This window comes from Natronococcus jeotgali DSM 18795, assembly GCF_000337695.1.
In the GTDB taxonomy this organism is placed as follows: Archaea; Halobacteriota; Halobacteria; order Halobacteriales; family Natrialbaceae; genus Natronococcus; species Natronococcus jeotgali.
Genome location: NZ_AOIA01000115.1, coordinates 1 through 56,785, shown reverse-complemented (window position 1 = coordinate 56,785; position 56,785 = coordinate 1). Strand labels below are relative to the sequence as shown.

50 protein-coding genes (1 of these 50 cut by a window edge) are annotated in these 56,785 nt (G+C 67.6%); 24 read left to right on the top strand and 26 right to left on the bottom strand.

The window, feature by feature from the left end; genetic code table 11:
- Nucleotides 1-37, top strand: the end of a protein-coding gene (locus C492_RS12165) for a MaoC/PaaZ C-terminal domain-containing protein (protein WP_008423955.1). Its footprint begins 419 nt before the window's first position; only the last 37 of its 456 coding nucleotides appear in the window; its start codon lies off the left edge, out of view; the stop codon is at nt 35-37.
- 6 nt (nt 38-43) lie between these two features.
- Here C492_RS12165 and C492_RS12160 read toward each other — a convergent pair whose 3' ends face one another.
- Entirely contained in the window at nt 44-427 is a 384-nt protein-coding gene (locus C492_RS12160; RefSeq protein ID WP_008423952.1) for a hypothetical protein, read from the bottom strand.
- Between the two features lie 205 nt (nt 428-632).
- Here C492_RS12160 and C492_RS12155 point away from each other — a divergent pair, with 205 nt between their 5' ends.
- The gene (locus tag C492_RS12155; RefSeq protein ID WP_008423950.1) at nt 633-2,006 is read left to right on the top strand and encodes a polysaccharide deacetylase family protein; all 1,374 of its coding nucleotides are present in this window, start codon (nt 633-635) and stop codon (nt 2,004-2,006) included.
- On the opposite strand, the gene C492_RS12150 is transcribed toward C492_RS12155, so the two are convergent.
- The 3 genes from C492_RS12150 to C492_RS12140 form a co-directional block, all read right to left on the bottom strand.
- A complete protein-coding gene (locus C492_RS12150; protein WP_008423948.1) occupies nt 2,003-2,773 on the bottom strand; it encodes a TrmB family transcriptional regulator in 771 nt (256 codons plus the stop codon). The genes C492_RS12155 and C492_RS12150 overlap by 4 nt on opposite strands.
- Complete coding sequence (locus C492_RS12145; RefSeq protein WP_008423946.1) at nt 2,770-7,245, bottom strand: MMPL family transporter; 4,476 nt, start codon at nt 7,243-7,245, stop codon at nt 2,770-2,772. Before C492_RS12145 ends, C492_RS12150 begins: the two co-directional genes overlap by 4 nt.
- A 173-nt stretch (nt 7,246-7,418) precedes the next feature.
- Nucleotides 7,419-8,153: an MBL fold metallo-hydrolase gene (locus C492_RS12140; RefSeq protein ID WP_008423944.1), complete on the bottom strand. Its 735-nt coding sequence runs from the start codon at nt 8,151-8,153 to the stop codon at nt 7,419-7,421.
- A gap of 89 nt (nt 8,154-8,242) precedes the next feature.
- On the opposite strand from C492_RS12140, the gene C492_RS12135 reads away from it, so the two are divergent.
- The 3 genes from C492_RS12135 to C492_RS12125 all read left to right on the top strand — a co-directional run bounded on the left by C492_RS12135 (nt 8,243) and on the right by C492_RS12125 (nt 13,008).
- On the top strand, nt 8,243-9,304 hold the full coding sequence (locus C492_RS12135; protein ID WP_008423943.1) for a zinc-dependent alcohol dehydrogenase family protein: 1,062 nt from the start codon (nt 8,243-8,245) through the stop codon (nt 9,302-9,304).
- 235 nt (nt 9,305-9,539) lie between these two features.
- Nucleotides 9,540-12,350, top strand: a complete 2,811-nt coding sequence (locus C492_RS12130; RefSeq protein ID WP_008423941.1) for an ATP-dependent helicase — start codon at nt 9,540-9,542, stop codon at nt 12,348-12,350.
- A 145-nt stretch (nt 12,351-12,495) separates the two neighbouring features.
- Entirely contained in the window at nt 12,496-13,008 is a 513-nt protein-coding gene (locus C492_RS12125) for an Lrp/AsnC family transcriptional regulator (protein WP_008423939.1), read from the top strand.
- On the opposite strand, the gene C492_RS12120 is transcribed toward C492_RS12125, so the two are convergent.
- The gene (locus tag C492_RS12120; protein ID WP_008423938.1) at nt 13,005-14,072 is read right to left on the bottom strand and encodes an mRNA surveillance protein pelota; all 1,068 of its coding nucleotides are present in this window, start codon (nt 14,070-14,072) and stop codon (nt 13,005-13,007) included. The two genes, C492_RS12125 and C492_RS12120, sit on opposite strands and share 4 nt — an antisense overlap.
- 273 nt (nt 14,073-14,345) lie before the next feature.
- On the opposite strand from C492_RS12120, the gene C492_RS12115 reads away from it, so the two are divergent.
- The 3 genes from C492_RS12115 (at nt 14,346) to C492_RS12105 (ending at nt 17,030) form a co-directional block, all read left to right on the top strand.
- Entirely contained in the window at nt 14,346-14,678 is a 333-nt protein-coding gene (locus tag C492_RS12115) for a hypothetical protein (RefSeq protein ID WP_008423936.1), read from the top strand.
- 75 nt (nt 14,679-14,753) lie between these two features.
- The gene (locus C492_RS12110; RefSeq protein WP_008423934.1) at nt 14,754-16,532 is read left to right on the top strand and encodes a nitrite/sulfite reductase; all 1,779 of its coding nucleotides are present in this window, start codon (nt 14,754-14,756) and stop codon (nt 16,530-16,532) included.
- Between the two features lie 213 nt (nt 16,533-16,745).
- The gene (locus tag C492_RS12105) at nt 16,746-17,030 is read left to right on the top strand and encodes a DUF6360 family protein (protein WP_193364859.1); all 285 of its coding nucleotides are present in this window, start codon (nt 16,746-16,748) and stop codon (nt 17,028-17,030) included.
- Here the strand turns inward: C492_RS12105 and C492_RS12100 are convergent, their stop codons facing one another.
- The gene (locus tag C492_RS12100) at nt 17,031-17,291 is read right to left on the bottom strand and encodes a hypothetical protein (protein ID WP_008423931.1); all 261 of its coding nucleotides are present in this window, start codon (nt 17,289-17,291) and stop codon (nt 17,031-17,033) included.
- Nucleotides 17,292-17,437: 146 nt separating this feature from the next.
- Here C492_RS12100 and C492_RS12095 point away from each other — a divergent pair, with 146 nt between their 5' ends.
- Together C492_RS12095 and C492_RS12090 are read left to right on the top strand one after the other, a co-directional pair.
- The gene (locus C492_RS12095; RefSeq protein WP_008423930.1) at nt 17,438-17,974 is read left to right on the top strand and encodes a hypothetical protein; all 537 of its coding nucleotides are present in this window, start codon (nt 17,438-17,440) and stop codon (nt 17,972-17,974) included.
- A 217-nt stretch (nt 17,975-18,191) separates the two neighbouring features.
- Nucleotides 18,192-19,277 (top strand): thiamine ABC transporter substrate-binding protein, encoded by a 1,086-nt coding sequence (locus C492_RS12090; protein ID WP_008423927.1) that lies wholly within the window; start codon nt 18,192-18,194, stop codon nt 19,275-19,277.
- A gap of 75 nt (nt 19,278-19,352) precedes the next feature.
- On the opposite strand, the gene C492_RS12085 is transcribed toward C492_RS12090, so the two are convergent.
- The gene (locus C492_RS12085; RefSeq protein WP_008423925.1) at nt 19,353-19,667 is read right to left on the bottom strand and encodes a thiamine-binding protein; all 315 of its coding nucleotides are present in this window, start codon (nt 19,665-19,667) and stop codon (nt 19,353-19,355) included.
- A gap of 111 nt (nt 19,668-19,778) precedes the next feature.
- Here C492_RS12085 and C492_RS12080 point away from each other — a divergent pair, with 111 nt between their 5' ends.
- A complete protein-coding gene (locus tag C492_RS12080) occupies nt 19,779-21,680 on the top strand; it encodes an ABC transporter permease (RefSeq protein WP_008423923.1) in 1,902 nt (633 codons plus the stop codon).
- A complete protein-coding gene (locus C492_RS12075) occupies nt 21,670-22,815 on the top strand; it encodes an ABC transporter ATP-binding protein (RefSeq protein WP_008423921.1) in 1,146 nt (381 codons plus the stop codon). The genes C492_RS12080 and C492_RS12075 overlap by 11 nt, the downstream gene beginning before the upstream one ends.
- 48 nt (nt 22,816-22,863) lie before the next feature.
- Here the strand turns inward: C492_RS12075 and C492_RS12070 are convergent, their stop codons facing one another.
- The 3 genes from C492_RS12070 to rqcH form a co-directional block, all read right to left on the bottom strand.
- Nucleotides 22,864-23,253 carry a DUF7521 family protein gene (locus C492_RS12070; protein WP_008423920.1) on the bottom strand — a complete coding sequence of 130 codons (390 nt, stop codon included), beginning with the start codon at nt 23,251-23,253 and terminating at the stop codon, nt 22,864-22,866.
- Nucleotides 23,246-24,004 (bottom strand): DUF7344 domain-containing protein, encoded by a 759-nt coding sequence (locus tag C492_RS12065; protein ID WP_008423919.1) that lies wholly within the window; start codon nt 24,002-24,004, stop codon nt 23,246-23,248. Before C492_RS12065 ends, C492_RS12070 begins: the two co-directional genes overlap by 8 nt.
- A gap of 441 nt (nt 24,005-24,445) precedes the next feature.
- The gene (gene rqcH / locus C492_RS12060) at nt 24,446-26,599 is read right to left on the bottom strand and encodes a ribosome rescue protein RqcH (RefSeq protein WP_008423916.1); all 2,154 of its coding nucleotides are present in this window, start codon (nt 26,597-26,599) and stop codon (nt 24,446-24,448) included.
- Between the two features lie 196 nt (nt 26,600-26,795).
- Between rqcH and C492_RS12055 the strand changes: the two genes are divergently transcribed.
- Entirely contained in the window at nt 26,796-27,440 is a 645-nt protein-coding gene (locus tag C492_RS12055) for a hypothetical protein (protein WP_049893036.1), read from the top strand.
- Between the two features lie 305 nt (nt 27,441-27,745).
- Here the strand turns inward: C492_RS12055 and C492_RS12050 are convergent, their stop codons facing one another.
- The 4 genes from C492_RS12050 to C492_RS12035 form a co-directional block, all read right to left on the bottom strand.
- Complete coding sequence (locus tag C492_RS12050; protein WP_008423913.1) at nt 27,746-28,462, bottom strand: ferredoxin--NADP reductase; 717 nt, start codon at nt 28,460-28,462, stop codon at nt 27,746-27,748.
- 91 nt (nt 28,463-28,553) lie between these two features.
- Nucleotides 28,554-29,384, bottom strand: coding sequence for a thioredoxin domain-containing protein (locus C492_RS12045; protein ID WP_008423911.1), 831 nt, complete (start codon nt 29,382-29,384; stop codon nt 28,554-28,556).
- Nucleotides 29,385-29,607: 223 nt separating this feature from the next.
- Nucleotides 29,608-30,630, bottom strand: coding sequence for an amidohydrolase family protein (locus C492_RS12040; protein ID WP_008423909.1), 1,023 nt, complete (start codon nt 30,628-30,630; stop codon nt 29,608-29,610).
- A gap of 51 nt (nt 30,631-30,681) precedes the next feature.
- A complete protein-coding gene (locus C492_RS12035) occupies nt 30,682-31,914 on the bottom strand; it encodes an HD domain-containing protein (protein ID WP_008423907.1) in 1,233 nt (410 codons plus the stop codon).
- A gap of 106 nt (nt 31,915-32,020) precedes the next feature.
- Between C492_RS12035 and C492_RS12030 the strand changes: the two genes are divergently transcribed.
- Nucleotides 32,021-32,272, top strand: coding sequence for a hypothetical protein (locus tag C492_RS12030; RefSeq protein WP_008423906.1), 252 nt, complete (start codon nt 32,021-32,023; stop codon nt 32,270-32,272).
- A 23-nt stretch (nt 32,273-32,295) separates the two neighbouring features.
- Here the strand turns inward: C492_RS12030 and C492_RS12025 are convergent, their stop codons facing one another.
- Both C492_RS12025 and C492_RS12020 read right to left on the bottom strand, forming a co-directional pair.
- Nucleotides 32,296-33,264 carry a C-terminal binding protein gene (locus C492_RS12025; RefSeq protein WP_008423904.1) on the bottom strand — a complete coding sequence of 323 codons (969 nt, stop codon included), beginning with the start codon at nt 33,262-33,264 and terminating at the stop codon, nt 32,296-32,298.
- 74 nt (nt 33,265-33,338) lie between these two features.
- On the bottom strand, nt 33,339-34,463 hold the full coding sequence (locus tag C492_RS12020) for a Gfo/Idh/MocA family protein (protein WP_008423902.1): 1,125 nt from the start codon (nt 34,461-34,463) through the stop codon (nt 33,339-33,341).
- Between the two features lie 132 nt (nt 34,464-34,595).
- On the opposite strand from C492_RS12020, the gene C492_RS12015 reads away from it, so the two are divergent.
- Nucleotides 34,596-35,741 (top strand): zinc-dependent alcohol dehydrogenase, encoded by a 1,146-nt coding sequence (locus tag C492_RS12015; protein ID WP_008423900.1) that lies wholly within the window; start codon nt 34,596-34,598, stop codon nt 35,739-35,741.
- Nucleotides 35,742-35,839: 98 nt separating this feature from the next.
- On the opposite strand, the gene C492_RS12010 is transcribed toward C492_RS12015, so the two are convergent.
- The 3 genes from C492_RS12010 to C492_RS12000 all read right to left on the bottom strand — a co-directional run bounded on the left by C492_RS12010 (nt 35,840) and on the right by C492_RS12000 (nt 40,115).
- Nucleotides 35,840-37,426, bottom strand: a complete 1,587-nt coding sequence (locus tag C492_RS12010; protein WP_008423898.1) for a sensor histidine kinase — start codon at nt 37,424-37,426, stop codon at nt 35,840-35,842.
- 140 nt (nt 37,427-37,566) lie between these two features.
- On the bottom strand, nt 37,567-38,799 hold the full coding sequence (ilvA, locus tag C492_RS12005; protein WP_008423897.1) for a threonine ammonia-lyase: 1,233 nt from the start codon (nt 38,797-38,799) through the stop codon (nt 37,567-37,569).
- Entirely contained in the window at nt 38,796-40,115 is a 1,320-nt protein-coding gene (locus C492_RS12000; RefSeq protein WP_008423895.1) for an amidohydrolase, read from the bottom strand. The genes ilvA and C492_RS12000 overlap by 4 nt, the downstream gene beginning before the upstream one ends.
- Before the next feature lie 123 nt (nt 40,116-40,238).
- Between C492_RS12000 and C492_RS11995 the strand changes: the two genes are divergently transcribed.
- Both C492_RS11995 and C492_RS11990 read left to right on the top strand, forming a co-directional pair.
- Complete coding sequence (locus C492_RS11995; protein ID WP_008423893.1) at nt 40,239-41,207, top strand: NAD(P)-dependent oxidoreductase; 969 nt, start codon at nt 40,239-40,241, stop codon at nt 41,205-41,207.
- A 4-nt stretch (nt 41,208-41,211) separates the two neighbouring features.
- The gene (locus C492_RS11990; RefSeq protein ID WP_008423891.1) at nt 41,212-44,424 is read left to right on the top strand and encodes an FAD-binding and (Fe-S)-binding domain-containing protein; all 3,213 of its coding nucleotides are present in this window, start codon (nt 41,212-41,214) and stop codon (nt 44,422-44,424) included.
- A gap of 112 nt (nt 44,425-44,536) precedes the next feature.
- Here C492_RS11990 and gdhB read toward each other — a convergent pair whose 3' ends face one another.
- Complete coding sequence (gdhB, locus tag C492_RS11985) at nt 44,537-45,820, bottom strand: glutamate dehydrogenase GdhB (RefSeq protein ID WP_008423890.1); 1,284 nt, start codon at nt 45,818-45,820, stop codon at nt 44,537-44,539.
- A gap of 1 nt (nt 45,821) precedes the next feature.
- The gene (locus C492_RS11980) at nt 45,822-47,000 is read right to left on the bottom strand and encodes a M24 family metallopeptidase (RefSeq protein WP_008423888.1); all 1,179 of its coding nucleotides are present in this window, start codon (nt 46,998-47,000) and stop codon (nt 45,822-45,824) included.
- Nucleotides 47,001-47,135: 135 nt separating this feature from the next.
- Here C492_RS11980 and C492_RS11975 point away from each other — a divergent pair, with 135 nt between their 5' ends.
- The 4 genes from C492_RS11975 (at nt 47,136) to C492_RS11960 (ending at nt 49,296) form a co-directional block, all read left to right on the top strand.
- The gene (locus tag C492_RS11975) at nt 47,136-47,495 is read left to right on the top strand and encodes a 4a-hydroxytetrahydrobiopterin dehydratase (protein WP_008423887.1); all 360 of its coding nucleotides are present in this window, start codon (nt 47,136-47,138) and stop codon (nt 47,493-47,495) included.
- A 68-nt stretch (nt 47,496-47,563) separates the two neighbouring features.
- The gene (locus C492_RS11970; RefSeq protein WP_008423885.1) at nt 47,564-48,070 is read left to right on the top strand and encodes a hypothetical protein; all 507 of its coding nucleotides are present in this window, start codon (nt 47,564-47,566) and stop codon (nt 48,068-48,070) included.
- Between the two features lie 178 nt (nt 48,071-48,248).
- Nucleotides 48,249-48,776, top strand: a complete 528-nt coding sequence (gene pyrE, locus C492_RS11965) for an orotate phosphoribosyltransferase (protein WP_008423884.1) — start codon at nt 48,249-48,251, stop codon at nt 48,774-48,776.
- A 28-nt stretch (nt 48,777-48,804) separates the two neighbouring features.
- Nucleotides 48,805-49,296 (top strand): NUDIX hydrolase, encoded by a 492-nt coding sequence (locus C492_RS11960; RefSeq protein ID WP_008423883.1) that lies wholly within the window; start codon nt 48,805-48,807, stop codon nt 49,294-49,296.
- A 30-nt stretch (nt 49,297-49,326) separates the two neighbouring features.
- Here the strand turns inward: C492_RS11960 and C492_RS11955 are convergent, their stop codons facing one another.
- Genes C492_RS11955 through tenA form a run of 4 tightly spaced genes read right to left on the bottom strand, consistent with a single transcriptional unit; the run spans nt 49,327 to nt 52,135 of the window.
- On the bottom strand, nt 49,327-49,968 hold the full coding sequence (locus C492_RS11955; RefSeq protein ID WP_008423882.1) for a class II aldolase/adducin family protein: 642 nt from the start codon (nt 49,966-49,968) through the stop codon (nt 49,327-49,329).
- Nucleotides 49,965-50,666, bottom strand: coding sequence for an HAD family hydrolase (locus C492_RS11950; protein ID WP_008423881.1), 702 nt, complete (start codon nt 50,664-50,666; stop codon nt 49,965-49,967). Before C492_RS11950 ends, C492_RS11955 begins: the two co-directional genes overlap by 4 nt.
- A 57-nt stretch (nt 50,667-50,723) precedes the next feature.
- A complete protein-coding gene (locus C492_RS11945; RefSeq protein WP_008423880.1) occupies nt 50,724-51,479 on the bottom strand; it encodes a TenA family protein in 756 nt (251 codons plus the stop codon).
- Nucleotides 51,476-52,135, bottom strand: a complete 660-nt coding sequence (gene tenA / locus C492_RS11940) for a thiaminase II (RefSeq protein ID WP_008423879.1) — start codon at nt 52,133-52,135, stop codon at nt 51,476-51,478. The genes C492_RS11945 and tenA overlap by 4 nt, the downstream gene beginning before the upstream one ends.
- Nucleotides 52,136-52,457: 322 nt before the next feature.
- Here tenA and thrS point away from each other — a divergent pair, with 322 nt between their 5' ends.
- On the top strand, nt 52,458-54,407 hold the full coding sequence (gene thrS, locus C492_RS11935; protein ID WP_008423878.1) for a threonine--tRNA ligase: 1,950 nt from the start codon (nt 52,458-52,460) through the stop codon (nt 54,405-54,407).
- Nucleotides 54,408-54,423: 16 nt separating this feature from the next.
- Here the strand turns inward: thrS and C492_RS11930 are convergent, their stop codons facing one another.
- Nucleotides 54,424-55,035: a methyltransferase family protein gene (locus C492_RS11930; RefSeq protein ID WP_008423877.1), complete on the bottom strand. Its 612-nt coding sequence runs from the start codon at nt 55,033-55,035 to the stop codon at nt 54,424-54,426.
- Between the two features lie 198 nt (nt 55,036-55,233).
- Here C492_RS11930 and C492_RS11925 point away from each other — a divergent pair, with 198 nt between their 5' ends.
- Both C492_RS11925 and C492_RS11920 read left to right on the top strand, forming a co-directional pair.
- Entirely contained in the window at nt 55,234-55,941 is a 708-nt protein-coding gene (locus tag C492_RS11925; RefSeq protein ID WP_008423876.1) for a helix-turn-helix domain-containing protein, read from the top strand.
- A gap of 97 nt (nt 55,942-56,038) precedes the next feature.
- On the top strand, nt 56,039-56,749 hold the full coding sequence (locus tag C492_RS11920) for a phosphoribosyltransferase family protein (protein WP_008423875.1): 711 nt from the start codon (nt 56,039-56,041) through the stop codon (nt 56,747-56,749).
- The last annotated feature ends 36 nt before the right edge of the window (nt 56,750-56,785 follow it).

Sequence of the window (56,785 nt, the reverse complement as noted above, 5' to 3'; positions counted from 1 at the left end):
CGCGCTCTCCTGTGAGCTGCTAACGCTCGTAAAATAGCGGACTTTAGCTGTTATCGTCCGCTGCGTCGGCGTCGTTCTCGTCTTCGACGTCGTCGAGTTCGGCCTCGGCGGCGTCGGCCTCGTCCTCGACCGACGACTGCACGTCGTCCATCTCGACGTCCGACTCGAGCTCGTCCCGGTCGATCGCGTCCTCGAGGACCTCGGAATCGGTAACCGCGCCCATCCCGTCGTCCTCGACCGCGTCCTCGATCGTCGTCGCGTCGATGGCCGAATCGACGTCGCCCGACTCCGTCGCCGACTGCAGGGCCCGGCGGACGGCCACGTATCCCGCCAGAGCGATCCCTCCGGAAGCGACGGCTCCCGGAACGCCGAAGCGTTTGTACCCGAACGTGACGGCCTTCTTCCCGACGGTGAGTGCGCCGATCATACGCTCGCCGTAGCGTCGGCGACGGGAAGAGGACGGGGCTTTCGTGTGGAGGTGCAGTTCGTAACCCTCTCCGAACGGCGATCCTACCGCCGATTCGAGCGATTGTGAGCGACGATTCCCTCGCGCCATCGTCGCCGGAGCGAGTCGATCCGTCAGCGAATCGGACGAAAGTATAATAGTTATTGAATTTCAAATATTACGTAATATGGTGGACCGACCGAACACTCGACGACGATTCCTCGCGCTGTCCGGAGCGACGATGGCAACCGGCCTGGCCGGCTGCTCCGAGTCGAATGCGTCCGGGAACGGCAACGATGGGACGAACGAGACGACGGACGATAACGGTGACCCGCCGGCGGACGACACCGAAGACGAGGGCGACGACGAACCCGAAGGTGAGGACGAGGGTGAAGACGAGGTCGAGTCTCCCGAACTAACGCTCGAGACGGAATACGACAGCCGCGAGGAGTTCGGCCAGCCCGGGGAGGGGGTCGACGACTTCGAGGACGCCGACGAGTGGGCGGTCGTTCGGGGGACCGCGGAGCCCGACGAGGAGATCGCGTTCGAGGGCTCGCAGAGTCTTCGGCTCGCCGGCGAGGACGGCGGGAACGTCATCGTCGAACGGGAGATCGAGCCGACGGACCTGACCGACCGCGAGCTCTCGCTGGCCGTGCGGACGACCACCCCCGAGAACGTGGCGATCGATATCCGCCTCGCGGACGCCTCCGGCGGGTCGACCCACCACCAGCTTCGCTCGGTCTCCTACGGCGCCGACGACGTCGGTTGGTTCCGGACGAATCCGGGTGCCTTCCAGGAGGGATCGACGCCGCTCGAGCGCGACGCAGTCGAGGAGATCCAGCTGATCGTCTACAACACCGGCGACGCGGAGGTGTGGGTCGACGACCTCCGCGTTCACGACAAACCCGAGAGCGGGTACGTCGTGCTCTGCTGGGACGACGGGACGCCCGACTTCTACGACACCGCGAGTCCGCTCCACGACGAGTACGGCGTCAACGCGGTCCAGTCGGCGGTTCGGCAGTGGACCCAGGGGTCCCGGGACGACGTCCTGACCCTCGAGCAGTTACGGGAACGCCAGGACGCCGGCGACCAGATCATCGCCCACGGCAGCCACGTCTTCGTCGCGGACCTCGAGGCGGACCAGCTCAGGGAGTCCCTCGAGCGCGACAAGCAGTGGGCCGTCGACAACGGGCTTCAGGGTGGCCACTACATCACGTACCCGCACAACAGCTTCGATCAAACGGTCCTCGACGTCGCCACGGACTACTACTACGCGGGCGGGTTCAACCAGTCGGGAGACGTCAACCTCACCGGGGTCTACGGCTTCGACCCGCTCGTCCTGCCCCGGACGATCGGCCACGACCTCGACATCGCGAAGCGGTGTATCGACCTCGCGGCGGCCCACCGCCAGTGTACGATCCTGAACTTCCACGGTTTCGACCAGGAGAACACGATGGCACAGGACGAGTACGAGGAGCTACTGGGATACATCGATAGCGAGGACGGGATCGAGGTCATCGACTTCGACGACCTCTGGACGATGCGCCGCGAGGGCCACTAGCGCGACGCGGCGTCCGACTCGGGCGTCGCCGTGCTCGCCTCGATGAGCTGAATGAGAACGGAGGCGAACAGCGATCCCGCGCTCCAGATCGCCGTCTCGCTGCCGTCGTCGTCGACGACGCTCAGCAGGATGTTGTCGTCGTCGGCGATCACGATCCGACCCGACCGCTGGTCGTCGTCGCGGTGTGTCGGGGGAACGGCGGTCGTAACGCCCTCGAGCGCGCCGAGGCGGTCCCGAACCGTCTCGTTTTTGCTGATCACGGTAACAGTGAGTCCCTCGGCCGCGCGGTCCTCGAGGGTCCGTTCGATCTCCGACGTGACCAGCTTCGGCAGCCTGGTGCCGAACGCGATCTCCTCGTCGGCCTGCGAGAGGAGGTCGACGACCCGGTCGTCGACTCGGTCGCGGCTCCGCACCGTCCAGATGTCCTCCTGGGTCTCCTCGGTCGTCGACTCCTCTTTGACCGAGTCGACGAACTCGAACGCCCGTTCGCGTTCGCGCTCGAAGCGGTTTCGGAGGGTGTCCTCGGCCTCGTCGATACTGACCGGTCGGTACCGGATCGGGCTGGACTGCTGGACCTCGAGCAGCCCCCGGTCCTCGAGGCTCTCGGCGACGCTGTACACCTGCGATCGCGGGACGTCGGTGACGCTCGCGACGTCGCGGGCGGCTCCCGACCCAAGGCGGTGGAGCGCGATGAAGACCTTGGCCTCGTAGCTCGTGAGGCCGAGTCGCTCGAACGCGTCGATGGCCTCGCTTTCGTCGTCGGTCACGGTTCGTCCGCCCCTCGGTTCTCGGATGCCGTGTCCGTTTCCATTTCGGTTCCGCCGTCGCTCGCCGTCGGAGTCGCCATCCCCGCCCCCGATCGATCGAACGAGACGTCCGGACCGAAGTACCGCGTCCACAGCACCAGCAGCGTCGGCAGGACGATCACGCTCGCGAGGAACGAGTAGATGATCGTCAGCCCGGTGATGATCCCGAACTGCTGGAGTGCCGGCAGGATGGCGAAGACGAGCGTCCCGAATCCGCCGACGGTCGTCGCCGCGCTGCCGAGCAACGCGCCGCCGGTCCCGGTCACCGTCGTCTGTAGGGCCGACCAGACGTTACCCTGGCGCTCGAGTTCGAGGGTGTACCGGTCGCTGATGTGGATGCTGTAGGCCACCCCGAGCCCGATCGTGAGGCTGGTGATCATCCCCGTCAACACGTTGAACGGCATCCCGAGCAGGTACATCGTCCCCAGGATCCAGCTGACCGTAAACGCGACCGGGAGCAGGGTGACCGCCCCGAGGGTCGCGCTGTTGCCCGTCAGCCAGTAGGCCGCCGTCAGGAAGACGAAGACCGAGACGAGCGTGATCAGCAGGCTCTGGAGGACCGTCTCGAGCAGGTCCTGTTCGACGATGTGGCTGACGATCGGATCGCCGGTCGCGAAGGCGTTCAACTCGCCGTCGCCCGCGTCGAGGTTGCGCTCGTCGCCCGTTCCGGACGCGTCGAGGTCTCCGGCGACGCTCCGCAGCTCCGTCGTGATCTCGTCGAAGCCGGCGCCGCCGTCGGTCGCGACGATCAGCCGCACCGACTCGTACTCGCCGCCGTCGGTCCGGTAGATGACGCTGCCGGCTTCCTCCTCGTTGACCTCGAACAGTTCGTCGTACAGCGCCTCGACGTCCCGATCGGGAACCCCGTCGCCGTCCGTATCCGCGGCCTGGAACGACTCGTTGAACGATTCGTTTTGCGCCGCGGTGTCTTCCATCACCGACAGCGGCCCCCGCACGTCGGCCTCGCCGTTCGGCAGCGTGTAGACGACGTCGCTGTCGGCCGCCTCGCTCTGGGTCCGCTCGAGCCGTTCCAGGGTTCCGTCGTCGGTAACGTCACCCTCCACGAGTATCTGGGCCTGCGTGTCCTCGCGCTGGAAGTTGTCGTTGATGTACTCGAGGTCGGCGGCGGCCTGGTACTCGCCGGGTTCCATCGGCCCGGGCAGGTTCTCCGTCCAGTTCGGCGGGCTCTCGGCGAGGAAGTCCTCCTGCTCGAAGCTGGTGTCGACCTGGCTCGCGCCGTAGACCCCGCCGGCGGTCAACAGGAGCGCGGCGATCAGGACGATCACCGGAATCTTCCGGGCCGCCGTCGAGCCGAGCGTGAGCGCGCTCGCGAACCCGCCTTCGCCGGTCCCGAACGCACGCTTGCGACGGTCCCAGCCGCGGGACTCGAGCAGCGAGTCGATCTCGACTTTCAGCGCCGGGATCAGCGCGCCGAAGATGATCAACGCGGCGGTGATCCCGACCGCGCTGACGATTCCGAACTCCCGGATCGGACCGATCGGGCTCACGAGGTTCGCGAGGAAGCCGATCGCCGTCGTCGCCGTGACCCACACGAGTGCCACGCCGACGCCGGCCAGTGCGATTCGCATCGAGCCGCGAACGGTGCCGGTTCGGCCGTCGGTCTCGCGTTGCTCGCGGTGGCGCATGAAGACGTGGATCGCGTAGTCGATCGACAGCCCGATCAACAGGACGGGAACGGCGATCATCATCTGGTTGAACGCGATCCCGGTCCAGCCCATGAATCCGAACGTCCAGATCAGAACGCCTCCGATCCCGACCACGCCCAGCGCGATGTCGAGCGGATCGCGGTAGGCGACCACCAGCGCGACGACGACGAACAGCAGGGCCAGCGGGCCGACGATCGCGAGGCTGTCGCCCATCGAGTTCTCGATCTCGTCGGTGATGACGCCGCCGCCGAACACCATGTACTCCTGCTCGTCCTGGTTCGCGAGGTCGCGGAGGTCGAGCTGGCTCTCGAGGGCGGCGTCCATCTCGCCGCCCATCCCCGCGCCGTCAGTGGCGGCGGTCGTCTCCTGGGTGACGATCGTCATCCGGGCGTCGGCCTCGGTCGAGCCCGGCTCGTAATCCGACGGCATGAACGCAAGCGCCGCGCTCTCCTCGCCGTCGCCCTCGGAGAGCGTCTGCTCGAGGAGGTCCGCGAACTCCTCGTCGTCGAGCCCCTCGAGGGCCTCGATCTGCTCGTCGAGCGACGGGGTCTCGTCGTTCTCCTCGAGGCTCTCGAAGTCCTCCTCCAGCGCCGCGGCGTCGTCCTCGAGCTCGGCGTACTCGTCCTCGAGCACGCCCAGCGTCGCGCCAGCGTAGATGCCGTCGAGCGACTCGTTTAGCTCCTGATACTCGGGGATCTCCTCGGGATCGTCCGGCCGCTGCTCGATCGCCCAGCGGTTGGACTCGATCTCGCGGGCCTGGTCGACGAGGTCCCCGTACTGGCTCGCCTGCTCGTCGTCGAGGTCGGCCTCGCTGGCGGCCTCGTCGACCGTCGCCTCGATCTCTCCCTCGAGCTCGGCCGCGGTCGCGTTGTCGCCGTCAGCCGACGCGTTCTCGTACTCCCGCTGGAGCGCCAGCGCCTCGTCGAGTCCGTCCTCGAGGGCCGTCGATCGCTCCTCGAGGGTCGTCCGTCGCTGCTCGAGGTCGGCCGCGTCGTCCTCGAGGTCCTGCTGGCCCGACTCGAGTTCGGCGGCCCGGGTCTCGAGCTCGTCGTACTCGTCCTCGAGCACGCCGACCGTCCCGGCGAGGTAGAGCTCCTCGAGGTCCCCTTCGGGGGCGAGCTCCTCGGCGGAGCCGTCGGTCGCGTTCGGGGTCGCCGCCTCGGCCGTCTGCTCCCCCTCGAGTACGCCGGCGGCAGCGGCCGCGGCGGCCTCCTCGAGGTCCGCCGCGGATCCGACCGCCGCGTCGGAGCGGTCGAGTTCGTCCTGGATCGCGTCGACGTCCTCGGGATCGGATTCCCCGTTGGCGATCGCCTCGCCCGCGGCGATCAGTTCGTCGGTGGACGCGTCCGACGCCGCGACGGCCGCCGCGAGTTCGTCCGACGGCGTCGCCTCCTCGCGGACCGTCTCGACGGCCCGCTCGTACTCGGCGGCCTGCTCGTCGTCGAGCTCGGCCGCCGCGATCGCCTCCTCGACGGCGGCGTCGCGTTCGCTCGCCGCGGCGGCGGCGGCCTCCTCGTCGCCCGCGGCGCTCGCGAGCTCGCGTTGCATCTCGAGTTCCGCGACGTCGAGCAGCCCCTCCTCGAGCACGCCGCGTCGCTGCTCGAGGGCGTCCTGCTGGGCCCCGGCGTCGGCCGCGGTCGCCCGATCCACCTCGTCGAGTTCGATCTGTGCGCGGAGCGATTCGACGACGCCCTCGTACTCGGCGGTCTGCTCGTCGTCGAGCTCGGCCTCGTTCGCCGTCTCCGCGACCGTGGCGTCGATTTCCTCCTCGAGGGCGGCAGCCTCCTCGTCGTCGCCCGCGGCGCTCGCGAGCTCGTACTGCGCCTCGAGTTCGGCGACCTCGTCGAGTCCGTCCTCGAGCGTCTGACTCCGGTTCTCGAGGGCGGCCTGTCGGTCCTCGAGCTCGGCCGCCCGTTCCTCGAGGGTCTCGCGTTCCTCCTCCAGCGCCGCGGCGTCGGCCTCGAGCCCCTCGTACTCCTCCTGGAGCACGCCCACGGTCGCGCCGGTGTAGATCTCCTCGCGGGCCGCGGTCAGCTCCTGGTACTCGGGGAGCTCCTCGGGGGGGAGCTCGGCCTGGCGCTCGAGGGTCCAGCGGTTGGACTCGACCTCGCGGGCCTGGGACGCGAACTCCTCGTACTCGGCGGTCTGGTTCTCGTCGAGTTCGGCCTCGCTGGTGGTCTCTTCGATCGTCGCCTCGATCTCGCTCTCGAGGTCGGCCGCGGTCTCGTTGTCGCCGGCCGCCGACGCGGTCTCGTACTCGCGCTGGAGCGCGACGACCTCGTCGAGCCCCTCGGCGAGGGTCTCGTTTCGCCGTTCGAGGGCGGCCTCGCGCTCCTCGAGTTCCGCGCTTCGCTGCTCGAGGGACTCGACCCGGTCGTTCGTGATCGCGGCGATCGCGACGACGTTCTCGACGCCGATGATCGACTCGTTTTCGACGAGGGTCCCGTTGATCGAGTCGTTGTTCCTGATCTCCTGTTGGAACTCCAGCGAGGAAATCAGCGACTCCTTCGAGAGGGCGTTGCCGTCCTCGTTTCTGTGTATCAGCTGGACGGTGGTCGTGTTCTCGTCGCCCTCCGCGGCGAACTCCTCGTTCATCTCCTCGAGGGCCGTGGCCTCCTCGGACTCGCCCTCGAACTGGTCGAGCGAGGAGTCGTCGTCGACCATCGGCGCCCCGGCGCCGACGAGCGCCGTCGTCAACAGCAAAACGACGATGACGATCTTGGAGTGGAACGTGATCCCCTTCGCAATACGATCCGGGAGGCTCATTCGCTCACCTCCGTACTAACCGCAGTTCGAACCGGGAAGATCATTCTGTTGTTACGATCCTACAAACTCGCCGCTTATACCAGTTCGGATCTCGGACCCGCCCGACAGCGGCCGGTATCGGCGTCGCTATCCGGGGGTTTTCGGGAGAACGACGCCGGCGTCGCGACCGTCGGCTACTCGATCGAGACCGTCTGCAGGTCCTCCGCGAACCTGACGTCGCCGTCGTAGTGGGTCCCGATCGACTCGAGCATCTCCTCGTGGCGACCGTCGGTGTGGGGGTAGAGGTGGGTCAGGTAGACCCGGCCGATCTCCCGGCCCGCCAGCTCGCGGCCGAGCGTGTCGGGGGTCGGGTGGTTCGAGACGTCGACGTCGTCGGGGAACGAACAGTCGTGGGCCAGGATCGCCGACTCCTCCGCGAAGTTCGCCAGCCCGGCGAAGGCCTCGCTGTCGCCGCTGAACGTGAACAGGTCCCCGAACCGGTAGGCCAGACACGGCAGCGAGTGACGCGTCTCGTAGGCCGAGACGTCGAATCCCGCGACCGAGAACTCGCCGGGGTGGACCTCCCGGAGCTGCAGGTCGAGTTTCCCCTGCATGTACTCGTGGACCGCCAGCAGCTCGTCGACCAGGGACTTCGTTCCCTGCGGGCCGACGATCTCGAGGTGGTCCTCGCCGGCGAGCCACCGCGCTTTCATCAGCGGCAGCAGGTCGGCGACGTGGTCGAGGTGGTGGTGAGTCAACAGCACCGTCGAGACGTTCTCGTAGCCGACCCCGGACTGCTGCAGCCGGTGGAGGACCCCGGACCCGCAGTCGATCAGCAGCGTCCGGCCCTCCTCCTGGACGAGGACGCCGGTCTGGAAGCGTTCGCCGGTCGGCATCGCACTGCCCGTGCCGAGAAACGTGACGCGCATACCCGCCCCTGAGACGGCGCACCCGATAAGGCTGGCTCTCGGTCGCCGCATCCGTCACCGATTACTCGCCCGCCCGCGGAGTCGCGGGTATGCGCGCTGCAGTACTCGAGGCCTACGGCGAGGAACTCGCGATCGAGGACGTTGACTCCCCGGAACCCGACCCCCACGGCGTCGTCGTCGACGTCGAGGCCTGCGGGATCTGTCGGAGCGACTGGCACGCCTGGCGGGGCCACGGCGAGTGGGCCGACGATCGGGTGCCGATCGGACAGATCCTGGGCCACGAGCCCGCCGGGACGGTCGCCCGCGTCGGCGACCGCGTGAGCCGATTCGAGCCCGGCGACCGCGTCGCGATCCCCTTCAATCTCGGCGAGGGCTCCTGCCCGCAGTGTCGGAACGGTCACGGGAACGTCTGCGAGGACGGGTACGCGCTGGGGTTCGAGGAGACGGTTCCCGGCGCGTTCGCCGAGCAGGTCGGCGTCCCTCACGCCGATTTCAACGCCGTGGCGCTCCCCGACGCGGTCTCGACGGTCGAGGCGGCCGCGCTCGGCTGCCGGTACGTCACCGCCTTCCACGCGCTGGCTCACCGGGCCGACCTCGAGGCGGGCGACTGGGTCGCCGTCCACGGCTGCGGCGGGCTCGGCCTCGCGGCCGTCCAGATCGCGAGCGCGCTCGGGGCGACCGTCGCGGCGGTCGACGTCCGCGAGGCGCCCCTCGAGCTGGCGACCGAGCTGGGCGCCGACGCCACGGTGGAGGCGGGCGACGGCGTCGACGTCCCGGCCGAGCTCGAGGCGGTGACGGACGGCGGCGCCCACGTCTCCGTCGACGCGCTGGGACGGGCCGAAACCTGCCGGAACAGCGTCGACTGCCTCCGTACCCGGGGGACTCACGTGCAGGTCGGCCTGACGACCGACGCCGAGCGCGGCGAGATCCCCCTGCCGATGGACGAGGTCACGCGCTGGGACGTCACGATCGTCGGCTCGCGGGGGATGCCGCCGTCGCGGTACGACGAGCTGCTACGGATGATCGACTCGGGCCGACTCGAGCCCGGCGCGCTCGTCACCCGGGAGGTCGCCCTCGAGGACGTCTCGGAGCGTCTGGCGGCGATGTCGGGCTACGAAACCCGCGGTATCGAGGTCGTAACCGAGTTCTGATCGCCGTCCGCTCGCGTTCCGGCGCGCTCGCTGCCGGGCCGTCGGAACGAACGGGAACCGACCGCTCGAGCGCGGTCGCGACGTTCGATCCGGCTTCCGTCGTCGACCGTCCGTATCCGACTCGAACTCGCATCCGGTGGCTTTCGGAGTCCGCTTCGCGAGCGAGCCGGACCCCGGTTTCACTTTCACTCCGCCAGCCAAACCCTCTTGGGCCGCGCCCGCCCAGCTCGGGGTGATGGACGGGGCCGACGAACTCGCGTTGCCGCCCGATGACGAGCTGCCGTTCGATCCGGACGCCGTCGCGATCGAGGACGGCGACGTCTTCGACCTGCTCGAGCCCGCGGTCCGAGAGTGGTGGCTCGAGGCGTTCGGCGAGTACGTCCCGGAGAACGACGGCTTCTTCACGCCGCCCCAGGAGGGCGCGATCCCGAAGATCGACGAAGGGACGAACACGCTCGTCTGCGCTCCGACGGGTTCGGGGAAAACGATGGCGTCGTTTACCGCGATCATCAACGAGCTCTTCCGCCGGAGTCGGGAGCGAGACGACGGCCTCGAGAACTCGGTCTACTGTCTGTACGTCTCGCCGCTGAAGTCGCTGGCCAACGACATCCACCGAAACCTCGAGGTGCCCCTCGAGGGGATCGAGTCGATCGCCGAGGAGCGCGCGGCGTCACCCGCCGCGGAACACTCGAGCGGTGAAACCGCGAGGAACGGCGAGGGCGTCGGCGAGATCCGCCACGCGATCCGCCACGGCGATACGGACTCGAGCGAGCGCCAGCGGATGCTCGAGGAGACTCCCCACATCCTCAACACGACCCCCGAGACGCTCGCAATCCTGCTGAACTCCCCGAAGTTCCGCGAGAAGCTCCGGACGGTGGAGTACGTCATCGTCGACGAGATCCACTCGTTGGCGGCGGGCAAGCGGGGGACGCATCTGTCGGTGAGCCTCGAGCGCCTCGAGGCGATGGCCGAGGGCGAGCTCACCCGGATCGGCTGCTCGGCGACGATCGAACCGCTCTCGCAGGTGGCCGAGTTTCTGGTCGGACGGGACGAACCCGGAGGCGAACCGCGACCCTACGAGATCGTCGACGCCCGCTTCGCCCGCGAGCTCGACATCGAACTCGAGTCGCCGACCGACGACCTGATCCACACGCCCCGCGAGGTCGTCCAGGATCGCTTCTACGAGCGCCTCCACGAGCGCGTGCAGGACCACACGAACACGCTCGTCTTCACGAACACCCGCTCGGGCGCCGAACGGGTGCTCCACAACCTTCGCGAGCGCTTCGACGCCTACGACGAGGCCAACTCGGCGTGTCACCACGGCAGCCTCTCGAAGGAGGTGCGCCAGGACGTCGAGGGGCGGCTGAAGGCGGGCGACCTCGAGGTCGTCACGTCCTCGACCTCGCTCGAACTGGGGATCGACATGCCCCACGTCGACCTCGTCGTCCAGGTCGGTTCCCCGAAGTCGGTCGCCGCCCTGCTCCAGCGGGTCGGCCGAGCGGGCCACCGCGTCGGCCAGACCGTGACGGGGCGGGTGATCGCGCTGGACCGGGACGAACTGCTCGAGTGTGCGGTGATGCTCGAGAAAGCCGAGGAGGGGTTCGTCGATTCCGTTTCGATCCCCGAGAGCGCACAGGACGTCGCCGCCCAGCAGGTCTACGGGATGGCGATCGCCGAGATCCGTCCCGAGAACGAGGTGAGGGGGATCCTCCGACGGGCCTACCCCTACCGGAACTACGCCGACGAGGAGTGGGAGTCGCTCTGTCGGTACCTCACCGCCGAGTACGCCGGCCTCGAGGAGAAGAACGTCTACGCGAAGATCTGGCGCGACGAGAACGACCCGCCCGGCGGCGAGCACCACCACGAGGGGTTCCCCGTCGGCGAACCCCTGATCGGCAAGCGGGGTCGGCTCGCCCGGGTGATCTACATGACCAACATCGGGACGATTCCCGACTCCTTTACCTGCGACGTCCGCACCCGCGCAAGCGACGAGTGGGTCGGCCAGTTGGACGAGAACTACCTCGACACCGTAGAGAAGGGCGACGTCTTCGTCCTCGGGGGCGAGCGCTTCGAGTACCGCTACCGACGGGGGTCGAAGGTGTACGTCGACCGCACGAGCGCGCGGCCGACGGTCCCGTCGTGGTACTCCGAGCGACTGCCGCTGTCGTACGACCTCGGCCGCGAGATCCTGGCGTTTCAACGGCAACTACTCGAGCACTACGAGGCGGGCGGGCCCTCCCGCGTTCGAGGCTGGCTGCGAGGGTTCCCGCTCGACGATAACAGCGTCCGGGCGATCGCGCGGCTGTTCGACCAGCAGATCCGGTACGCCGGGGCCGAGAGCGTCAGCACCGACGAGCGCCTCGCGATCGAGGTCGAGCGCGACCGCGAGGAGTACGAACGCCGCTACTACGTCCACTCGACGTACGGCCGGAAGGTCAACGACGGCCTCTCCCGACTGCTCGCGTACCGCTGCGCCCAGGAGGCGACGGCCAACGTCACGGTCGCCGTCGCCGACAACGGCTTCGCCCTCTCGATGCCGCTGAACCGGAAGATCGACCTCGAGGGGATCCTCGCGGACCTCGATCCCGAGGACGCCCGCGAGGACCTCCGGGCCGCCCTCGAGGGCACCGACCTGCTCCAGCGGTACTTCCGGATCAACGCCACGCGGGCCTTGATGATCCTCAAGCGGTACAAGGGCTACGAGAAGTCGGCCAGCGAACAGCAGGTTTCCAGCGAGATGCTGCTCGGGTTCGCGCAGGATCTCGAGGCGTTCGCGGTGATCGAGGAGACCTACCGCGAAATTCTGGAGGACAAGCTCAACGTCGCCGAGATCGAGGGCATCGTCGACGCGATCGACTCGGGTGAGCTGGCGGTCGAGCGCCAGCTGCTGGACTCGCCGACGCCGCGGGCGTTCGGGCTAGCGACCCTGTCGGCCAGCGACGTCGTCCTCGCGGAGGACGAGAGCGCGGCCCTGCAGGCGTTTCACGAGCGCGTGCTCGAGGAGATCGGCGAGGAGTCGCTCCGGCGACTCTCGACCGAGGACTAACCCCTCGTGGCGGTCGGTTAACAGCGGAAAGAGACGACGGTAACTGCGCCCGTCACGGAGCGATCGAAGACGGGGCGAGCGGTCGAGACCGCCGTCGGCGTGCGAACCGAATGCGTAAACAGTGGTAACCACGATACTACGAGTCATGAGCGACGCACCCAACTGGGAGTTCAAGGACCGCGACATCGCGATCCTCAGCGAGCTGGCCGAGGACCCGCAGCTCTCCTCGCGGGAGCTGACCGACATCCTCGAGGACGAGTACGGCATCGACGTCTCCCACGTCACCGTCAGCGAGTCCATTCGTCGGATGCGCAACGAGGGCGTGTTCCGGGAGGCGATCGTCCCCAACGAGGAGTACTACATCTTCGCGCTGTTCGAGTTCAAGTTCAACACCGAGGGCTTCGCCGACGGCTGGCGCGCGGCGATGGAGCACATCCGCGACGACAAACACACCCTCTTTTTCTTCCTCTCGGACGGCGAGTACCAGTGGAAGACGGTGATGATGTTCCGGGACCGCGAGGAGGTCTCCCGGTGGATCCACGACTGTTACTCCGAGCACGGTAACGTCATCGCGAACGTTCGGAACTCGGTAGTCCACAACGTCCTCAAGTTCCGGACCGACCCGGAGATCTACGAGGACCTGGGAGAGGACGCCTAGTCGAGGCGGTAGCGCAACAACGCCGCGATCCCGCCGAGGTTCGAGAGCTGCTCGCCGGGCGGGAACTCGCTCGAGAACACGGTCACCTCGCCGCCTTTCTGCTCGGCGGTGCGGACGACGTCGTCGACGTCGATCCCCCACTCCCCGTCGGGACCCCGCTCCTGGCGGAGTCGGTCGTCGACGATCAGCAGGCGCTCGATCGCGCCGTACTCCGCGGCCCGTTTTACCTCCTCCGGACCGTAGGCCGCTTTCGCGCCCTGAGCGATGCGCTCGGTGAGTTCGTCGATGTACTCGGCCTCGCGCTCGATGCGGGTCTCCTGTTGAACGTCCGCGACGGCGCCCCGTTTGAGCACCTCGTGGACGCCGCGGTCGCCGACCGCGGCCGCGTCGACCATCGTCACCTTCTCGGCCACCTCGGGTTCGTTCTCCTCGAGGTACTTGTAGGCGTCCTGTTTCGTAAAGCCGGGGCCCGCGAGGATGATCGCGTCGGCGTCCTGACGCTTCAGGACGTCGCCGACCTCCGCGAAGAGCTCCGAGCGCTCGCGGGCGTACTCGCCTTTCCCCGTCGGACCCGTGATCGTCGCTCGCTCCTCGGTGCCGTACTGGGCGACCGTGTGAACGTGAGCCTGGCCCTCCTCGACGGTCGCGATCGCGACGTCGGGGTTCTCGGTTGCCTCCTCGGCCTCCTCGAGGCGGGCCTCCTGATCGGGTTTGAACCGCTTTTCGATCGACAGTTCCTCCCGTTCCTCGACGTTTAGGGTGTGGTGAAAACCGAGTTGGTCCTCCCGCGAGCAGGCGACGATCTCGCCGCCGACCCGCAGGCGGTTGGCGAACTTGTGGAACTCGACGGTCTCGACGGCGATGGCGACCCACATGTGCTCGCGCTCGCCGCCCGTATCGCGCATCTGGTCGTCGTTGCGCTGGATCCGCCGGGTCGTATCGCCCGCGACGCGGTCGCCGGGCTCGAGGACGTACTGCAGGTGCCAGAGGTCGTCCACGCTCTCGGGGACGACGGTGAGCCGCTCGCGGCCCCCGTCGAGCCGCTCCCGGTCTTTGATCTGCATGGCCGTGCGTTTGCGCGGCGGGGGTAAGTGGGCTGCGATCCGGCGAACGGCCCTCGAGCGTCCCGGTTCGGCCGTCCGACGTGTGCGCCGTCGCGGCGGCGAACGCCGTCGTCGAACGGCTCGCCTATACGGGCAATACTCCCCGCTATCTCGGAGGGCCAGTTTCGCGATATCGCGGCTACGTCGTGCGATTATCGCCCTCGAGCCCGTCACGGGATCGGTAAGCGTTGCCCGGGGCGACGGATGAAGGCCCGTCGGGACCGCAGTTCGGGCATGGCGATTGCACTGCGGACGCTCGACGACGGCGCGTGGATCAGCGTCAACGACAGCCGTCAGGTCAGCGTGAGCGACGTCTGGACGCTCTCCCGGGGCGTCTTCTGCGAGTGCGAACCGGCGTACGTCCTCCTCGAGGGCTTTTTCGGCACCGGCGTCGACGGCTCGGTCGTTGTGGCCGACGCGGTCGGGCAGTGCCTCGAGTGCGGCACTCGCGACTCGATCGACCGCCTTCCCGTCGGCCGGATCGTCGACGGCGAGTTCAAGCCCTACGGCCCCGAGGGGATTCAGTCGACCGTCGACCCCGGCGCCGGCGCGGTGCGGCAAACGTAACCGGAACCCGCGAGAGGCGGGGAGAACTGACGTGAGGAAGGGGTGCTTATGGCGGCGGTTCGTAGCGGGGGATCAATGCCGAGTGACGTCGAGGAGTGGAAGGAGGAGCTCTACGGTACCGACATCCGCGCAGAGATGGAACGATTCGCCGAGGAGGGGTGGGAGGCGATCCCCGACGACGAGCACGACGCCTGGTTCGAGCGCTTCAAGTGGTACGGGCTGTACCACCAGCGCGCCGGCCAGGAGTCCTATTTCATGATGCGGATCGGTCCGCCGGGCGGCGTCCTCGAGCCGGGCCAGTTCCGGCGTATCGTCGAGATCGCCGACGAGTACTCCCGGGGGCCGACCGACAACCCCGTGTTCGGAAACGGCTGGCTCGACGTGACGACCCGGCAGGCTATCCAGCTTCACTGGATTCGCATCGAGGACGTCCCGGATATCTGGGACGAACTCGAGGAGGTCGGCCTCTCGACCGTTCAGGCCTGCGGGGACTCCTGGCGAAACATCGTCGGCTGTCCCGTCGCCGGCAAGGACAAACACGAGCACGTCGACGCCGACTGGCTGGCGACGGAGCTTCACGACACCTACAAGGAGAACGAGGCCCACTCGAACCTCCCCCGGAAGTGGAAGGTTTCGGTCACGGGCTGTGACGAGGGCTGCGGTCAGGGCGACATCAACGACCTCGCGTTCGAGCCAGCCGAGAAGGAGGTAGACGGCGAAACCGTCACGGGCTACAACGTCCGCGTCGGCGGCGGCCTCTCGCGCAACGAGCCCAGGTTCGCCCGGGACATCGACGTCTTCGCGACGCCCGAGCGGGCCGTCGACGTCGCCGGCGGCATCTCGGCGCTGTTCCGGGACAACGGCGACCGCGACAACCGCTACAACGCCCGCATCAAGTTCCTCGTCGACGAGTGGGGCCCCGAGAAGCTCCGCGAGACCCTCCAGGAGGAGTACGTCGACTTCGAGCTCCACACGGCGGGCGAGGACCTCCGCGACTCCTACTCCTACAACGCAGGCGAGGCCGACGGCAAACACGACCACGTCGGCGTCCACGAGCAGGTCGACGGCGACTACTACGTCGGCCTGAACGTCCTCGTCGGTCGCATCGGCGTCGACGAGGGGTACGAGCTGGCCGACGCCGCCGAGGAGCACGGCTCCGGCGAGGTTCGGCTCACCCAGCGCCAGAACATCATTTTCACGGACGTCCCCGAGGAGAACCTCGAGGACCTGCGCTCCGAGCCGGTGCTCGAACACTACAGTCCCGACCCCCACCCGCTCCAGCGCGGCTCGATCGCCTGCACCGGGACGGAGTTTTGCTCGCTCTCGATCGTCGAGACGAAGAACCGTCAGGTTCGCTACGCCCGCTGGCTCGTCGATAACGTCGAGCTACCCGAGGGCGTCGAGGACTTCCACATCCACCTCTCGGGCTGTACCGCCTCCTGCGCCCAGCCCCAGATCGCCGACGTCTCCCTGCGCGGGATGAAAACGCGCAAGGACGGCGAACCGGTCGAGGCGCTCGACATCGGCCTCGGCGGCGGGCTCGGCGAGGACCCGCAGTTCGCCTCCTGGGTCGGCGAGCGGGTTCCCGCCGACGAGGTTCCCGGCGCGATCGCGAACCTGCTCGAGAACTTCGCCGCGGCGCGCAACGACGAGAGCCAGAGTTTCCGGGAGTTCGTCGCCGACCGCGACGACGACGAACTCGCCGAGCTGATCGAGCCCGAGGAGACCGACTACGAGGATCCGTTCATGCACAACACGAAGCGGACGTGGTACCCCTACGCTGAGGACGACGACATGGACGCGAGCCCCGCCCCTGCGAAGGCAGACGGGACCCCGCTCCCGTCCGACGACTGATACGGTCTGCTGTAACGATTTATCGGCGCAACCGCGAACCGTCTTGCGGTTGCGCCGTCAACGACTTACAGTAGTCCGTATGACGGACGGCCACCGCTCGGTCTCGATTGCTGTTTTCCAGCCGGCCCGCGTAGCCGAGGCAGTCGCTCCGGCGAGGCCCCGTTTCGCGCCGTTGCCGGGCTACCTAAGTGCGTTCGGTCGCTCTCGAGAACCATGGCAGACCGTCTGATGAAAGTCAACGCGTACACGACGCTCGACCTCGTCGACGCCGTCGCGACGGGCCACGAGTTCGAGACGGAATCGTTCGCCGTCGTGAACGCGACGGCCGACAGGGAAGATCCCGACTGCGTCCGGCTGCAGTTCGAACTCGACAACATGACCGAGGAACACCTCCCGGCCCACATGGAGGAGCTCCAGCTGACGCCCGACCAGGCCAGAGAGATCGCGAGCGACCTCGAGAAACACGCGACCCGGGTCGAGGACGCGACCGACGAGTAGTTACTTCAGCTCCTCGAGCGTGTTCTTGGCCTTGTCGACTGCGGTGTCGAACGTGCCCTCGAGTTCCTCGACGGAGCGCTCGACGTGGTAGACCCGCTCCTTGGGTACCCGCCGCACGAGGTCGTTACCGTCGTCGTCGGTGCCGTACGCGAACAGCCAGTGGTCCTGGAAGTAGGCGATGTGGTCGTTGTCGACGGTGGCCCTCTCGACCTCGTCGCTCGCGTTCCGGTAGACGATCGTCGCGGTGCCGAGTTCTGCCATACCGACGCTACCGGGCGCGGCCCGGAAGTCGCTGGCCCGGCAGACGCAATCCGAACGACCGGTCGTCGGAACGGTAGCTCGTCGAATGCGAACGGTTGGCACTGTTAGGCTCCGTGCGTATTGCCGTCGCGAGCCTCCGTCTCTGTATGAACCTTGGACACGTCGTTCGGCTCGAGGAGTTCGGCGATCGCTCGCTGGTCACTCACGCGATCATGGCGCTGTCGTTCGTCGGCGCGATCACCGCGGGGCTGTTCGTCGAGGGCCAACTGGGGCTGGTCTCCTTCGTCGCCCTGCTCAACTTCACCGCAGGCGTCTGGATCGCCCAGTCGGTCCACTCGCTGGGTCACGGCAGCGCGGGCGGCGACTACGACGGGATCCTGAACGAGATCGTCGACCTCACCGACACGACCGAGACCAGCGGACTCGACACCGGCCGGCTGGCCCGCCTGTTCACGCTGATCGCGGCCGTCACCGCCGTCTCGCTGCTGACGTCGGCCCAGGTGCTCGAGGGGGCGCTGTTCTCGATCGCCGTCGTCGCCGTGGGAAGCGTCGCGCTCGTGACCGCGATCGTGGGCTTCCTGATCGCCCTCGGCACGTCCTACGACGAGTCGATGGGACGATGGACGGCCGAGATCGACCGTCAGGAGACCGGAAACCCCGAGTTCGCCGATAGTCGGAAGTAGCACTCGGACTGCTTTCTGTCCGAGAAACTCGCGTTCGAGGAACTCGCCCTCGAGGTACCGTCCTCGCCGCCCGCCGCTCGACACCCGAGGGGCCGCCGCTGCGCTCGAGGACGCGTCGGAACCGATCCCCGACGGACCGACGGTTCGGCTGCCGACCGAGGACTGAGCCGGAGCGAAAGCGCGACTCTTACGTACCACCGGATGTGATTACTCGGTAATGAGACGACGGACGGTTCTCGCGAGCGGGGGGGCGGTCGCCGGGCTCGGTCTGGCCGGCTGCATTTCACGGAAAGGAGAGAACGGCGGTACGACCGGGAACGGGGACAACGAGGACGTGCTCCGGGTCGCGACGAACACCGCGTTCGTCGACGCGCCCAGCGACAGCCCCGGCGAGTGGATCGCCGACGAGTTCGCCGACCGGTACGACGTCGAGTTCGAGTGGCACACGCCCGACCAGGAACTCAACTACTACATCGAGCGCCACAACGAGGGCGTCGAGATCGAGCCCGAGCTCTACCTGGGGCTGAACCCTCACGAGGTCGTCCGCGCGGACGACAACACCGACGGCGAGCTGTTCGTCGAGACCGACGAGGACGCCCTCGAGCACGTCGCGAACGTCGACGAGGAACACTACTTCGACCCGCAGGGCCGGGTAATTCCGACCTTCCGGAGCTTCTGTGCGATGGTCTACGACGGGCGGAACGTCCCCGAGCCCGAGACGTTCGAGGACCTGCTCGAACCCGAGTACGAGGGCCAGATTGCGGTCTCGAATCCCCAGCGCGGGACGACGGGCCTGCTCTTCTTGCTGTGGACGATCGACTACTTCGGCGAGGACGAGTACCTCGAGTACTGGGAGCAGCTCCTCGACAACGACGCACGCGTCCTCGACTCCTGGAGCGAGGTCTACGCGCAGTTCGAGGCGGGCGAGGTTCCGGTCGTCGCCTCCTACGCGAACGACCGCGTCTACGCCGAGCGCGCCGGAAACGACCTCGAGAAACACCGGGTCGCGCTGCTGCACGACCAGGCTTACGCCAACATCGCCGGCATGGCTCGGTTCGCCGACGGGACGAACGACGAACTGGCCCACGAGTTCATGGACTTCGTTCTCGATCCCGAGGTGCAGGCCGTGATCGCCGAGCGCAACGTGACGGGCCCGGTCAACGACGAGACCGAGCTTCCCGAGGTGTACGAGGAGTACGCCAAACGGCCAGACGACGCACCCTCCTTCGACTACGACGCCCTCGACGCGAACCTCGAGGAGTGGCTCGGCGAGTGGGAACAGACCGCCGCGGGAGACTACTGAGCGAACCGTGTCCCCGAGCGCTCCGGACGGCCCGCCCGCGGGCGTCGCGAATCAGCTACCGCCGCGAGCGACGACTCAGTCGCCGTCGCTTCGAGCCTCGCGGCCCAACTCCGATTCGACGGCGTCGACCTTGTCGTCCGCTGTCATCGACTTCTCGCGTCTGTCGTCGACCTGTACCAGCGTCTGCACCTCGCTACCCTCGACCGCCCGGTGGGCGGCCCCGCAGGCCGCGAACAGCTCCTCGACGTCTTCGGCCTCGAGCGTCGTCGCCAGCGGGGTCGTCTCGTACTCGACATCGTACTCCTCGAGGGCGTCGATCGCGGCCGCGACGTCCTCGGTCGCGTCGTCGTCGGTGATCGGCGTCACGCGAAGCAGTGCGAAAACCGTCATGGGCGTCCGTTCCCCCGGTCGCCACGTAGTGGTTTCGGTCGGCGGTACCACCGGGTTGTCGCCCCGTGACGGGACGCGAGGACGGACGGGCGAGCGGGGGGAGGTGATCGCGTGACCGATCGACGCGAGCCGACGACCGACGGCGGGGCGAGCGCGCCCGTCGATCCGGCGACGCCCGGCTCGGAGGCGGAGGGCCGATCGAAGTCCCCATCGGGAGACGATCCCGACGATCGGCGACGCGCGAGGGGGATCCGCGACCGCCTCGAGCGTCGGGCGATCGCGCTGTTCGGCCTCGGAACGATCCTCCTGCTGGTCGTGCTGTTTTACTACCCCGTCGCGACGGTGTTCGTCGAGGCCGTCGTCGTCGAGGGGAGGGCGACGCTCGCGGTCTTCCTCGAGCTCCTGCGGGATCCGTTCTACTTCGGCGATCTCGCCCGGCTATTCGCCGGCGAGTCCCCGTTCGCGGTCGCGGGCGACCTGCTCTCTGCCGACCGTCGGCTCGGCATCGTCGGCTTCACGGCCTACCAGGCCGCCCTCTCGACGCTGCTCAGCGTCGCGCTGGGCGTGCCAGCGGCCTACGTCCTCGCGCGCTACGAGTTCCGCGGCCGACGGACGCTGCGCTCGCTGACGGTGCTTCCGTTCGTCCTCCCGTCGATCATGGTCGCGGTCGGCTTCGTCGCGACGCTCGGCGAGAACGGGACGCTCAATCGGGTGCTCGGGCTCGTCGGGCTCGGCCCCGTCGAACTGCTGTTCAGCCTCGAGGCGATCCTCGTCGCCCACGCCTTCTACAACGCGCCGCTGGTCGCGCGGGTGACGACCGCGGCCTGGGAGTCCGTCGACGCGAGCGCGATCGAGACCGCCCGCAGCCTCGGGGCGAGCCCGTTCCGCGCGTTCCGGGACGTCGTCGCGCCACAGCTGTATCCCGCCGTGTTGATGGGCGCGGCGTTGACGTTCGTCTTCACGTTCGGCACCTTCCCGATCGTGCTGGCGCTGGGCGGGTTCGAGCTGGCGACCGTCGAGGTGTTCGTCTACCGGCTGATCCGGGACCTCGAGTACGCCGAGGCGGCCGCGCTGGCGATCCTCGAGCTCCTCATCACGCTGGGGATCCTCTACGGCTACCTACGCTACGAGGCCGCCCACGTCGTCCGTTCGCGCGGCGTGCGCCCGCTCCCGCGTCGCCCGCTCTCGCCGCCCTCGCTCTCCGTTCGCGAGCTGCTTCCGCGGGCCGGGATCGCCGTCTACGCCGCGATCGCACTGGTCGTCTTCGTCTCGCCGATCGTCAGTATGCTCTACGCGAGCGTCTCGGGGCCCGACGGGCTCACACTGGATCACTACCGGTTCCTGCTCGAGCGCCAGCGAACCGCCGCGGCATTCCAGGTCCGGCCCTGGCCCGCGATCCGCAACTCCCTGCTGTTCGCCGCGGGCGCGCTCGCGCTCGCCCTGCCGATGGGCGTCGTCGTCTCGGTGCTGACGACGCGACAGTATCGAGGTCGCAAGCTCGTCGACGTCGCGGCGATGGCCCCGCTCGCGGTCTCGGGGATCGTCGTCGGGATCGGCCTGCTGCGGGGGCCCGTCTTCGGAATCGAGCTCTCGGGCTGGCGGATCGCGATGGGCGGCGCTGCCGCGATCGTCGCCGCCCACGCCGTCTCCTGTTACCCGTTCGTGGTCCGGACCGTCGCGCCGGGCCTCGAGTCCGTCGATCGCTCGCTCGTCGAGTCGGCCCGCGCGCTCGGGGCCTCCCGGGCGCGAGCGCTGTACGACGTCGAACTCCCGCTGGTCTGGCCCGGCGTCGTCGCGGGCGCCGCCTTCGTCGTCGCCATCTCGATGGGCGAGTTCTCCTCGACTGTGATCCTCGCGACCGGAACCGATCAGTACACGATGCCCGTCGCGATCGAACGCTTCATCGGGCGTCGGCTCGGACCTGCGACCGCAATGGGCGTCGTCCTGCTCGTGGTCACGAGCATCAGTTTCGCCATCATCGACCGCCTCGGGGGTGAGAGCTTTGGCATCTGAGGAGTCCGGTCGGTCGCTCGAGCGATCGAACGCGACGAGCGCCGAGTCGCCGACCGAGGATCGACCGACCGCCGTCGAACTCGACGACGTGGCGAAGCGCTACGCCGAGACGACCGCCGTCGACGGCGTCTCACTGTCGGTTCGAGAGGGCGAGTTCTTCACGCTCGTCGGCCCCTCGGGCTGCGGGAAGACGACGACGCTGCGGCTGATCGCGGGCTTCGAGTCGCCCACGGAGGGAACGGTTCGCTTCCACGGGGAGGACGTAACGGGAACCCCGCCCGAGGACCGGGACGTCGGCGTCGTCTTCCAGAACTACGCGCTGTTTCCCCACATGAGCGTCGGCGAGAACGTCGCCTACGGGCTCAACTTCGCCGACCCGCCCGGGGGCGTCTCGGACGACGAGCGCGTCCGGGAACTGCTCGAGCTGGTCGACCTCGAGGGAATGCGGGATCGCGAGCCCGATCGGCTCTCCGGGGGTCAACGACAGCGGGTCGCGATCGCGCGCGCGCTGGCGCCCGGGCCCGACGTGCTCCTGTTAGACGAGCCGATGAGCGCGCTCGACGCCCGGCTGCGCGAGCGACTGCGAATGCAGGTGCGGGCGATCCAGCGGGAGCTCGGAATCACGACGATCTACGTCACCCACGACCAGGAGGAGGCGCTGGCAATCTCGGATCGCGTCGCGGTGATGCGGGACGGCACGCCCGAGCAGGTCGCTCCGCCCCGCGAGATCTACCGTCGTCCCGGGACCCGGTTCGTCGCCGAGTTCGTCGGCGACAACAACGTCCTCGAGGGGACCGTCCTCGAGAGCGAGGACGGACGGGCGCGGATCGAGGTCGGGTCGGAGACGTTCGCGGTCGCTCTCGAGGATCGGACGGTCGCAGTCGGCGACGCGGTCGCGTTCTGCGTGCGGCCCGAGAATCTGCGAGTCGATGCGAACGGGGCGGGCTCGAGCGGGCGAAACGCGACGACGGCGACCGTCCGGAGCGCGGAGTTCCTCGGCGAGACGACGCGGGCCCACCTCGAGTGGCGGGGGCGGGAACTGCTCGTCCGAACGCGGGATCCGCTGTCGGGCGAGGTCCGCGTCGGGTTCGACCCCGAGGACGCACGCGTCGTCGCGGTCGATCGAACCGCGTGAGGGGATTTCGAGTTCGGCTCGCTCGAGGTGACGTTACGTATAGAGTACTTAATCATCGTTCTGGGACTGCTGGTTCCAAAGTAACTCATCCTCGGATGAAGCAGGGTTATCGGCTGTCGAATCAGTCGAAGTATCGAACCGGAGAATTGCATAGAAGAGCAGCCCGAGTCCAGCCGCGAACAAGAGGTCTTCACTGACCTGAAGGAGTAAGATCTCGGTGAACGTCAAGCGAGACTCGATCGACAGCCAGAGGAAGTAGGCCGGGTCAACGAGCGTCCCCAGGACGATCAGGCCGAACCCCAGGGTGGCAAACCGATACGACGCCTGATCGCTGTTTCGCCGATACGCGAGGAAACTCAGCGCGGTCAAGAGACTCCCAACCGCGACTGCCCCGATATTGCTAAGGACGTACGCCCACAATTCCAGCGTGCTATCCATAGTACGGATCGTTCCAGAAGTGAGGCCAGTCCGCCTTGCTATTCGTTCCCCGACTCGCCTCCTGGTAGGAGTCAGCAAGCCCTTCTAAGAACCCGTCCAGCTTCTCAACAGCGGAGTCGTCACGTTCGAAGATAATCGCGAAGATCCGCTCGAGAACGGGATGGTCATTGAAGGAGACGTCATCAGTGGCAGGGTCAAAATCGATGACGTCGATCTCGTCGAGGGTCGGAAGATGCACGTGGTGCAGCAAGAGGCCGATCTCCTCGGCTGACGGCAACTCACGATGAACCGTTTCTGGCAGACGGTGGCGAATCTCGTGTGCCAGTTCGGTTCGCGACTTCGTCTGTTCGGCTTCAAGGACGGTCAGCGTGATCCGACGATATTCGTGGGAAAGAGCTGAGAGTATCGCATCCACATCGTCGGCGTCGATCTTGAGCAACTGTTCGAACCGTGGATCATCGAGTGCCGGGTGCGTCGCAATTTGGACGACGTCATCATCTTCTTTCCACGAAATGAAGTCTGCACTTTCCAGTGCTGGCAGATGGATGTGAGTGAGTTGCACCTGCATCGCCTCGATCTCTGTTGTACCGAGCGACGATGTCTCCTGCTCCGTGGCAGCAAGGTAGGCGGCAAGTTGCTTCAGGGGGAGCGTCGATCCCCACCTGTTAAGGGCGAGAAGGCACTCGCGTCGGTGACGGGACGCGATACACTCGAGCGTCGGATTCCGCAAATAGGTGTCACTCTCGGTCATCACTCCTCCACTCAGTTCCGACGGCTAAATAGCGTTGTCACAGGATAACCAGACCTTCGCGCTGTATCACTCGTTGTCTCTCCTGAATTGGGCGGTCTCTACCGTCCCAAATTGACCAGGCTCGTCGTGCAATATTCTCGCTGTGGGTTCAGCAGTGGTTGTTCAAACTTCTCAAGTCCGCGGAACCGTAGGTTCCGCGCTACGCTCACTCGCTCATCCCCTGTCAGAGTCCACTCTGACAAGCCTTCATTCGCGCTTCTCACGAAGACCTCGCGCAGTTTCGGACGGCGTCTCGCTTCGCTCACCGCCGTCCAGCGCACGCCACCGCAGGATAATTAATTGATCTGACGACCGCTCGAGTACTGTCTGGCGGTCCGAAGCGATTGCGCTCTTTCGTCAGAGCACTCGAGTTGGTCGTTGGGGCCGTGGAGCGTGAGCTCGCTACTCCTCGGCGATCCGGCTCCCGCCCGGCGGCATGAAGTGCTGGATGCGGTCCGGGCTGGCGATCTTCCGGACGAACGACTCGTCGGCGAACTCCTCGCGGAACTGCCGGTAGAGCCGTTTCGCCGCGTCGGCCTGAGCGTACCGGCCGGGCTCGAGTTCGATCAGCGTCTCCGCCTGGCCCTCGATGGCAGCGGGCGGGCCGCCGATCACGCGGGTGTAGGGCTCGCACTGGATGCCGACCGCCGCGCCGACGGGCGTATCGCGGTAGTAGGTTCGGTCGCCGCGGATCGCAAAGCCGCCCTTCTCCAAGTACTCGCCGCTCTCGGGGGTCTTGGTGACCTGATCCGAGTCGACGGCGTAGACGTCGCCCGCGTAGCGGCCGTCCTTCCAGACCGACGAGTACGAGACCGCGAACTGGGCGGCCTCCTCGACGCTCGAGTCGGGCAGTTCGATATCCGACGAGGACGCCTCGCTGGGATCGGTCGCCTTGAGCACCGTGACGGGGCCGCCGTGGGCCTGGGTGTGGAGCACCGTGTCGCCGGGCTCGAGGTACTTCTTGACGAGCTCCTCGTTCTGGTCGGCGTTGCGCCCGCCGATCACGAGGTAGCCGTCGCTGGTGTGGAACCAGCGAAAGCGGTCGTACCAGGGCTCGTTCTCGCGGATCGGGATCGAGGCCAGCTCGAGCCAGTTCGTCTCCTCGTGTTCGTCGTCCTCGTCGCCGTCGGCCGTTTCGTCGGTCGCCTCCCACTCGTCGCGGCGTCGCTTGGCGTCCGCTAAGTCCTCGCGGGTGTCCTCGATGGCCGCCAGCGCGCCTTCTTTCTTCTCCTCGATGCGTTTGGCCTCCGTGTAGATGCGGTCGGCGTTTTGCTCGACGCCCTGCCCGGCGTCCAGATCGATCTTTTCGCCGTCGAGTTCGACGGTGACGATTCCGTCGGTGCCGTCGACGCCGACGACCGCCTCCGCGGCCTCGATGCCGCGTTCTTTCCCCTCCTCGAAGCGTTGTTCGATCTCGTCCCACGGGCGGTCCTGCGCGCGGGCCTCCTGGACCGTCGAGAGGATGTCGTCGACCAGCCCGTACTCGGCGTACAGCAACTCGGCGTTCTCCCGCTGGGCCTCGGCCTGCTGCTCGAACCCCTCGATCGCGCCCTGCTGTTGTTCGATGATACGCTCGTGTTTGGCGATCTCCTCCTCGAAGTCGGGCCGTTGCTCGGTCGGGTCGGGCTCCTCCTCGTCTTCCAGCTCGAGTTCGAAGAAGTAGTCGTCCAGCGCCGTGAGGAAGCTGTCGGCGCTCTCGGCGGTCAGGCCCGCGTTCTCGTGTTCCTCGAGCGGGAACGGCGTGGCGTCGACGACCGGGCCGTCGACGGGCTCGTCCGCCGCCTCGTTCTCGCCGTCCTCCTCGATCGGCTCCCGGTACAGCCGCGGGTCGAAGTTCGCGTTTCGGACGTCGAGCGCGAGCCGTTCGATCGCCTCGTAGACGCGTCGGTAGTCGTCCTCGGTGGCGTCCTCGATGTCCAGTGCCTTCTCGACGCCGGCGCGGGTGCAGACCTCCTCGGCGTAGAGCCCGCCCATGTTGAGCTGGGTCGCCAGCGTCCGGACGACGTCCGTATCGGAATCCTCCATCTCGCGGTCGAACGCCTCCCGCGAGACCGACAGCGGGTTCGTCCGCGAGTCGGGGAACTCGTAGCGCGAACCCGGGACGACGGTGCGCGATTTCAGCCGGACGGTCTCGAGGCAGTCGATCACCTCGTACTCGCCGTCGGTGACGGCGATGTTCCCCTGCCCGAACAGCTCGACGATGATGCGGGTGGTGCCGTCGTCGCGCTCGAAGACGAACTCGAGGATGCGGTCGAACTCGAACTGCTCGACGCCGACGAAGTCCGCCCCCGAGAGGCGGTTGCGAAGCATCATCGCGAACTGCGGCGGTCGGCCGGGGGCGTCGGGCACCCGTTCGGGCGCGACCGTGTGGGCGCGTTTGACCTCCCCGACCTCGATCAGCAACTCGACGCGACCGCGGTCGAAATCGCGCATCTTGAGCCGCAGGAGGTCGTCGCCGTAGAGGTAGGCCTTGTCGACCTTCGCGCCCTCGTAGGTGCCGAACTCCCCGACGAGGGCCGCGAGGTCGACGCTCGTAAGCTCCCGCTTTGGATCCATACCTCTACCTGCCCGGCCCGGTCAAAAAGGCGTGTCGCTCCGGCTCGGCCCGGGCTCTCGTCCCGGGTCAGAAAGGCTCATCGGCGCCGAGCGCGTTCCCGCCGAGTATGGACACCGCAGGCTCGCCGCCGAGCGGAACCGACGCGAGGACGGAACGCGAACGTCGACGACTCCGGCCGGACGACGGGGTGGGACGATGAGCGCGCCGCAGGCGCCGGTCTGGACGGACGTCTCGAGGCTCCCGTCGTTTCTCTCGCGACTCGAGGAGTCCGGCGGTCTCTCGGTCCGCGCGCTGATCGAGGAGCTCGAGGTCGATCTCCCGGTCGACGGCGTCACCTACCACGACCGCGGGATCCGGATCCCCGGCCACGACGCGACGTTCGTCCACGAACCGACGGGCTCGCGCGGTCGCCCGGCCTTTAGCGTTCAGCTCGACACGATCGGGCCGCGAAACGGCTGGGCGATCTTCGACCGGACGCTCTCCTGGGACGTCTACCTGCTTCGGGCCGGTGACACCGCGGCGATCGCCTGGCTGAGCGACGAGGAGTATCGGATCGAGGAATCCGACCACTTCGATTCCAAACGCGACGCGATGGCGGCGGGGCGGTTCTCGTTCGGGATCTTCCTCTACGCCGGCGAGGCCTGGGAGGAACAGCAACGGCGGATACGGAGCACGAACGCGCCGGCGTACCTGCTGCGTGATGACGGCGAGCCGATGATCCCGAACACCCAATCGGAGTTCTACGCGCTCGTCGACTCGACGGTCACGGAGTTCCGGACGAGCGGGGCGGCGCCGGACTACCTCGGGCTGCTCGAACTCGAGGCGACGGTCGACGGGTAACCGGCTTATCCGGTCCATAATCGTTTTATTCGGATTTCTACCGAACGAGAAAACGGGAGCGCGGGTGCGCCGTCGGCGGTCCGCTCGAGGTGGGGGGAAAGCGTCGAGCGGCGGGAGTGGGGGGATGCCGACGGCGCGCCCGGATCAGGTACAGCGGGTGTGGCGCTGGTTGTCTGGGGGAGTGATCGATGCCGACGAACGTCGGCACCTGATGCTTCAGGTCACACCACTATAAAATTTTCGTAAGAAATACTATATTTTTAACCATCGATCAGACCTGATTCGAACGGGTCGTGACCCGAGGGTCAGTCCTCGTCGGCCGCGTCGCTTTCCCACCCTTCGGTGAAGATTCGGTCCTCGTCGACGCCGGCGTCCGCGAGCAATTCCTCCGTTTCGACGACCATCTCGGGAACGCCACAGACGTAGCAGTCGGCGTCTTCGAGGTCCTCGAGCGCCTCCGGGAGGTGGTCCTGGACGTGTCCCGTCCTGCCGTTCCAGGCCCGATCGTCGTCGGCGTCCGAGAGGACGTACTCCACGGACAGCGCTTCGGTCCCCGCCCGCAGCTGATCGATGCTCTCGCGGAAGATCAGGTGCTCCTGGTCGCGCTCGCCGAACACGAGCGTCGCGTCCCCGGTTCCCTCCTCGGCGTACTGCCTGACCATCGGGTACAGCGGGGTGATCCCCGTCCCGGTGGCGACGAAGACGGCGTCGCGGTCGGGGTCGCGAAGGTGGAGGTTGCCCTCGACCGGCTCGACCTCGACCTCGTCGCCCGGCGTCCGCTCGTGCATGTAGACGGACCCGGTGCCGTCGTCGTAGCGCTTGATCGTCAGGACGAGCTGGTTCGTCCCCGGTGCGTTTATCGCCGTGTACGGGCGGGCCTGTTCCTCGCCGTCAGCTTCGAAGTGGACCGCGGTGTGCTGGCCCGGGTCGAACTCGAAGCGGTGGTCGTCTGCGACGAGCCGGAACTGCTTCACGTCCGGCGTCATCCGGTGGATGTCGGCGACCGTCGCCGTCAGGGTCATACTACCACCTGCGGGCAGAAGCCACTAAGCCGTGCTGTCGGCACGTGCGGCCCGAAAAAAGAACCCGATCTGCGGGACTCGGCGTCGACCGTTAGGCCTTCTCGTCGACGGCGGCTTCGATCGCCGCGTACAGCTCGTCGGTCTCTTTCGTCGGCGAGTAGACGGTCCCCTCGACGCTGACCTGCGGGACGTCGTCGACGGACAGCTTCTCGATTTCTTCGACCGTCTCGTCGAGTTCGTCCTGGTAGGCCTCGCCCGCGGCGGCCTCGTAGACCGCCTCGGGGTCGTCGACGTCCGCTTTCTTCGCGACCCGCTCGAGTCGGTCGGGGGTCGCCCACTCCTCGTCCGTCTCGATGTTGATCGCGACGCACTCGACGAACGCCCAGAACTGCTCGGGATCGTGGTCCCAGACGGCGAGCCCGGCTCGAGCCAGCCGCGGGCCGTCGTCGCCGTGGAGCACCTTCCCGTCGAGGGAGGGGACCGCGTGAACCTCGAGGTCGACCGTCCCCTTCTTGACGTGGGTCTCGAGCAGGTCGACGAACTCCTCGAGCACGAACTCGGAGGTCTCCGGCGACTTCCAGGTGCCGAACAGCTTGATCGTCACCGGGGAGTCTCCCTCGCCGGCGATCGGGAACGCGGACTTCGGGTCGTCCGGCGTCGGGATCGGATCGAGCACGCCCTTCGGCTCCTCGAGTTCGTCCTCCTCGGTGGACTGGTCCGACTCGTTCTCGTCGTCGCCGTTCGCTCCGTTCCCGCCGTTTTCGCCGTTGTCCCCGTTTTCGCCGTTGGCTCCGTTGCCGTTCGACGAATCGTCGTCATCGTCGTCGCTGGAGAGGAAGTCTGTACATCCCGCCAGCCCGGCAATGGCCGCTCCACTGCCGACCTGCAGTACGCGTCGTCTCGTGCGGTTGTCTTGCGTCACGAGCTCGACTACTCCGTTCTCCGGAATTACTACTATTCAGGTAAGTCACTAGTTACGAAGTATATAATTCACCGAACTTCATTTCGGATTATACATTCGGCGATAATCGGTCGGCTAACCGACCGAAATGGACCGGTTAATACGGTCACGGATAGTTATACATTATCCAGATGGGATCGAAAAACGGTCCCGTCGACCGGTATCGGAACCGACTGACCCGGCGCTACGGGTCGAGGACGACCTCGCGGACGTCGTCGACGCCGGCGCGACGCACCGCGGCCCGAACCGGATCGCGGGCTCCGACGAGGTTGTCCGAGTCGCCGTCGAGGACGAGCAGCTTCCCCGGCGCGCCCGCTTCGAGCGGGCCCCAGTCCAGCCCCGCGAGTTCGGCGCCGTTGACCGTCGCCATCCGGAGGATCGTCTCGGCCGACAGCTCGGAACACTTCGCGAGGAACTCCATCTCCCGGAACATCGACGGCGAGTTGAGCATCACGTTGTCGGTGCCCAGCGCGAGCGTCGTCCGCTCGGCGAGTTCCGCGGCGGGCGGGAGCCCGACGCCGGTGACGAGGTTCGACCGGGGACAGAGCACGATCGGCACCTCGGCGTCGGCGATCCGCTCGAGGTGGTCCGGCTCGGGGTGGACGACGTGAACCAGGAAGTCGGGCTCGAGGTCGAGCGCGCCGTCGAGATCGCTCGGATCGCCCTCGCCCGCGTGGATGCCGAACGGCTTTCCCGCCTCGCGGGTCGCGGCCCGTTCGTCCTCGAAGTCGCCGTCGTTGGCGCCGCTGGCGCCGAACCCGTCGCCAGCCTCCATCGCCGCGACCGAGCCGCGGGCGAACGACAGCGCCTCGAGCTCGAGCCCGGCGGCGGCGTCCTCGAGCTGTTCGACGCCCTCGAGGCCGCCCTCCCTGAAGTCGAGACAGGCGGCGGTTCCGCCGCGTTGCATGTACCGCAGCGATCGGCCGATCGCGTCCACGAGCTCCTCGCGGGAGGCCTCCCGAAGGAGGCGGTGTTTCAGCCCGTCGGGCGGAGCCACGAGCTCCTCGAGCGAGAGCCCGCCGCCGGCCTCCTTCGCGATCGAGTCGCCGACGTGGGTGTGCGCGTTGACAAAGGGCGGCAGGATGACGTCCGAACTGTCGACCGACTCCTCCTCGATGGCTTCGATGCGTCCCTCGTCACTGATGACGATCCGTCCCTCGACGGGCTCGAGCGCCCGCCCGCGGAGGATCGTTCCGGTTCGCTCCATACCGACGAGTCGGCGGGCCCGCCCTTCAACGGTTCGCGTTCCGATCGACGATCAGTCGACGAACTCGTCCAGCGTCGTCTCCACCCCGTCCCGAACCTCCGTGACCAGGGCGCCCTCGATGTCGAGCCCGAGGACGTCGACGGCGGCTCGGCCGACCCGGTCGCGGAGCTCCGCGGGCGAGTAGACGCCCAGTCGCCACTGGGAGTACTGGGCGGCCCGCAGGGCGCCGACCAGCGGCGACTGCTCGCCGAGTCGACGCATCTCGCCGTTGACCATCACGCGACTGGTCGACTCGGTCATCGAGGGGCGGCTCGGGACGTCGAGGATGACGTGAGCCGGGTCGACGCTCGCCCGCTCGGCGATCTCGCGTTCGAACTTCCGGATCGCCTCGTGGTCGGCCTCGATGATTCCGTCGGGGACGTCGTCGATCTCGGCCCAGACCGCGCGCTTGAACAGGTCCCGGTGATCCAGTCGCCGCGAGAACGCGCTCGTCGCCTCGCAGTTACGCAGCGCAACCGTCAGATCGTAGTCGTCCATCCGCTGGAGTATCTCGGCGTCGACGCCCGCCTCCGGTGCCTCGAGCAGTCGTTCGGCGGCCCGTCGGAGCATCGCCTTGCTGATCCGGGCGACGCTGTGGCTGTACACCGTCGGGTTCATCAGCGCCCGCGCGACCAGCAGGCTCTCCGCGGTCTGGACGTTGCCCTCGGCGAGGACGAGCTCGCCGTCGGTAAACGTCAGCTCTCGGACGAGCCTGCCGTGGTCGATCGTCCCGTAGGGAACGCCCGTGTGGTGGGCGTCCCGCACGAGGTAGTCCATCCGATCGACGTCGAGCTCGCCCGAGACGAGCTGTCCGAACCGCCCCTCCCCGGCGACCAGTCCGGCGACCGTCTCGGGCTCGAGGTCGTGTTCTCGGAGGACGTCGCCGACCCGTCCGTCCGCGAGCAGCTCGCGGACGTCGTCGTGGTATCGTCCCGTTCGGCGGTGGGTCAGCGACTCGAGGTTGTGGCTGAACGGGCCGTGACCGACGTCGTGGAGCATCGCCGCGGCGTGGACGCGTTCGGCCTGTTTCCCCTCGATGCCGAGTCCCTCGAGAGCCTCGCAGGCGAGGTGGTAGACCCCGAGGCTGTGCTCGAACCGGGTGTGGTTGGCGGAGGGGTACACGAGCGAGACGGTCCCGAGCTGGGCGATGCGGCGCAAGCGCTGTACCTCGGGCGTGTCTAGCAGCTCCCGGGCGACGCCGTGGACTCGGATGTGGTCGTGGACGCTGTCCTTGATGGTCTTCATTGTCGGCGCTTCGCCGCGTTCGTACAAAAACCGTGGTACGAATCCGTCCGCGGTTGAATACGACGAGGGCAATACTTTACGCGTGGCTGCCGTTCCTTCGCACAGGATGACGGAACTGACGATCCCACCGGACGCCGACGAGGAACGCGCGGCACAGCTGGTCCGAGAGCACGTCGAGGTCGGCGATGTCGTCGAGGTGCGCAGCGAGGAGTGGGCCGACGAGCGACAGAACGTCGACGTCGAGGGGACGGTGACGGCCCTCGAACCCGGCTACCTCGAGCTCGACGAGCAACCCCCCGGCGAGGGGAGCGTCCGTTACGACGAGATCCACACGATCTCGACGATCGACTCCGCGTAGCGACCGTTGGGCCACTTCGGGCGCTAGTTCGGGCAGTCACCAGTGACCGGGTTCTCGGGTCGCTCGTCGTTCAGCACCCGCACCACGTCGCGGACGACCGTCTCGCGGAGTTCGACGATCGACTCCTCTGAGTACCACGCGACGTGAGGCGTGCAGACGGCGTCGTCCCGGCCGACCAGCGGCGAGTCCTCCGGCGGTTCGTTCGGCAACACGTCCAGCCCCGCAGCGGCCAGCTCGTCGTCTTCGAGGGCCGTCGCCAGCGCCCCGTCGTCGACGACCGCGCCGCGGGCCGTGTTCAGCAGGACGGCGTCGTCGCCCATCGCGGCGAACGCCTCGGCGTCGAACAGTCCCCGCGTCTCCTCGGTCAGCGGCGCGTGTACCGAGACGATGTCGGAGCGCTCGAGCAGTCCGCCGAACGACACCTCCTCGACGCCGTACTCGGCGAGCTCGGCGGCGGACTGGTGGGGGTCGTACGCGACGAACTCGAGATCGAACCCCGAGAGTCGCTCGGCGATCCGGCGGGGGATCGAGCCGAACGCCGCGAAGCCGAGGGTCTTCCCCGCCAGTCGGTGGATCGGCGCGCCGACCGTCCAGTCCCAGGTCCCCTCGGCGACCGCGCGGTCGTACAGCGAACTCCGGCGCACGCAGGCGAACAGGAGCGCGACCGTGTGGGTCGCCACCTCGTCCTGGCAGTAGTCGGGGACGTTGACCACGGCGACGCCCTCGTCGGCGGCGGCCTCGAGGTCGACCGCGTCGACGCCGATCCCGTACCGTCCCACGGCCGCGAGGTCGAGGGTCTCGAGGACCGCCCGATCGATCGGCGCGTACTGGACGAGCAACGCGTCGGCGTCGACCTCCCGTGCCGCCTCGATCACCCCGTTGGTGGTTTCGGCGTCGGCCGAGGCGAGTTCGACGTTCGCGTCGTCGGCGACGCCGCGTTCGATCTCGAGGTCGGGAAAGTCGAAGTCCGTGACAAGAATCGTGTCGGTCATCGATCGGTCGATTCGTTCGAGCGCCCTGCCGATAGGCGTATGGTCCGAGAGATCCGAAAAAAGACGGGTCGTGTCTACTCGAGGGAGACCCACTCGCCGCGCTCGTCGCTGTCCTCGATGGCCGCGAGGATCCGCTGGGCGGCCAGCCCGTCCTCGAAGCTGGGGTGGAACTCGCCGTCGCTATCGATCGCGCTGAGGAACTCGTAGTTCTCGTGGACGAACGTGTGCTCCCAGCCGATGACGTGGCCCGGCGGCCACCAGTGGTCGACGTAGGGGTCGTCCTCGTCCGTGACGAGGATCGTCTCGTAGCCGCGGTTCTCGTCTCGACGGAGGACCTCGAGCTCGTTTAGGCGCTCGAGGGAGAACCGCAAACTGCCCTCGCTGCCCTGGATCTCGATCGTGTGGTCGTTCTTGTGGCCCGTCGCGTACCGCGTCGCCTCGAGGGTCCCCATCGCGCCGTTTTCGAACTCGAGCTGGGCCGAGTAGGCGTCGTCGACGGTGACGGGCCGGGTCTCGCCGTCTTTCCCCTCTACAGGACGCTCGTCGACGAACGTCTGCAGGTGGCCGCTGAGCCGTTCGATCTCGCCCGCGTGCTCGTCGTCGCCGACCAGGAATCGCACGAGGTCGACCGTGTGCGCGCCCAGATCGCCGAGCACGCCCGAGCCCGCCATCTCCTCGTCGAGGCGCCAGGCCCACGGCGCCTCGGGGTCGACCAGCCAGTCCTGGAGGTATCGCCCGCGGACGTGGCGTACCTCGCCGATCTCGCCGTCGTCGATCAGCCGCTTCGCGTACCGGATCGCGGGGACGAACCGGTAGTTGAACGCACAGCCGTTCGGGGCGCCGGCCTCGCGTGCGGCGTCGGCCATCTCCTCGGCCTCCTCGAGGGTCGGGGCCAGGGGCTTCTCGCAGAAGACCGGCGTGCCGGCCTCGAGGGCGGCGATCGAGGGCTCGGCGTGGACGTGGTTCGGCCCGAGGTTGTAGAAGACGTCGACGTCGTCGACGACCTCGCGCCAGTCGGTCGCCGTCTCCGCGAATCCCAGTTGCTCCGCGGCATCGGAGAGGGCGTCCTCGTCGCGGCCGACGAGGACCTTACGCTCGACGTCCGGGGCGTCCGGGAAGAACATCGGCAGCCGAGCCAGTGCGTTCGCGTGGGCTTTCCCCATGAACCGGTAGCCGAGTACGCCGACTTCGAGGGTCATGCGCGACCGTTCACCACAGGTGTAGTTAGAAGTTTCCGTCTCTCGGCGCCTCGCCGCCGAACGCGGGCTCACGCGTTCGTTGCGAGCACAGGCCGCGCCTTTACTGAACCGGTCGACGAGGGTTGAGTCGTCATGAAAGCGCTCCGCTGGCACGGCGAACAGGACGTCCGCGTCGACGACGTCCCGAAGCCCGAGATCGAGGAACCGACGGACGCGATCGTCGAGATCACCGCGACGGCGATCTGCGGCTCGGATCTGCACCTCTACAACGACTTCATGCCGGGGATGCAGGAGGGCGACATCTTGGGCCACGAGCCGATGGGCGAGGTCGTCGAGGTCGGCGAGGAGGTCGACAACCTGCGGGAAGGCGACCGCGTCGTCATCCCCTTTACCATCAGCTGTGGCTCCTGTTGGTTCTGCGGGAACGATATGTACTCGCTGTGTGACGAAACCAACCCCAACGCCGAGATGGCCGCGGAGTCGATGGGCCACTCGCCGGCCGGCCTCTTCGGTTTCTCGCACACGCTGGGCGGCTACGACGGCGGTCAGGCCGAGTACCTGCGAGTGCCCCACGCCGACGTCGGGCCCATCAAGATCGACTCGAACCTCTCGGACGAGGAGGTCCTGTTCCTCTCCGACATCTACCCGACGGGGTACATGGCCGCCGAGAACGCCGAGATCGAGGAGAACGACACGGTCGCCGTCTGGGGCTGCGGTCCGGTCGGCCAGTTCGCCATCCAGAGCGCCTGGATGATGGGCGCCGACCAGGTGATCGCGATCGACCGGATTCCCGAACGCCTCGAGATGGCCCAGGGCCACGCCGACACTCAGGTGATCGACTACTCCGAGGAGGACGTCTACGACCGACTGATGGACGCGACCGACGACTACGGACCCGACAGGTGTATCGACGCCGTCGGCTCCGAGGCCCACTCGACCTGCGTCGACACCGTCCCCGACGAGCCCGACCGACCGTACGTGATCCAGCAGGCGGCCAAGTCCTGTCGCAAGGGCGGGACGCTCTCGATCCCGGGCGTCTACATCGACGGAATGGACGACGCGCCGATGGGCCCGATCATGAACAAGGCCCTGACGATCAACACCGGACAGACCCACGTCCAGGCCTACCTCGACGAGCTACTCGAGACGATCGAGGATGGACAGATCGATCCCTCCGAAATCATCACGCACACGGGCTCGCTCGAGGACGGCCCCGAGATGTACGAGAAATTCAACGACAAGGAGGACGACTGCGTCAAGGTCGTCCTCGAGCCCTGAGAAGGACCGAGGATCACGCTGTTCCGCCACGGTCGATCTCGCATCGAACGAGCCGCGAAACTGGATTCGTCGCCGCAAACGGTCGGTAGCTACCAGCGCTACTCGCCTCGAGTCGAGGAAGAGTTGCCGACCACCGTCGGTTGTTCCCCGGACGCGGGCATCGTGAAGTGGAAGATGGCACCGTTGCCGGGTTCCGATTCTACCCAGATCTCTCCGCCGTGTCGTTCGGCGATCCGGTCACAGAGCGCCAGGCCGATACCCGAGTCCGATCCTTCCTCGTCGGTGTGGGCGGTCTGGAACACGTCGAAGATCCGTTCTCGTTGCTCGGGATCGATACCGATACCCTGATCGGCGACTGCGAACTGCCACTTCCCGTCCGCACGTTCGGCGCCAACCTGGATCTGCGGAGCCTCGTCCCCGCTGTACTTGAGGGCGTTCGAGACGAGATTGCGAAATACCTGTGCGAGCTGGTCGGCGTCCGCAGTTACCGTCGGCAGTTCCTCGACCGTGATCGTCGCCTCGCTCTCTTCGATGTGGGGCTGGAGATCCGTGAGCACGTCCTCGAGGACCGCCTCGGCGTCCGTCGGCTCGAACGGTGCTCCCCGGGTTTCGACCCGCGAGTACTCGAGCAGGCTCTCGATCATCGCCTGCATCCGGTCGGCGCCGTCGACCGCGAACTCGATGAACTCCGCCGCATCCTCGTCGAGGGCGTCCTCGTAGCGATCCTCGAGCAGCTCGAGATAACTCGAGATCATCCGCAACGGCTCCTGAAGGTCGTGAGAGACGGCGTACGCGAACTGCTCGAGTCGCTCGTTCGACGCCTCGAGCCGTTCGACGCTCTCGTTTAGCTCCTGCTTCGTTCGCCTGAGTTCCGTCACGTCGGTGTACAGCGCGAACGCGCGCCTGTTTGCCGTTCCGACTTCGTACGGAACAACGCGAAGCTTGTAGTGACCGCCACCGCTCGAGCGGTCGACGGTCACTTCCGTCTCGTAACTCTCTTGCTCCGCGATGTGTGCCCTCACTTCGCTCTCGGTCTCGGTCTCTCGAAGCGGCACGGTCTCGAACAGGTTCTCGCCCTCGGCGGCTGCGCTCGTGTGTCCCGGGAACTCTTCGAAGACGGCGTTGGCCCGAACGACCGTTAGCTCGCCGTCCGAGTACCGGAGATCCACGATCGCGGACGGTGCGTTCTGGAACAACGATTCGAACCGCTGTTTCTCGGTTCGGATCTGCGCCTGTGTCGACTCGAGTTCGGTCGTCGTCGCTTCCAGCTCGGCGATGGATTGCTTGCGACGGGCCGTTTCGAGTCCCACGACGAGTCCGCCCACGCCCCCGACGAGGGTCACGAACGTCGCCTGGAACAGAATTACGTCGGGGTCGATCGCCGCTTCCGGAGTGAGGTGTTGATGCAGCGAGTACCCCCCGGACGCCAGCCCGGCGAGCACGTACCCACCCGTCGTCCGCGTGCCGATGATATCGTACCCGCTCGAGCCCTTGACGTTCGCGAACGCGTAGTATCCCGCGAGGCCGAACAGAGCCGAAAGGGCGACGAGCGACCACTGGCCGAGTATCGTCGGCACCAGTGGTGCGTCGTGCGCCCACAGGTGGTAGACGGAAACCCCCAGCGACAAGATGAACAGAATCCCGACGGCCGCGGGCCCCCACCGCAAAACGGACCGTCCGTTCATGCGTGGAACTTCTTTCGTGAGACAGTTATATATTAAGCCAAACGGTCGCCGGAAACGGCACTTCGGTGCCGGCTCCGACCGCGTCGTCGAACTCGGCGAGCGGATCGAACCGCCCGCTCGAGGATCAGCGGTTCCGGGGGCTACTCGAGCCCGCGCTCGACGACCGAGACGTCCTCGAGCGCCGCCAGCGACTCGAGCACGCTGTCCAGGTGCTCGGGACCGCTCCCTTCGAGTCCGACCGTCACGGGAACGCGGTTCGGGTGGTCGTCGGGGCCGCGGCGGGCGCGCTCGAGAACGTCGAGTTCCGCGCCCGCCGATTCGACGGTCTCGACGAGGTCGCCGACGGTCGTCGGCCAGCCCGCGACGGCCAGCCGGGCCTCGGCGTAGCGCCCCAGATTCTGGAGGCCAGCCCGGGTCAGCTCGGCGTGCTCGGTGAGGTCGACGTTCCCCCCGGAGACGACGACGGCGACGCGCTCGTCCTCGAGGGCGGTTTCCTCGGAGAGCGCGGCGGCCAGCGGGGCCGCGCCCGCGGTCTCGGCGACGGTCTTCGCCCGCTCGGCGAGCAGGGTAACCGCGGTCGCGAGCTCGCGGTCCGTGACGCCGACGACGTCGTCGACGACCTCGCGGGCGTTCGCGAACGTCGTCTCGAGCATCCGCGTGTCGGCGATCCCCTCCGCGACGGTGTCGACGTCCGCGAGTTCGTGGATGCGGTCGTTCTCAAGGGCGGGCTTGGCGTGGAGCGCCCCCTCGGGCTGCACCCCAACGACCCGAATACCCGGATCAGCAGCCTTCAGCACGGTGCCGATCCCCGAGATCAGCCCGCCCCCGCCGATGGCGACGAGGACGGTGTCGAGCGCGGGGTACTGCTCGAGCAGCTCGAGGCCGACGGTGCCCTGGCCCGCGATGATCGCCTCGTCGTCGAAGGGGTGGACGAACGTCTCGCCGGTCTCCGCGGCCCGCTCGAGGGCGTACTCGTAGGAGCGCTCGTAGATCTCGCCCTCGACGATGACTTCGGCGCCGTAGCCGCGGGTGGCCTCGATCTTCGCCGCTGGGGTGACCTCGGGGACGACGATGGTCGTCTCGATCCCCAGGAGGTCGCCCGCCAGCGCGACGCCCTGGGCGTGGTTGCCCGCGCTCGAGGCGATCACGCCCGCCTCCCGTTCGCTCTCGGAGAGCTGGGCCATCCGGTTGTACGCGCCCCGGATCTTGAACGAGCCCGCCCGCTGGACGTTCTCGAGTTTGAGCCCGACCGACGCCGCGCCGCTCAGTTCGGCGAACGTCCGCGAGGTGTCAAGCGGCGTGCGGTGGACGACGTCGGCGATGCGGTCGCGGGCCGCCTCGACGTCCGCCCGCGAGATGCGACCGTCGCTCACCGCGTCCCCCCTGTAGCCGCGGTCGACCGCGACGTCGACGCCCCTTGCTCCTCGAGCGCGCGGATCGTTTCCACGAGGACCGCGGCGCCGTGCTCGAGGCTGCGCTCGTCGACGTCGAAGTGGGGCGTGTGGTGGCTGTCGGGGTGGTCGGTGCCGACGATCAGGTAGGTTGCCAGCCCGCCCTCCGCCTGGACCCGCTCCATCAGGAAGGTCGCGTCCTCGCTGGCGCCGAAGTCGGCGCGCTCGACGACGCGATCGACCCCCTCGACGCCGCGGGCGACGTCGGCGACCACGGCGGCGAGTTCGGGGTCGCTGTCGGCCCGCGGGGACTTGCTGACGACGTCGACCTCGGCCTCGCAGTCGTGCAGCGTCGCCGCGGAGCGGACGATCCGTTCGAACCGCGATTCGACGTACTCCATCAGCTCGGTCGTCTCCCCGCGGGCCTCGGCCTCCATCCGCGCGTGCTCGGCGATGACGTTGCTCGCGCTGCCGGCCTCGGCGTAGCCGACGTTGACGCGGGTCATCCCGTCGCTGTGGCGCGGGATCGCGTAGATGTTTTCGATCGCCGTCCCCATTGCGTGCATGGCGTTTGCCCCCTCTTCGGGCGCCTTGCCCGCGTGGGCCGACTCGCCCTCGATCTCGACGTCGAGGTGGGCCATCGCCAGGGGCTTCTCGATCCCGGCGACGACCTCGCCCGTCGGGTGGTCGAGGCCGACGTGGACCGCCAGCAGGTAGTCCAGGTCGTCGGCGAAGCGGCTCCTCGCCATCGGACAGCCCCCGCCGCTGACCTCCTCGGCGGGCTGGAAGAAGACGACCAGCCGACCCGAAAAGTCGCTCTCGGCGATCGCCTCCAGCGCCGCGAGCCCCCAGGTCATGTGGGCGTCGTGGCCGCAGGCGTGCATCGCCCCGTCGATCTTCGAACGGAACCCCTCGGCAGCCGGGAGGTGGTCGACGTCGTCGGCCTCCTCGATGAACAGCCCGTCGATGTCGACCCGGAGGCCGATCGACGGCCCCTCGCCGCGGTCCAGCACCGCGACGGCACCGGTGTTTCCGCCGGCCATACACTCGAGGGCGTCCTCGTCGGCCCCCCACTCGCGGGCGCGCTCGCGCCAGTCCTCGAGTCGTTCCTCGTCGGGAACGGCCATGCGGTCGGCCGGGTCGTAGGCGTCGGCGCCGACGGCCAGTTCGTCGACGCCGATGCGCTCGAGTTCCTCGACGAGGCGGTACGTGGTGTAGAACTCCCGCCAGGCGGGCTCCGGGTGACAGTGGAAATCCCGGCGAACGGCGGACAGCCGGTTTCGGATCGGTTCGCTCATGGGGGTCGATGACTCCCCCCACGAACTTAATTGTACACAATTGTCGTTAACGTCGGCTACACAAAAAGGATAAGGTAGATGGTGACAATCGTACGCCAACGCGTCGCTCAGGCGTGAACTATCATGAGCAAGCCAGATATCGTCGTCCTCCGCGAGGGGACGGAAGGACTCTCGATGGAATCGTACGCCGAAACGCTGCGCGAGCGCCTCCCCGAGGCGACCGTCGAACTCGCCCGCACGCCGAAAGAAGAACGGGAACTCGTCCCGCAGGCCCGGATCGTCACGGGCGTCACGATCGAGGAGGAACTGCTCGAGGACGCCGATCGCCTGGAACTGTTCGCGTGTACGTTCGCCGGCACCGACCACGTGCCGATGGACGCGCTCGCCGAACACGGCGTCGTCGTCACCAACGCGGGCGGGATCCACGCACCCGGCATCGCCGAGCAGTCGATCGCCAACATGCTCGTCTTCGCGCGGAACCTCCACGAGGGGTGGCGACGCAAATCGAACGGCGAGTGGCGCCACTTCCAGTCTCACGAGTTCACCGACAGCACGGTGACGGTCGTCGGCCTCGGCTCGATCGGCCAGGAGATCGTCCAGCGCCTCGAGGGCTTCGAGGTCGAGACGATCGGGATCCGCTACACGCCCTCGAAGGGCGGCCCGACCGACGAGGTGCTCGGCTTCGAGGAAGACGACGTCCACGACGCCTTCGCCCGCAGCGAGTACGTCGTGCTCGCCTGCCCGCTGAACGACCTCACCCGGAACCTCGTCGACGCCGAGGCGCTGGCGACGCTGCCGCCCGAGGCCGTGATCGTCAACGCGGCGCGGGGCGGGATCGTCGACACCGACGCCCTGGTCTCGGCGCTGCAGTTCAACGGAATCCGGGGCGCCGCCCTCGACGTCACCGACCCCGAACCGCTGCCCAACGACCACGAGCTCTGGGACCTCGAGAACTGTCTCATCACGCCCCACACGGGCGGCCACACGCCGAAACACTGGGATCGACTGGCCGACATCGTCGCGACGAACGTCGACGCGCTCGAGGACGGCCGCGGATTCGAAAACGTCGTCTTCCGTCCGGATTCGAGTTGATCGCATGGCCAGCGACGACACCCGGTCGGCGACCGATCACGGCGATCGAACGACGACCGACCACAGCGATCAGACCGCGGCGCCCGAGGACGTTCGGTTAGGGCCGCCCGACGATCCGCGGGCCGAGGATCCCGCCGCCGACCCGCGGGCGGACTACGACTACGTCGGCGGTCGGGTCGACCGTCCGAGACTCGTCTCCGACCTCCGGCGACGGATCGACGGCGAGGTCCGGTTCGACGAGTACTCGCGGGAGCTGTACGCGACCGACGCCAGCGCCTACGAGATGACGCCCATCGGCGTCGTCCTGCCGCGATCGACCGCGGACGTCGCCAGCGTCGTCGCCTACTGCGCCGACCGCGAGATCCCGGTGCTGCCGCGGGGCGGCGGAACGAGCCTCGCGGGACAGGCGGTCAACGAGGCCGTCGTCCTCGATTTCACCGCCCACATGGGCGACCTCCTCGAGATCGATCCCGACGATCAGCGGGCGACCGCGCAGGCGGGGGCCGTCCTCGCCGAACTCAACGACGAGATCGAACCCCACGGACTGAAGTTCGCGCCCGACCCCGCCGCGGGAAATCGCAGCACGGTCGGGGGCGCGGTCGGCAACAACTCGACGGGCGCCCACTCCCTGCAGTACGGCAAGACCGACGCCTACGTCGAGGAAGCGGAGGTCGTCCTCGCGGACGGCTCCGTCGAACGGTTCGGCGAGGTCACAGTCGGGAAGCTGCGCGAGCGGGCCGACCCCGAGGGGACCCTCTCCGAACGCATCCACGAGGCGCTCAGGCGGGTGATCGACGAGGAGAGCGAGGCCATCGCCGAGGCGTATCCCCAGCTCAAACGGAACGTCTCGGGGTACAACCTCGATCGACTCGTCGCGGAGGCCTACGGCCGTCCCGACGCGTTCGGCGAGAACAGCGGCGAGTCCGTCGATCTCGACGGCAGGCCCGACCCCGACGCGACGGTCAACCTCGCGCGCGTGTTCGCGGGCAGCGAGGGGACGCTTGGCGTGCTCACCGAGGTCGAGGTCTCCCTCGAGCCGATCCCCGAGACCACGTCGGTCGCCCTGCTGACCTACGAGGACCTGCTCGAGGCGATGGCCGACGTCGACACCATCGTCCGGAACCACGACCCCGCGGCGATCGAGGCGATCGACGACGTGTTGATCGACCTCGCCGAGCGAACCGAGGAGTTCGCCGACGTCGTCGCGCAACTTCCCGCGGGCACCGAAACCGCGCTGCTCGTGGAGTTCTACGCCGAAAGCGACGACCACGGCCGCGAGCAGGTCGCCGATCTGCTGGCCGACCGACTCCCCGACGAGACCGTCCCGGAGCCGACCGCGGACGAGGGCGACGCGGGGAACGCGACCGCCTCCGGCGACCCCGTCCGCGCCTTCGACGCGCTCGAGGCCCACGCGCCCGACGAGCGCGCCGAACTCTGGAAGCTTCGCAAGAGCGCGGCGCCGATCCTGCTCTCGCGAACCTCCGACGCCAAGCACATCTCGTTCATCGAGGACACCGCGGTCCCCACCGAGAACCTCGCCGACTACGTCGCCGACTTCAAGGAGGTGCTCGCCGAGCACGACACGTTCGCGAGCTTCTACGCCCACGCGGGGCCGGGCTGTATGCACATGCGCCCGCTGGTCGACACCAAAAGCGAGGCCGGCCTCGAGGAGTTCGAGTCCCTCGCCGACGCGGTGACGGATCTGGTCGTCGAGTACGGCGGTTCCGTTTCGGGCGAGCACGGCGACGGCCACGCCCGAACCCAGTGGAACCGCAAGCTGTACGACGAGGACGTCTGGGCGCTCTTCCGCGATCTCAAGTCGGCGTTCGACCCCGACTGGCTGCTCAATCCGGGAACGGTCTGTGGCGACCATCGGTTGACCGAGAACCTGCGGTTCGACCCCGACTACGAGTTCGAGGCCGGCTTCGAACCCGCCCTGCGCTGGGAGAACGAGAACGGCTTTCAGGGGATGGCCGAGCTCTGTCACGGCTGCGGGGGCTGTCGCAGCGAGCAGGAGACCACCGGCGGCGTGATGTGTCCGACCTACCGCGCGGCCGAGGAGGAGAGTCTCAGCACCCGCGGGCGGGCGAACATGCTTCGCCAGGCGATGAGCGGCGACCTCGAGGCCGACGCCACCGACACGGAGTTCCTCGCCGAGATCATGGACCTCTGTATCGGCTGCAAGGGCTGTGCTCGGGACTGCCCGAGCGAGGTCGACATGGCCAAACTCAAGGCGGAAGTCGAACACGCCGCCCACCAGGAAGGCGGTGTGGGCCTGCGCGAGCGCCTGTTCGCGAACGTCGACCGGCTCAACGCCGTCGGCTCCGCGCTGGCCCCCATCTCGAACTGGGCCGCCTCGCTGCCCGGATCGGGACTCGTCGCGGAGAAGACCCTCGGAATCGCCCGCGAGCGCGACCTCCCCTCGTTCGCCGACGAGAGCCTCGAGGACTGGTTCGACGCTCGAGGGTCGCGAGTCGACCCCGCGGAAGCCGACCGCAAGGTCCTGCTCGTCCCCGACGCCTACACCAACTACAACCACCCCCGAGCCGGCAAGGCGACGGTGCAGGTCCTCGAGACCGCGGGCGTCCACGTCCGGATCCCCGAGGAGGTGGCGGCGACCGGTCGTCCGGCCCACTCGAAGGGCTTTCTCGACGTCTCCCGCGAGCGCGCGCGAACGAACGTCGAGGCCCTCGCCCCGTCCGTCGAGGACGGCTGGGAGGTCGTCGTCGTCGAGCCCTCCGACGCCGTCATGCTCCAGTCCGACTACCTCGACCTGCTCTCGGGTCCCGACGTCGAGGCCGTCGCCGAGAGCACCTACGGGGTCATGGAGTACATAGAGCGGTTCGATCTCGTCGATCGGCTCCCGACCGCCGATCCCGGCGAGTCGCTGACCTACCACGGCCACTGCCACCAGAAGGCGACGAAGAAGGACGGCCACGCGGCCGGCGTCCTCGAGACGGTCGGCTACGAGGTCGACGCGCTCGACTCGGGCTGTTGTGGCATGGCCGGCTCCTTCGGCTACGAGGCCGAACACTACTCGCTCAGCCGGAAGATCGGCGACGTCCTGCTCGAGCAGATCGCCGGCAGCGACGGCGAGACGGTCGTCGCCCCCGGCGCGTCCTGCCGGAGCCAGATCGCGGGCTACGACGGCCGCGAGGAGCCGACCCACCCGATCGAGAAGGTCTCCGAGGCGCTGTCGGGCGCTCCAGCCCGGTAACGTCTCCACCGAACGGTTCGGCCGTCTCACCGCCGTTCGGTTCGAACGTCGGAACGTCTTCGACGATCCCGCGAGATCGGTCGCTACCGCGGGCCGGCGGTCGAATCCGCCGCTACGGCCAGAGCCCGCGGGTCGCCTTCGCCTCCGCGATCCGCGAGAGCGCGACGACGTAGGCCGCGTCCCGCCAGCTCAGGTCCTTGTCCTCGACCTCGGTCCGGACGTTGTCCCAGGCATCGAGCATCTTCTCCTCGAGTTCCGCGTTGACCTCTTCGAGGGACCACTTGCGGCGGTTGATGTCCTGGAGCCACTCGAAGTACGAGACGGTGACCCCGCCCGCGTTCGCGAGGATGTCCGGAACGACGGGGACGCCCCGCTCCTCGAGGATCGTGTCCGCGGCGAAGGTCGTCGGCCCGTTCGCGCCCTCGACGACGACGTCGGCCGCGATGTCGTCGGCGTTGTCGGCGGTGATGACGTTGCCGATCGCCGCGGGGATCAACACGTCGACGTCGAGTTCGAGGACCTCCTCGTTGGTGAGCGTTTCAGGAGCGTCCTGTTGCATGACCGCCTCGGGTTCCTCCTCGTGGGTCGGGATCGACTCGATGTCGAGCCCGTCGGGGTCGTAGATCGCTCCGTTGACGTCGCTGACCGCGACGACGTCGGCGCCCCACTCCTCGAGCAGGCGCGCGGCGTTGGCGCCGACGCTGCCAAAGCCCTGGACCGCGACCGTGGTGTCCGAGAGCTCCTCGCCGTAGTAGTCGACGGCCTCGCGGGCGATGATCGCCGTCGAGCGACCGGGCGCTTCCCCGCGGCCGTAGCTGCCGCCGATGACGGGCGGTTTCCCGGTGACGACGCCGGGGATCGTCTCGCCCTGCTGCATCGAGTAGGCGTCCATGAACCAGGCCATCGTCTGGGCGTCGGTGCCCATATCGGGCGCCGGCACGTCCGTCGTCGGACCGATGACGTAGCGCAGCTCCTCGGCGAACCGCCGGGTGAGCCGCTCCTTCTCGTCGTCGCTCAGGGACTTGGGGTCGATCGAGATTCCGCCCTTCCCCCCGCCGAAGGGCAGGTCCATCACGGCGCACTTCCAGGTCATCCACATCGAGAGCCCGATGCACTCGTCGGCGTTGACCTCGGGGTGGTATCGCAACCCGCCCTTGTACGGCCCCCGAACGTCGTCGTGCTGGGCGCGATACCCCGTGAAGACCTCCACCGAGCCGTCGTCGCGCTCGAGGGGAACCGACACCTGCTCGACGCGCGTGGGGTGTTTGAGCCGTTCGATGACGCCGTCGTCGACGTCGACGTGGGTCGCGGCGCGCTCGAGCTGGCGGCGAGCCGTGACCAGCGCCGAGTCGAGCTGTTCCTCCGGTTTCGTCTCTTCGGGTTGTTGCGTGCTCATCTTACGCTGTGAACAATTTTTGCGGGAACTCCGCAAGTGTTTCGACTCCGTTCTCCGTGACGACGAACGTCTCGCTGATCTCCATCCCGATCTCCTCGGTCCAGATCCCGGGGATCATGTGAAACGTCATGTTCTCCTCGAGCACCGTCTCGTCGCCCGGGCGGATACTCGCGGTGTGTTCGCCCCAGTCCGGCGGGTAGCCCAGTCCCATCGAGTAGCCGATCCGATCCTCCTTCTCGATCCCGTACTGCGCGATCGTCTCCCGCCAGGCCTTCTCGACGGCCTCGCAGGTGACGCCCGGTTCGGCGGTCTCGAGGGCCGCTTCGATCCCTTCGACGACGATGTCGGCGGCCTCCTCGAGTTCGGCGGGCGGGTCGCCGACGAACGTCGTCCTGGCCAGCGGGGAGTGATACCGGTGGCGACAGCCCGAGAGCTCGATGATCACGGGGTCGCCGTCCTCGAACTCGCGGTCGGTCCAGGTGAGGTGGGGCGTATCGGTGTGGTCGCCCGAAGGCATCAGCGGGACGATCGAGGGGTAGTCCCCGCCGAACTCGTCGGTGCCACGAATCAGGGCGTCGTAGATCTCGGCGGCGACCTCGTACTCCGGGACCCCCTCGCCGATCGCGTCGATCCCCGCCTGCATCGCGTTCTCCGAAATTTCGGCGGCCTGGCGCATGTACTCGAGTTCCCGCTCGGACTTTTTGATCCGTACCCAGCCGACGAGCAGGGTGGCGTCCTCGAACGTCGCCTCGGGAAGGTTCTCCTGCAGGCGCGTGTAGGACTTCGCGGTGAAGTAGGCGGCGTCCATCTCGAGGCCGATCCGCCCGTCGGCGACCTCGAGTTCCTCGAGGACGCCCGCGATGTAGTCCATCGGATGCAGGTCGTGGGGCGAGTGGACGTGGTCGTCGCTGTAGGATCGGATGTGCTCCTTGGAGAGCCAGGTCGTCGCCCGCGCGCCGCCCGCGTCCATCTCGCGGCCGACCCAGATCGGCTCGTCGCGCTCGAGGGTGACGACGACGGCCTGGTGGACGTAAAACGACCAGCCGTCGTACCCCGCGAGGTAGTTCATGTTCGCCGGATCGGAGACGACGATCGCGTCGAGGTCCTCCTCGCGGAGTCGCTCCTTGGTCCGGGACAGTCTGCGTTCGTACTCCCGCTCGTCGAAAATCGTCTGTGGCATGGGACGCTCTACCGGGAAGTCGTGCAGTGGCGATAAAAAATTTGTGTATAATGATTACAGTAACTGTGTACGGGTCGGCCCGGTTCGTACGCAGTGGTAGCCAGTTACATGGCGTCGGAAACCGTCCCTTCGCGTATGGCCGAATCCGAACTCGCGGATCGGAAGTGTACCGCCTGTACCGGCGACGAGGACCCCCTCGAGGGCGAGGAGCTGATCCCCCTCTTCGAGGAACTCGATCGGGACGTCTGGGAGGTCGTCGACGAGCACCACCTCGAGGGCACCTACGCGTTCACAGATTTCCGGGACGCACTGGAGTTTACGAAGGAGGTCGGCGAGCTCGCCGAGGCGGAGTTCCACCACCCCGACATCCACCTCTCGTGGGGCGAGGTCGCGATCGAGCTGTGGACCCACAAGATCGACGGCCTCCGGGAGACCGACTTCGTCATGGCCGCGCGGATGGATCGGTTCTACGAGGAGTACGACGATCCGGAGTAGTCGATCCGCAGCCTTCGCTCGAGGGCGGCCCCCGGAAACGGTTAGGGAGCGCGCGTCGTGGGTCGCGTATGGGCATCGACGACACGCTCTCGGCGCTTCCCGACCCCGGGGGCCACAGCTTCCCCGACTACTCGCTCCCCAAGGGCGATCCGGTGATGCCGATCGCGGTCACGCGCGAGGAGCTACGGACCTTGCTCGAGCTGTACGACACCTTCGCCGCGGTCGACCCGACCGGGCTCGACTCGAACCCGTTTCTCCGATCGACCACCCGCTTTCTCGAGCAGACGTTCGGCACGCCGGTGTACCGCCCCGACGAACAGCTGGTCGACGACGTCGCGGCGATGCTCAACGACTTCTCCGACGACCTCGCGGGCGAGTCGGTCGGCGTCGTCGACGCGACGCCGAAACACCACAAGACGCTGTACTTCTTCCTGACGTCCTGTCGAGCCTACCGCTCGGCGATGCACATCCAGTTCGCGCCCGACGAGGCGGCGATCGATACCCTCTACGAGATCTACGAGCGCGTCGTCGACCAGGAGATGTACCTCAAGCGGCCCCAGACCGTCCTCGAGTAGTACCGAAACCTCGCGGTCGTCCTCGGTGCCGGCGTCGGACGCCGAGCGAACCCGTACCCACCGGAGGGGGGCGACCCCTAGCGTCCCGCTCGAGGCGAGGAGCCGACGGCGGTCCCGAAGTTCGGTTCCGCGGTCGGGACCAGACCGCTTATTTCGGTGGGAAACGCCCCTTCTCGCAATGACGAACCAGGACCTCATCGACGCGTTGCGCGCGGCCGACGCGGTGCAGTTCGGCGAGTTCGAACTCTCCCACGGCGGCACGAGCGAGTACTACGTCGACAAGTACCTCTTCGAGACCGATCCCGACTGTCTCGAGGCGATCGCCGAGGCGTTCGCCGAGCGCCTCGAGCCCGACGACACGCTCGGCGGCGTCGCCCTCGGCGCGGTGCCGCTCGCGGCCGCGACGAGCGTCGCGGCGGGGGCCCCCTACGTCATCGTCCGCAAGCAGCGCAAGGAGTACGGCACCTCCAACCTGGTCGAGGGTCGCCTCGAGGAGGGCGAGGAGGTCGTCGTCCTCGAGGACATCGTCACCACCGGAACGAGCCTGGTCGAGGCCGTCGAGGCGCTGCGCGAGGCGGGCGCGACCGTCGAGCGCGCGCTGGTCGTCGTCGACCGTCAGGAGGGCGGCCGAGAGACCGTCGAGGACGCGGGCCTCGAGATGGAGGCGCTCGTAACAGCGGAGGAACTGCTGGCGGAGCGGGAGTGATCCCGTCTCCGGTCTCCAGCGAACCGTAATGACCCTCGACGTTGCGCCGTCCGTTCCGCGAGAGCAACAGACGATCCGACTCTCACCGGCGAACGTGGATTCGTTCCGGAAGTGGACCGTCGAGGGAACCGGACTAACGGCCGCCGCCCGCGTTACCGACTCCGAGGAACGGATCGCGCTCGTCAAGAACAGCTGGTCCGACGGCTGGATCGTCCCCGGGGGCGCGGTCGAACCGGGCGAAGCGCTCGCCGACGCCGCGCGACGCGAAGTGCGCGAGGAGACGGGGCTCGAGGCAACTATCGACGACCCGCTGCTCGTCGTCGAGCAGACGTACGTCTCCGACCCCGACATCCGACTTTCGGCGCAGTTCGTCGTCTTCGACGCTCGAGCGAACGGGTCGATTCCCGATACCGAGCAGCTGGGCGTCGAACCCGGCGAGATCGAGGCAGCTCGCTGGTTCGAAACGCTGCCCCCCGAACTCCACGAGGACGCCCTGTTTCGGTCGTATCTTCGGGGATAGCGACAGGCTGGTGCCGTTCCCCGTTCACTCCTACTGGCCGTACGATTCGAACTTCTCGAGGACCGTCTCCAGCTGCTCGTCGGAGAGCCGCCGCGGCTCCAGACCCGCAGAGCGCGTCTCGAGGTACAGTCGAGCCAGACTCTCGACGTGGTAGGTGTTCTCGAGGGCGGTCTCGAGGTCGGGCGCCGTCACCACGAGCCCGTGGTTCTCGATGAACGAGGCGGTCGAGCCGGCTTCGTCCATCGCCGCGACGATGTTTTCGGCCAGCCGATCGGAGCCGTAGGGGGCGTACTCGGCGACGGGCACTTCCTTGCCGACGGCGACGATCATGTAGTGGATCGGCGGCAGCGGCTGGTGGGCGACCGCCAGCGCCGTCGACCACGGCGAGTGGGTGTGGACGATCGCGCCGACGTCCTCGCGGCGGTAGATCGCACTGTGCATCGGCACCTCGCTGCTGGGGGCCATCTCGCCCTCGCGCTGCTCGCCGTCGACGCCGACGACGGGCGTCTCGGCGACGTCGAAGCTGTCGTAGGGGACGCCCGTCGGCGTGATGGCGAAGGCGTCGCCGTCGGTTCCCTCCCGGACGCTCAGGTTCCCCGTCCGTGCGGGGGTCAGTTCGGCCAGCTCGGCGGCGTGTGCGACGACCTGTCGGCGCTCGGACTCGAGAATCACGGTACCAGCTCCGTTAGCTCCCCGACGGCATCTATCCTGTGGTCGGGTTCCCGCCGTCCCTCGAGGGGCTCGTCGGGGTCGGCGTTCCAGAGCACCGTCTCGAGACCGACCGCGTTGGCGCCGACGATGTCGGCGCCGACGTTATCGCCGACCATCACCGCCTCCGAAACGCGCCGGTCCAGCCGCGCCAGCGGCAGGGTGAACATGACCGAGCCCGGCTTCTCCCGCCCCGTCTCCTCCGAGGTGACCAGAACGTCGATGTACTCGTCGAGCCCGAGTTGCTCGACTTTCGCCAGCTGGATGCGGGTCGTCAGGTTGGTCGTGATCGCGACGTCGACACCGTTCTCCCGCAGAGTCTCAAGGGTCGTCTCGACGCCCGGGAACAGCGCCATCTCCTCGAGGTAGCCCTCCCAGAACGCCTCGCCGAGCGCCAGGGCGTCGCCAGCTCTGGGTTCGCCGGTGTGTTCCTCCACCGCGCGCTTGAAGTAGATGAACCGCTCGTGGGTCGCCGCCGTCCCGGAGAGTTCGCGCTTGACCTCGAGGCGGCCCGCTCGGTAGAACTCGTCGAAGGCGTCGCGGTCGAACTCGTACCCCAGTTCGCGGGCGGTCTCGAGGGCCGCCTCCATCCCGGCCTCCTTGCAGGGCGCGTACGGGTAGAGCGTGTCGTCGAGGTCGAAGAGAACGACGTTCGCCGTCATACGCTATCCGTTACGGCGAAGCAGGAAACGAGTACCGATCGTACAGTCGTCGGCGGGCTACGCGCGGTCGTCGCTCGAGCCGTAACACTCCTCGAAGAAGGCGACCTCGAGGTCGACGGTCCGGCGGAACAGCTCTTCGACTCGCCGCTGGCGTCGCGGCGAGCACTCTTCGCCGACCGCATCGAGCTGGTCGCGGAGTTCGTCGACGAACTCGACGAACGACCCCACCGCGTGGAGGTCGATCCACTCGGCGTAGTAGAAGGGAAGATCGGTCCCGTCGCTGGGCGGCTCGGTATCCGGATCGCCGTACTCCGTCGCGACCGCGGTGGCCCACTCCCGATAGATCCACTCCGCGGGAACGAGGACGGGCAGCGTCTCGGCGTACCCGCCCTCTCGAGCCGCACGTCCCAGTAGGTCGACCAGCGCGGCCGCGGTCGGCGAGGGGTCGGGGTTCGTCCATCGCGACTCGGACACGCCCAGCGCATCGAACGAGCGCTCGAAGTAGTCGTTCTCCTCACCGGTGACCGTCTCGAGGAACTCGATCAACGGGCGCTTCGCCTCGATCCCCGGCGCCTGCCCGACCGCGAACCCGAAGGTCCCCACCAGCGCCTCGAGGAAGGCGTAGTCCTGCACGAGGTAGGTCGCGTAGGCGTCCATCTCGAGCGTACCCGCACCCAGCTCCCGGGTGAACGGGTGCGTGATCGCGTCCGACCACGCCGGCTCGGAGCGCTCGCGGAGCCAGTCGGTGAAGCGGGGGTCGGCGACGGTCTCCACGTACGCCCCGTAGGACGCCGGTGCCGAATCGGCGGTCACAGCTCCCACCCCTCCCGCGTGTAGGCCATCTCCCAGAACCGGTACTCGAGTTTGGCGCTGGTCAGGAACCCCTCGCGCATCGCCTCGCGCTCGCCGGGGTACCGTTCGCCACAGCGGTCGACGAACTCGCGACACCAGTCGGTCGCCTCGCGGAACTCGTCGCTCGTGTACATCTCGATGAACGGCGTGTAGCGGTGCTCTTCGGTCGCGATTTCGGCCATGTGCTCGGCGACGTCGAGATACCCCTGCATGCACGGATAGAGCGCCCCGGCGATCTCGGCGATCGAGCCCTCGTGGGCCGTTCGCACGAGAAAGCTCGTGTACGCGACGCAGGTCGGGGCCTTCTCGACGCGCTCGAGTTCTTCGACCGAGATCCCGTAGTCGGCGGCGAACTCCCGGTGGAGCTCCATCTCGTGGTCCAGTACCTGGTGGGCGACGCCCAGCAGGTGGGTCATCGTCGCCTCGTCTCGGGCCTTCCCGCCTGCGATCGCGAACAGCCGCGCGTAGTCCAGCAGGTACCGGTAGTCCTGTTTCACCCAGTGTTCGAACGCGTCCTCGTCGAGGGTGCCCTCGGCGAGTTCGACCACGAAGGGGTGGTCGAGTTGGGCCTCCCAGACGTGGCTGCCGTCCTCGAGGAGGTCGTCGCTGAATGCCATCGTCGGTGGTTCGACCCACTCCAGGATATAACTAGCGAATACAATCTAAGAATACTCGCGACTGTCTGCGGATTCGCCGACGTAGGCGGGACACCGACGCGATCGCTCGAGGCCCGGTGCGATCCGAGCGCACACCATCACAACGCTTTTATCCCGCTCGAGACAACTCGTAGCCACGATGGTAGGTGTCCGCTTTACAGGGGCTCTCGCCCGCTTCTAACCACCACCTACCGTTCGCTGCGTCGGACGCGATCCGCCAGCGAGCGGCGTGCGCGGACGCCCGTCCGAACTTCTCACCGAAGTTCCCAAACCGATTACAGCCATGTCAGAATCAGATTCACAGGAACGGATAGCGGTCGTACTGCCAGACGGATCCGAACTCGAGGTCGACGCCGGCGCGACGGTCGAGGACTGCGCCTACGAGATCGGGCCCGGACTCGGAAGCGACACGGTCGCGGGCAAACTCGACGGCGAACTCGTCGCCAAGGAGGAACCCGTCTACGACGGCGCCGAACTCGAGATCGTCACGGACGGCTCCGAGGAGTACCTGCGCGTGATGCGCCACTCGGCCTCGCACTGTCTCGCCCAGGCCGTCGAGCGACTGTACGACGACGAGGAGGTCAAGCTCGCGATCGGCCCGCCGACGGACGAGGGCTTTTACTACGACTTCGACAACCTCGAGATCGACGAGGAGGACCTCGCGGAGCTCGAGCGCGAGATCGAGGAGATCGTCGCCGCGGACTACGAGATCGAGCGCGAGGACGTCTCGATCGAGGAGGCCGAACAGCGACTGGCGGACGAACCGTACAAGCTCGAGCTGCTCGAGGAGTTCGCCGACGAGAACGACCGGGTGTCGTTCTACAAACAGGGCGAGTGGGAGGACCTCTGTGCGGGCCCCCACCTCGACTCGACGGGAGAGATCGGCGTCGTCAAGCTCCTCGAGATCGCGGGCGCCTACTGGCGCGGCGACGAGGAAAACGAGATGCAGACGCGGATCTACGGCACGGCCTTCGAGGACGAAAGCGACCTCGAGGAATTCATCGAACGCAAGGAGGAAGCCGAGAAGCGCGACCACCGCAGGATCGGCTCGGAGATGAACCTGTTCTCGATCCAGGACGTCACGGGCCCCGGGCTGCCGCTGTATCACCCCGCCGGGAAGACGGTGCTGAAGGAACTCGAGGACTTCGTCGAGGACCTCAACCAGGACGCGGGTTACGACTACGTCGAGACGCCCCACGTGTTCAAGACGGATCTCTGGCACCGCTCGGGCCACTACGAGAACTACGCCGACGACATGTTCATCTTCGACGTCGGCGACGACGAGTTCGGCCTGAAGCCGATGAACTGTCCGGGCCACGCCGCGATCTTCCAGGACCAGTCCTGGTCGTACCGCGACCTGCCGATCCGGTACGCGGAGAACGGCAAGGTGTACCGGAAGGAACAGCGCGGCGAGCTGTCGGGCCTGTCGCGGGTCTGGGCCTTTACGATCGACGACGGCCACCTGTTCATCCGCCCCGACCAGATCCGCGGCGAGGTCGAGGAGATCATGGACATGATCACCGAGGTCCTCGAGACGTTCGACCTCGAGTACGAGATGGCCCTCGCAACGAGACCCGAGAAATCGGTCGGGAGCGACGAGATCTGGGACCGCGCCGAGAACCAGCTCGAGGAGGTCCTCGAGGGCCGCGCCCACGAGTACGAGATCGAGGAAGGTGACGGCGCCTTCTACGGCCCGAAGATCGACTTCGCGTTCGAGGACGCCATCGGACGCTCCTGGGACGGCCCGACGGTCCAGCTCGATTTCAACATGCCCGAGCGCTTCGACCTGGACTACGTCGGCGAGGACAACGAACAGCACCAGCCCGTGATGATCCACCGGGCGCTGTACGGCAGCTACGAGCGCTTCTTCATGATGCTCATCGAGCACTTCGAGGGGCGGTTCCCGCTGTGGCTCGCACCCGAGCAGGTCCGCGTGCTGCCGATCTCGGACGACAACCTGGGCTACGCCCACCGGGTCGCCAACGAGTTCGAGGAGTTCCGCGTCGAGGTCGATCAGCGCGACAGCACCTTGGAACGGAAGATCCGGGCAGCCCACGACGATCGGGTCCCCTACCAGATCATCGTCGGCGACGACGAGGAAGACGACGGCACCATCTCGGTGCGGGACCGCTTCGAGGACCAGGAGTACGACGTCGAGATCGACGAGTTCAGGGAGCACCTCGAGGACGAGCGCGACGAGCAGCGCACGGAACCGGACTTCCTGCAGGGCTGATCGCTCGCGTCGGCCGTCAGCCGTCGACGTTCGGGTCCGTCTCCCGGTTCTCGAGGAGCGTGCGAACCGTTCGGAACCCGACGAACCGCGGGGTCCGGGCCGCGTACCGCTCGTAGGCTCGACCGTAGCGCTCGCGCAACCACGGCTCCTCGGCGAACGGCAGCGCGAGCCACCAGCCGAGGTAGACCGCACAGACGACCGCGACCAGCCGCGAGTTCGCGATCAGCGCGAAGCCGACCGTCGCGGCGACGTAGCCGACGTACTGCGGATTCCGCGAGTAGCGGTACCAGCCGCCGGTTCGCAACTCCCCGGCGAGGCCTTTGGTCTCCTCGACGCCGAGGTCGAGCCCGGCCGCGATGGCGACCGCGTATCCGACGACGAACAGCGCCCCGCCGACGGCCAGCGAGGGCGTCCGCGCCAGCCCGAGGCTGTTCCAGTCCAGGTACACGAGCGCGAGCACCGCCGCGTTGAGCGCGTGGGACAGCCCCCAGTGCAGGTAGTACCGTCGGCTCCGCTCGCCCGGGGGCCAGTAGTCGACGAGTCCGAGCGCGCTGGCGACGATCCCCGCCAGGTTGCTCAGGGCGAGCCCGAGGGCGACCGCGAACGTCAGGGGCGTTACCGCCACCATCGAGATCCCTCCGGCCCGGAGCGACGGCTCGGATCGAGGACGGGGACCCCGACGATCCGATTCGGAGCGGGACGACGGCGCCGCGTTCGGTTCGATCGGCGTGGCATACCGAACCGTCGTCGCTCGACGATACTGGCCGTTCTCGCGGACGGACTAGGGGATTTATATCGGTGTGCCGATAGTCGTCGGACGCCGTCGATGAAGTACCTCGACCTGCGGCTCTCCCAGCCCGACCCGATGCTCCACCCGATGCAGCGGTTCATCAGGGAGACGGACGTCGTACGGTACGAGGAGCTACAGGCCTGGAACGTCGACCCGCGGGGACCCGAACTCGAGTACGAGCTGTTCTACGTCGAGGCCGACCGCGAACCGTACGAGGACGCGCTCGCGGCCGTCGACTCGGTCCGCTGGTACGATCTGACCCCCGTCGACGACGGCGCGTTTTACTGTTATATCTGCCAGGAGACCCGCGAGGAGGACGTTCGCTGGCGGAAGGCGTTCCTCGAGCTGGATCTCGTCGTCGTCCCGCCGATCGTCTACGATTCCACCGCCGCGTTCGGGATGACCGTCGTCGGCACCGGCGAGAACCTGCGGGCGATGCTCGAGGGGCTCCCCGATGCGATCGACGTCACCGTCCGGACGATCGGCGAGTACGACCGCCGGCACGCGCCGCTGGTCGACGGGCTCACGGACCGCCAGCTCGAGGCGGTCGCGGCCGCCGTCGAGGTCGGCTACTTCGAGGTGCCCCGCGAGGGTGGCGTCGACGACGTCGCCGCGGCGATAGGGTGCGCCTCGAGCACGGCGGCGACGCTGTTACAGAAGGCCCAGGCGCGGGTCATGCGGCGATTGGTGCGTCGGTACGGTCGGGGCGACGGCCCTCACGAGTTCGATCGACGCAGCCGCTGAATCGTTCGCTCGCGGGGCCGTCTCACCCACGTACGTGGTGTGAACACACGGCAAGACGAATCGAAATATCCATACTTGCAGCATCGTGCACACTAGTATGAACCGCGCCGAGAAGGCTGCCCTCCAGCTGCGGGCGGTCGACGTGTTGCGGATGCTGAAGGAGACGCGAACCTACGACGAACTCGCTGCGGAGACGGGCCTTCCCGCCGGCGACCTCAACCGCTACGTCAACGGCCACGTCCTGCCCGGCACCGAGCGCGCCCGCGAGGTCGTCGACGAACTCGGCCGCGAGGCGCTGGCCGACGAGCTCGGCGCCCGGATCCGTGTCGACGATGAAGGGTACGTCGACAACACGGCGACGGTGTTCGACCAGCCCTTCCTGGATCTCGCCGCGCCGATCGTCGCCAACGCCTACGAGTTCGATCGTCCCGACGTCGTCCTGACCGCCGCGACCGACGGGATCACGCTGGCGAGCGCGCTGGCGAGCTACTACGGCACCCGCTGTGCCTACGCGAAAAAGACCAAGGAGACCGCCGTCGAGGAGTTCATCGAGGCCCGCGAGCGGCTCCAGTCGGGCATCGAGCTCACCTACTACCTGCCGGCCGCGGCGATCGACGCGGGCGAGTCGGTGCTCGTCGTCGACGACCTCATCCGATCGGGCGAGACCCAGGAGCTGTTGCTCGACATCGTCGAAACGGCCGACGCCGACGTCGCCGGCGTCTTCGCGCTCATCGCCGCCGGCGACGACGGCATCGAACGCGCTCGCGACCGAACCGACGCGCCGATCGGCTCGCTGGTCTCGGTCTAGCTATCGGTCGGCCTCGAGTTCGTCGAACAGCGCCTC

What these genes read in the sequence shown, in the direction of transcription:
- C492_RS12160 (WP_008423952.1), bottom strand. Translation starts at nt 427, where the DNA reads ATGATCGGCGCACTCACCGTCGGGAAGAAGGCCGTCACGTTCGGGTAC.
- C492_RS12155 (WP_008423950.1), top strand. Translation starts at nt 633, where the DNA reads ATGGTGGACCGACCGAACACTCGACGACGATTCCTCGCGCTGTCCGGA.
- C492_RS12145 (WP_008423946.1), bottom strand. Translation starts at nt 7,245, where the DNA reads ATGAGCCTCCCGGATCGTATTGCGAAGGGGATCACGTTCCACTCCAAG.
- C492_RS12140 (WP_008423944.1), bottom strand. Translation starts at nt 8,153, where the DNA reads ATGCGCGTCACGTTTCTCGGCACGGGCAGTGCGATGCCGACCGGCGAA.
- C492_RS12135 (WP_008423943.1), top strand. Translation starts at nt 8,243, where the DNA reads ATGCGCGCTGCAGTACTCGAGGCCTACGGCGAGGAACTCGCGATCGAG.
- C492_RS12130 (WP_008423941.1), top strand. Translation starts at nt 9,540, where the DNA reads ATGGACGGGGCCGACGAACTCGCGTTGCCGCCCGATGACGAGCTGCCG.
- C492_RS12125 (WP_008423939.1), top strand. Translation starts at nt 12,496, where the DNA reads ATGAGCGACGCACCCAACTGGGAGTTCAAGGACCGCGACATCGCGATC.
- C492_RS12120 (WP_008423938.1), bottom strand. Translation starts at nt 14,072, where the DNA reads ATGCAGATCAAAGACCGGGAGCGGCTCGACGGGGGCCGCGAGCGGCTC.
- C492_RS12115 (WP_008423936.1), top strand. Translation starts at nt 14,346, where the DNA reads ATGGCGATTGCACTGCGGACGCTCGACGACGGCGCGTGGATCAGCGTC.
- C492_RS12110 (WP_008423934.1), top strand. Translation starts at nt 14,754, where the DNA reads ATGCCGAGTGACGTCGAGGAGTGGAAGGAGGAGCTCTACGGTACCGAC.
- C492_RS12105 (WP_193364859.1), top strand. Translation starts at nt 16,746, where the DNA reads ATGGCAGACCGTCTGATGAAAGTCAACGCGTACACGACGCTCGACCTC.
- C492_RS12100 (WP_008423931.1), bottom strand. Translation starts at nt 17,291, where the DNA reads ATGGCAGAACTCGGCACCGCGACGATCGTCTACCGGAACGCGAGCGAC.
- C492_RS12095 (WP_008423930.1), top strand. Translation starts at nt 17,438, where the DNA reads ATGAACCTTGGACACGTCGTTCGGCTCGAGGAGTTCGGCGATCGCTCG.
- C492_RS12090 (WP_008423927.1), top strand. Translation starts at nt 18,192, where the DNA reads ATGAGACGACGGACGGTTCTCGCGAGCGGGGGGGCGGTCGCCGGGCTC.
- C492_RS12085 (WP_008423925.1), bottom strand. Translation starts at nt 19,667, where the DNA reads ATGACGGTTTTCGCACTGCTTCGCGTGACGCCGATCACCGACGACGAC.
- C492_RS12070 (WP_008423920.1), bottom strand. Translation starts at nt 23,253, where the DNA reads ATGGATAGCACGCTGGAATTGTGGGCGTACGTCCTTAGCAATATCGGG.
- C492_RS12065 (WP_008423919.1), bottom strand. Translation starts at nt 24,004, where the DNA reads ATGACCGAGAGTGACACCTATTTGCGGAATCCGACGCTCGAGTGTATC.
- rqcH (WP_008423916.1), bottom strand. Translation starts at nt 26,599, where the DNA reads ATGGATCCAAAGCGGGAGCTTACGAGCGTCGACCTCGCGGCCCTCGTC.
- C492_RS12055 (WP_049893036.1), top strand. Translation starts at nt 26,796, where the DNA reads ATGAGCGCGCCGCAGGCGCCGGTCTGGACGGACGTCTCGAGGCTCCCG.
- C492_RS12050 (WP_008423913.1), bottom strand. Translation starts at nt 28,462, where the DNA reads ATGACCCTGACGGCGACGGTCGCCGACATCCACCGGATGACGCCGGAC.
- C492_RS12040 (WP_008423909.1), bottom strand. Translation starts at nt 30,630, where the DNA reads ATGGAGCGAACCGGAACGATCCTCCGCGGGCGGGCGCTCGAGCCCGTC.
- C492_RS12035 (WP_008423907.1), bottom strand. Translation starts at nt 31,914, where the DNA reads ATGAAGACCATCAAGGACAGCGTCCACGACCACATCCGAGTCCACGGC.
- C492_RS12030 (WP_008423906.1), top strand. Translation starts at nt 32,021, where the DNA reads ATGACGGAACTGACGATCCCACCGGACGCCGACGAGGAACGCGCGGCA.
- C492_RS12025 (WP_008423904.1), bottom strand. Translation starts at nt 33,264, where the DNA reads ATGACCGACACGATTCTTGTCACGGACTTCGACTTTCCCGACCTCGAG.
- C492_RS12020 (WP_008423902.1), bottom strand. Translation starts at nt 34,463, where the DNA reads ATGACCCTCGAAGTCGGCGTACTCGGCTACCGGTTCATGGGGAAAGCC.
- C492_RS12015 (WP_008423900.1), top strand. Translation starts at nt 34,596, where the DNA reads ATGAAAGCGCTCCGCTGGCACGGCGAACAGGACGTCCGCGTCGACGAC.
- C492_RS12010 (WP_008423898.1), bottom strand. Translation starts at nt 37,426, where the DNA reads ATGAACGGACGGTCCGTTTTGCGGTGGGGGCCCGCGGCCGTCGGGATT.
- C492_RS12000 (WP_008423895.1), bottom strand. Translation starts at nt 40,115, where the DNA reads ATGAGCGAACCGATCCGAAACCGGCTGTCCGCCGTTCGCCGGGATTTC.
- C492_RS11995 (WP_008423893.1), top strand. Translation starts at nt 40,239, where the DNA reads ATGAGCAAGCCAGATATCGTCGTCCTCCGCGAGGGGACGGAAGGACTC.
- C492_RS11990 (WP_008423891.1), top strand. Translation starts at nt 41,212, where the DNA reads ATGGCCAGCGACGACACCCGGTCGGCGACCGATCACGGCGATCGAACG.
- gdhB (WP_008423890.1), bottom strand. Translation starts at nt 45,820, where the DNA reads ATGAGCACGCAACAACCCGAAGAGACGAAACCGGAGGAACAGCTCGAC.
- C492_RS11980 (WP_008423888.1), bottom strand. Translation starts at nt 47,000, where the DNA reads ATGCCACAGACGATTTTCGACGAGCGGGAGTACGAACGCAGACTGTCC.
- C492_RS11975 (WP_008423887.1), top strand. Translation starts at nt 47,136, where the DNA reads ATGGCCGAATCCGAACTCGCGGATCGGAAGTGTACCGCCTGTACCGGC.
- C492_RS11970 (WP_008423885.1), top strand. Translation starts at nt 47,564, where the DNA reads ATGGGCATCGACGACACGCTCTCGGCGCTTCCCGACCCCGGGGGCCAC.
- pyrE (WP_008423884.1), top strand. Translation starts at nt 48,249, where the DNA reads ATGACGAACCAGGACCTCATCGACGCGTTGCGCGCGGCCGACGCGGTG.
- C492_RS11960 (WP_008423883.1), top strand. Translation starts at nt 48,805, where the DNA reads ATGACCCTCGACGTTGCGCCGTCCGTTCCGCGAGAGCAACAGACGATC.
- C492_RS11950 (WP_008423881.1), bottom strand. Translation starts at nt 50,666, where the DNA reads ATGACGGCGAACGTCGTTCTCTTCGACCTCGACGACACGCTCTACCCG.
- tenA (WP_008423879.1), bottom strand. Translation starts at nt 52,135, where the DNA reads ATGGCATTCAGCGACGACCTCCTCGAGGACGGCAGCCACGTCTGGGAG.
- thrS (WP_008423878.1), top strand. Translation starts at nt 52,458, where the DNA reads ATGTCAGAATCAGATTCACAGGAACGGATAGCGGTCGTACTGCCAGAC.
- C492_RS11930 (WP_008423877.1), bottom strand. Translation starts at nt 55,035, where the DNA reads ATGGTGGCGGTAACGCCCCTGACGTTCGCGGTCGCCCTCGGGCTCGCC.
- C492_RS11925 (WP_008423876.1), top strand. Translation starts at nt 55,234, where the DNA reads ATGAAGTACCTCGACCTGCGGCTCTCCCAGCCCGACCCGATGCTCCAC.
- C492_RS11920 (WP_008423875.1), top strand. Translation starts at nt 56,039, where the DNA reads ATGAACCGCGCCGAGAAGGCTGCCCTCCAGCTGCGGGCGGTCGACGTG.